Genomic DNA, 44619 nt, shown 5'->3' with positions numbered 1-44619 from the left:
GGGTTCGGTGGCGGGTGCGGGTGCGTGGGGCTTCTCGCGCAGTTCCCCGCGCCCCTGAAAAGCAGGGGCTGCGCCCCGTGCTTTTCGGCCCGAAAGGGCCGGAGGCCCTTCAGGGGCGCGGGGAACTGCGCGATCAGCCCCCACCGGACCCGCACCCGCCCATCCGCCCCCCGGAATCACTCTTCCGACGCGTAGTACCAGAACTCCACCTCGGTCAGATTGCAGCGTCCGTTGTGTGCGTCGTGGAGGCGGAGCAGCCGGTACGAAGCCGTCGTCGGCAGCGACGCCTCGTACCACGCACCGTCGGTCGTCGCGCCGATCGTGTGCAGGTCGGTCCAGGTCGCCCCGCCGTCGGCGGAGCCGCGCAGCACCGTGCCGGTCGCCCGCGACGCGAACCCGGCGCGCGGCAGGACACGGAGCCTGTCCACCCGCAGCGTGCCGCCCGCGCCCGCGTCGATGTCGATCCAGCTGTCGGCCGCGAGGGTGTCCGTGTACGTCGCGGTGTCGCCGTCGAAGGCCCGCCAGCCGTTGGAGGCCTGCGTCCCGGTGCCGGGCCAGGTGATGGTCGAGGCCCTCACCATCGACGCGGTCACCTCGGTGCGCCGCAGCAGCGTCTCCCGGGAGACGAGCAGCTCGTACGCCGCGTACACCGCGTCGATCCGGGTGTCCTCTTCCTTCCCGGTCTCCCCCTCCACCCGGTCGAGCTCGGCGGTGAAGGCCGCGTGGCTCTTCTTCGTCCACGCGGCCGTGTCGACCGCACGCGCCCTGGCGAGGACGTCGGCGAAGGTCTCGGCGACGGCCGCCGCGGGCGCGGAGACCCGGGTGCCGCCGCCCACCAGGGCCGCCGTGACGCGGTAGTACCGCCTGCCGTGCCGCAGCCCCTCGTCGTCGTGGGCGAGGGACCGGGTGTCGCGGACGAGCGCGTCCCAGGCCTTGCCGTCGGGGGAACGCTCCACGGTGAACGTGAGCGCGTCCTCCGGCTTGTTCCAGCGGACGGTGACGGTATCGCCGTCGCGCTCCAGGGCGACCAGCAGGGGGCGGTCCCCGAGCGCCTGGACCTCGACCTCGGCGAAGCCGGCGTCGCCGGTGGCCACGACGCCCGCGTGCACCGCGTACGGGAAGGGGCAGAACAGGCTCCCGACCGTCACCCAGGTACGACCGTCCCTGGACACCTGGCCGTGCACGCGGTGGGTGGTGAGGTCGCGGACGAGTCGGAGGTACGGCGTGGCGGCGAGGGTGCGGCCGGGGAGCCGGCGGGTGACCGGGGAGCGGAGGTCGTCCTGCCAGTCGTGGCGGCTGTCCCGGGTGCGGTCGTGGAGGACGAGCCCGCCGTCGGCGTCGGCACCGAAGTACACGTGCCGGGTGTCGGCGGTGAGCCGGTCGCGGAGCATCAGACCGGTCACCGGGCCCCGCGCGGTGTCGACGCGGGCCGTGAGGGTGAGACTGCCGGCCGCCGGGCGGCTCACGAAGTGCAGTTCGTCGTCGATGTCGCGGGACAGGACCCGGTAGTCGTCGCCCTCGCCGAGGCCGTCGCCGTGGGCGCCGAGGACGCGGACGGTCGAGCCGCGCACGAGCGCGCTGCCCCGGCGGGCGTGGTGGAGGGCGTCGTCGCGCCAGCCGGTGCGTCGCAGCGCGGGCGAGGCGGACCGCCGCAGCTCCGTCTCGATCGCGTGCGACGCCAGGCCCCGGCCGGCCTGGTTCACCGCCGTGACCGTGTAGAAGTAGGTCTCGCCCGGCCGGGCCGACCCGTCGACGAACTGACGGCCCGTCGCCCTGGCGCCGATCAGCTCGTAGGGGCCCCGTCGGCGGGTCGCCCGGCGTACCTCGTAGTGGGTGGCGCCCGCCGTGGTCTGCCAGGTGACCAGGACGGACGCGTCGCCGGGCAGGGTGTGGACGAAGTCGACGTGGGAGGGCGGGAGTTCGGCGATGTCCTCCGACGCCAGGCGCAGCACGAGTCCCGTCCTGGGCGGCACGCTCACCCGGCCGCCGCGCACCGGCAGCTCCCGGCCGCTCACCAGGTCGAGGACGCTCGCGCCCGCGCCCGGCACCTCCACCCGGTGGGTGCGCTCGTTGCCGTACGCCTTCCGTGTCGTGTTGAGGACGAAGAGGTAGCGGCCGTAGCGGGCCGTGAGGAGGTCCGGGTAGCCCGAGTAGGCGTGGTCGGCCTCGAAGTTCTCGCGGTGGACCGTTCCCACGCCGGGCTGGAAGGTGAGGGGGGCGATCTCGCCGGCGAGGGCCTGGAGGGCGGTGGAGTCGCCCGTCTGCTGGTCCTCCATGAAGTCGACGTCGATGTTGTCCATGCGGGCCCAGTAGTCCTCGTACTGGAAGAGCCCCTCGGTGTGGAGCTGGACGATGTGGTCGCGGTCGGGGTGGCGGACGTGGAGGCGGCCGTTGCGGGCGAAGCCGCGCTGGCGTTCGTTGAGGTGCCCCCACAGATGTGTGTCGCCGTCGCGCAGCGAGACGAACATGCAGTCCACGTCGACCCAGGCGAAGCGCTCGTAGTCGGCGGTGCGCACGCCGAGCGCGGTGAGCTCGGCGGGGGTGTAGTACGCGAAGTCGGTGTGCGGGTGGACAAGGCCGGTCGGTTCCTGGGCCTTCAACCAGTCCCAGGTCTCGCCGAGTTCGAGGTCGTACTTGTTCTTCGACTTCACGGCGGAGAAGGTGGCGAAGTACTGGTGGTCGGCGATCTGCTGCTGGGCGAAGCCCACCGCCTCCCGGGCGTGGCGCCGGGTCCGGCTCCACTTCTCGCCCGCGTACCGGTCGGGGTGCGCGGCGATGTGGTGGGCGAGGGAGACGTAGTGGAGCAGTTTGCCCTCGGAGACGCGCAGGACGTAGCCGGGGAATCCGGGGAAGTTGGTGTTGCGTTCGTCGATGACCATCTCCATGCGCATGGTGCGCTTGAGGTCGTCGTCGAGGTCGGTCATCCGGGCGTGCGAGCGGGCGTGCAGGTTGCGGAGGGCCAACTCGAGGATTCTGTCGTTGAGTTGTTCGTCGCCCTCGTGGCCCCAGGTGCGGTGGAACCACTCGGGGAGGTAGTTGGTGGCCTCGCCGTAGTTGGCGACGTAGCCGTTCTCGCGGGTGTGGCCGGCCTCGGTCATGGTCGTGTAATGGGTGCCGAGGGGGAGGCGGCGGACGATGTCGCCGTTCTTGTCGAGTTTGGAGCGGGCCAGCCCTTTGATGACGTACTTGACGTAGTCGTCGGTCCAGCGGGCCGTGGTGTCGTGCTGGAAGAGCGAGTGGAAGAGGTCCAGGTCCTGGCCGTCGGGGCCGACCAGCACCTCCTCGCCGAGGAAGGGCTCCCAGCCGAGGGCCTCGCCGACGATGCGGTGGCTGCGCGCCCGGCCCTCGTAGTACGACGAGCCGATCACCCGGAGCCCCTCGTGGGCTTCCCAGGCGCCCTCGTACGTGTACATCACCTGGTTGTAGATGTAGGAGAGCCGGGAGCGGGCGTAGTCGAAGTTGGCCTTCAGGACGCGTTCCCAGGCGGCGCGGCGGGTGAGGGGGCCGCCGTCCCAGTCGACGCCCGCGAGGGAGGTGGGACCGTCCTCGGTGCCGGTGACGAACGGCTCGTCGAGGAAGTCCTCGAAGGCCGCACGACCGTGGACATCGTTGTCGGCGATGACGTTCTCGACCAGGTACAGCGCCTGGCCGAGCGCCCCGTAGTAGCCGCCCCAGTCACCCTGGTGCCCGCCCCAGGCGAGGAGCTTGGTGTTGCCGTAGTAGTCCTTGGTGTGGTTGTCGACGCACTTGAAGATCCTCAGCAGCGCCGTCCTCCTCTCGGCCGGGGTCTTCGCCGGACACCAGGAGGCCCGGGCCAGGGCGCCCGCGTAGAAGAACAGTTCCTCGACGTACCGGACGACCGACAGCTTGCCGGTCGCGGCCGCGTCCACCTTCGCCGAGAGGGAGTTGAAGAGTTTCACCTGCTCGGCGACGTATCCGTCCACGAGCGCCTGCTTCGCCGTGTCGTCGAGACCGGCGACCGTGGCGGTGGGCGGGGTGAACCCGGTCCTGCGGTCGTCGCTGAGGTCGAGGTGGCTGCCGGTGTGGGTGTAGGCGCGGTAGTAACCACGGGAGTTCGCGGTCACCTTGCCGGCGAAGGCGCTGTCGTAGGTGCGCAGGGTGATCTCGGCGCGGGTGCGGCCCCGGGTGTGCTCCAGCGGCAGCATGATCGTGGCGTAGAAGAAGCGGCCGGGGAGGGGCCGGTTGGTGCCGGTGTTCAGGGCCTCGTAGTCGCCGGAGCGGCGGTAGCCGATCTGCTCGCCGTTGATGTACGCGATCGTCTTGTACGTGGAGGTGTCGCCGCCCCAGAACTTCACGGTGAGGTGGTTCTGGTGGACCGGGTCGACGGCGACGGTGAAGCGGAGGTCGCCGCCCTTGATGCCGGGGGTGGCGAGGGGCCTCGCGACCCGCGCCCTGTCCCCCGCGTGACCGTCGACGACCTCGGTGTCCGGGCCGTGGAAGTCGTGGGCGGCCTCGGAGTCGGGGTCGCCGAAGTCGACGAGGTCGAGCCGTCCGGCGCCGCCCGCCGTCGCGCCGGTCTCCCGCTCGGGCGCGTCTCCGGCGGCCGCCGGGGACCAGGCACCGGCGAGGGCGAGCGTGCCGCTGCCCGCTGCGGCCGTGGTCAGGACGGATCTTCTGGAGATGGGCATGCGGAGTCCTCCCGGCCGGGCACACGACAGTAAACGTTCTCTGCGGAAGGTAGGGGGCTCCGGCCGAGGTCGACAAGATGTCGTGCGGAAGAAAGACTTTCGATCACCCAAGAAAACAGACAACGGTTGTCGGCGTGATCACACCGACAACCGTTGTCTGTTTTCCGCGACCCGGGTGCGTCCTCGCACAGGTCAGCAGTCGCGCAGCGGGTCCGTCTCGCTGTAGATGGCGGTGTCCTTCATCCAGCCGCCCTTGCCGTTGTCGGCGACGGTCTTGATCCAGCGGGTCGGGTGCGGCCCGCCCACCCAGGCCTGGTTGTCCATCTTGCAGAAGAACCAGCTCGGATTGGTGTTCATGGTCCCGACGACCTGGTTGGGGTTCGGGTACAGCGGGTTGTTGCCCACCGATCCGTACACCGGGGCACCGGCGACGTTGTTGCACCACCACCTGATGCCGTCCTCGTGCCGCCAGCAGGCGGACGCGGCGGACGCGGACGGCGCCGCGAGGGTGGTGCCGAGCGCGGCGGCCAGGCCGGCGGTGGCGACCAGCCATCGAAACCTCATGTGCGTGTTCCTCTCCTGTCAGCACGTGCGTGTCCCGCACCGAAGCCTGCCGACTGGCGAGGCGCGCTCGCGCCCCCTTTCGACCAGGGTCGAAAACCGCTGGTGGAAGCGTCCGTGACCACCGGCCGGCCACCACCCACCGACCGCTGCACGGCCCGGCGGGTCCCCGCTCAGGCCGTCCGCTCCAGCGCCCCCCGGTCCAGCGCGTACGCCAACTCCTCCCCGGCGGCCAGCCGTTCGGCCTCCTCCGTGACGGCGAGGCCGAGGCGGGCGACCTCGTTGCCCTGGGAGCCGGCGAGGTGGGGGGTGACGAAGGCGTTCGGGAGGTCGAGGAGGGGGGAGTCGGCGGGCAGCGGCTCGGGGTCGGTGACGTCGAGGATCGCGGAGAGGCGGCCGGCGCGCAGCTCGTCGACCAGGGCGTCGTGGTCGACGAGGGCGCCGCGCGCGGTGTTGATCAGGGCGGCCCCGTCGGGCATGAGGGACAGGGCGCGGCGGTCGATCAGACGGTGCGTCTCGGGGGTGTCGGGGGCGTGCACGGTGACGATGTCCGAGGTGCGCAGCAGCTCGTCGAGCGGGAGCAGGGGGACGCCGAGGGCGGCGGCCCCGGCCTCGTCGACGTAGGGGTCGGTGAGGCTCACCCGCAGGTCGAAGGGGCGGAGCAGTTCGATGACGCGGCGGCCGATGCGGGAGGCGCCGATGACGCCGACGCGGCGGCCGTGGTTGCCGATGCCGGGGACGAACCCCCAGCCCTGCGAGACGCGTTCGGCGCGCAGGCGTTCGCGGCGGCCGAGGATGTCCTTGCCGGCGAGCAGGACCATGGCGAGCGTGTACTCGGCGACGGGCAGGGCGTTGGCGGCGGCGGCCGTGGAGACGGTGATGCCGCGTTCCCAGACGGCCGGGGTGACGAAGCCCTTCACCGAGCCGGCCGAGTGCAGCACGGCCCGTAGCCGGGGGGCCGCGTCGAGGACCGCCGTGTCGATGCGGGGGCAGCCCCAGCCCGTGACCAGCACCTCGGCCTCCGCCAGCGCCGCCCGGACCCGGGGATCGGCGAAGTCCTCGGCGATCAGGGCGGGGTCGATGTCCACGGTCTCCCGCAGGCGGGCCAGCACGTCCGGCGGGAAGACCTGCGGGACGTTCTCGGCCGTCATGGCGAACAGTGCGCGGGGACGCTCGGGCAAGGAAGGACCTTCCGGCTGGGAGGCCTCGAAGGGCCGAGGGGGCCGGGAGAGGGCGAGGCCAGAGGACAGTAAGCGGTCTCTACGGTAGGCAGGCGCTCGTGGGGAGGTCAATGAAGCGGTCGGCGGACCGGGCGGAGAGGATGGCCCTCGACAGCTACGGCCAGCGGAGGACATCAGACATGACGACCGAGACCCTGACCAACTGGGCCGGGAACATCACGTACACCGCCAGGGAGCTGCACCGGCCGGGGTCCCTGGACGCGCTGCGGGCCCTGGTCGCGGGCAGCGAGCGGGTGCGGGTGCTGGGCAGCGGGCACTCGTTCAACGAGATCGCGGAGCCGGGACCCGAGGGTGTGCTGCTGTCGCTGACCGGGCTGGCCCCGGAGATCGAGGTGGACACGACGGCCCGTACGGTACGGGTCGGGGGCGGCGTCCGGTACGCGGAGCTGGCCCGCACGGTGCACGCCCACGGTCTCGCCCTGCACAACATGGCCTCCCTGCCGCACATCTCCGTCGCGGGTTCGGTGGCCACCGGTACGCACGGTTCCGGCGACGGCAACGGTCCGCTCGCGGCGGCGGTGCGCGAGGTGGAGCTGGTCACGGCGGACGGGACGACGCTGACGCTCGCGCGCGGCGACCGCCGTTTCGGCGGGGCGGTGACCTCGCTCGGCGCGCTCGGCGTGGTCACCGCGCTCACCCTCGACCTGGAGCCGGCCTTCGAGGTCGGCCAGCAGGTCTACGGTGAACTCCCTCTGACGGGGCTGGACTTCGACGCGGTGTCGGCGGCGGCGTACAGCGTGAGTCTCTTCACCCGCTGGCGGCACTCCGGCTTCGACCAGGCATGGGTCAAGCAGCGCGTGGACCGGGCGGCGGCGGACTTCCCGTGGGCGGCGCCCGCGACCGAGGCGATGCATCCGGTGCCGGGGATGCCCGCGGTGAACTGCACCGAGCAGTTCGGGGTGCCCGGGCCCTGGCACGAGCGGCTGCCGCACTTCCGGGCGGAGTTCACGCCGAGCAGCGGGGACGAGTTGCAGTCGGAGTACCTGCTGCCGCGTTCGTTCGCCGGGGAGGCGTTGCACGCGCTCGACGGGGTCCGGCATGTCGTCGCGCCGGTGCTCCAGGTGTGCGAGGTGCGTACGGTCGCCGCCGACGAGCAGTGGCTGAGTCCCGCCCACGGCCGGGACACGGTCGCGCTCCACTTCACCTGGGTCGCGGACCCGGCGCCCGTGCTGCCGGTGGTCCGGCGGGTCGAGGAGGTGCTCGCGCCGTACGGGGCCCGGCCGCACTGGGGCAAGGTGTTCACGGTGCCGGCGGCGGAGCTGCGGGCGCTGTATCCCCGGCTGGGTGATTTCCGGGCGCTGGCCGAAGTCCTGGACCCGGCGGGCAAGTTCCGCAACGCCTTTGTGCGGGAGGTGCTCGGTGCGTGAGTCGAGCGTGCGGCGTCGGGGAGACTTCGTAAACCCCCTTTCCTAACCCCTTGTAGAAAGTCCCTCCTCGCCATAGCCTGGGCGCCGCGCCGGGGCAGCAGGCCTCGTCATGGCCTGGAGGGATCGAGGGGATCATGTCGTCGGTGAAGCGCACCTCACGCGACATCCGCACCGCGAACCGCTACGAGGTGCTGCGCCAGATCATCGCCAAGTCTCCCACCTCCCGGCAGGAGCTGGCGGCGGCCACCGGGCTGAGCCTGGCCACGGTCGCCACACTCGTGGGCGAGCTGCTCGACCTCCGCATGATCACCGAGGTCGGGTTCGAGGACTCGGCGGGCGGCCGTCCCCGTGGGCTGGTGGCCGTCAACGCGTCGGGGGGCGCGTTGATCGGCGTCGACATCGCGGAGACGTACGTCCGCGTGGAGCTGTTCGACCTGGCGCTGAACATCCTGGCCCGCGCCGAGGAGAGCGTCCGCCCCGGTGAGAGCCTGCCCGAGCAGATGGTGGGGCACGTCGCCGCCGCCGTCGGTTCCGCGGTGGCGCAGGCCGGCACCGAGGGCGCCCGGGTGCTCGGCGTCGGGGTGAGCGTGCCGGGGCAGGTCGACCGTGCCACCGGCACCTCGGAGTACGCGCCCAACTGGGACTGGCACGACGTGCCGCTGCTCGATCTGCTGACGGAGCACATCGCCTACCCCCTCTACCTGGACAATCCGCTGCGCGCGGTCGCGGTGGCCGAGCTGTGGTTCGGGGCCGCCCGCGGCCGCGGGGACGCCGCGGTGATCACCCTCGGGACCGGTGTGGGCGCCGGGCTCGTCCTGGACGGCGGGCTGCACCGGGGGGTGAGCAACAGCGCCGGCGAATGGGGCCACACGACGATCGTGCTGGACGGCCGGCTGTGCCACTGCGGCAACCACGGCTGCGTGGAGACGTACGTGGGCGCCCCGGGGATCATGCTGAACCTCCGGGAGCTGAGTCCGCGCAGTACGCTGCTGCACCCCGAGGACCAGACGGCCACCATCGCCGCCCTGGCGCAGGGCGTGACCCGGCGCGACCCGGTGGCGGTCAAGGTGGTGCGCGACACCGCCCGATATCTGGGCGCGGGCATCGCGGACCTGGTCAATCTGTTCAATCCCGAGGTGGTCGTGCTCAGCAGCTGGGTCGCGGCCGCCCTGGGTGAACCCCTGGTCGCGGAAGTGCGCGAGGCCGTCGCCCGGCACGCGCTGCCGCGTCCGATGGCCGCCACCGAGATCGTGCTCTCCCAGATCCCCTCGGACCCGGCCTGCCTGGGCGCGGCCACGTTCGCGCTCGAAGGGGCGCTGCAGTCCGTGGGACAGAAGCCGGGCACGCGTGCCGCCCCGGTGCGCGGCAGGCCCGCCGTACGCCGCCGCGGGCGGTCCGAAGAGCGCGACAGCCTGCGCGAACACCCCTGAGCCGAGGGCCGCCGGACCCTGACCCGGCGGCCCTCTCCCCCACGTCAAACCCTTTGCGTCGCACGGACGTTCGGAACACCGAACCGAATACAACGCTTCGAACAGACTTCGTCCAACCCCTTGCCGAAGCCTTAGCCGAAGGTTAACGTCCCGCACCGCAAGCCTCTTTGAGCCACTGAGCCAACAGGCACTGAGCCGCCGAGCCATGGGCGCAGAGCCGCAGCCGTACTCGAGACAAGGACGTCAGCATGTCGGCATTCAGGAACAGCAACTTCGACCGCCGTACCGCCCTGCGGGCCGCGCTGGGTCTGGCCGCCGCCGGCGGACTTGCCGCGTGCGGCGGCAACACCGGCAGGAGCAGCAGCGGTGGCGGCGCCGGCCTCACGCAGTACTTCCACGCGTACGGCGAGGCGGGCACCGAGCAGGCCATCAAGCGGTACGCGAAGGCCTACAAGGAATCCAACGTCACCACGCAGTGGATCACCGGCTCCAACTTCGAGAGCAAGCTCTTCGCCTCGCTCCTCACGGACAAGGCCCCCGACTGCTTCGAGTTCCACCCGCAGCTGCAGATGATCGAGAGCGGGCAGGTCGCGGACCTGAGCGACCTGATAAACCCGGTCAAGGACGACTTCAACCAGGCCGACATCCAGTCGCACACGGTCGACGGCAAGATCTACGGCATCCGGATGATCGACGACCCGCAGTTCTTCTTCTACCGCAAGTCGATGTTCGAGAAGGCCGGTGTCGAGGTCCCGCAGACGCTGGAGGAGCTGGCGGAGGCCGCCGCCAAGCTGACCACGGACAAGGTCAAGGGCGCCTACCTCGGCAACACCCTGCACTCGATGGTCAACCCGCTGATCTGGTCGGCCGGCGCGCAGCACCTGGACGAGAAGAACCAGATCGCCTACCACACGGACGCGGTCGTCGACGGCTTCAAGCAGCTGCGCAAGCTGTTCACCAGCGGCGACCTGCTGCTCGACGCGCCGACCGACTTCTGGGACCCGTCGGCGCTCAACCAGGGCCTGACCGCCATGCAGTGGTGCGGCATGTGGGCGATGCCGCAGATGCAGGAGGCGCTCGGCGACGACCTCGGCATCTTCCCGTTCCCGAAGGTCGGCAGCGCCGGCAAGCAGTCCGTCTACAACGGCGGCTGGTCGATGTTCGTCAACGCCAAGGGCAAGAACGTCGACGAGACCAAGGAATACGTGAAGTGGCTGTGGATCGACCAGAAGGACTACCAGGAGGACTGGGCGCTCTCCTACGGCTTCCACATCCCGCCGCGCACCTCGATCGCGGAGTCCGCCGAGAAGCTGAAGTCCGGTCTGCCTGCTGAGGGCGTGAAGCTCTTCAACGAGTTCGGCCACTTCGACAACATCGGCTGGACCCAGGCGAGCATCACCGCCCTGGAGGACGTCCTCGCCAACTCCGTCCGCAAGGGCAACGACCCGGACAAGGAACTCACCAAGGCCGACGCGAAGGTCAACAAGGAACTGAAGAAGCTCTTCGGCTAGGCCGACGGACAGGTACTCACGACATGTCGACCATCACCAAGGACGGCGTCTCCAGCCCCGCCCCGGCGAAGGCCTCTCCGGCCAAGCCGCGGCGGGGGCTGCGGGGCTCCCCCACCTTCAACTTCTGGCTCTTCACCGGGCCGTTCCTGATCGGCCTGGCGATCTTCGTCTATCTGCCGATCCTGTGGAGCCTCTACCTGTCGTTCTTCGAGGCACGCTTCACGGTCACGCCGAGCGAGTTCATCGGGCTCGACAACTACGTGACGATGCTGACCGACGAGGACTTCGTCGGATCGCTCGGCACCTTCACCGTCTTCGCCGCGTTGATCGTGCCGCTGACCTGGGCGACCTCGCTCGGCCTCGCGCTGATGGTGAACCGGCTGCGGTTCATGCGGGCGTTCTTCCGCTCGGTCTTCTTCCTGCCGACGGCGGTCAGCTACGTCGCCGCCTCCCTGATCTGGAAGATGTCCATCTTCAACGGTGTCCGCTTCGGTCTCGCGAACACCTTCCTGGGCCTCTTCGGCATCGACAACACCGCGTGGCTGGCCAGCCCCGACCCGCCCTGGTACTGGCTGCTCATCGTGACCGTACGCCTCTGGCTCCAGGCCGGCTTCTACATGATCCTCTTCATCGCGGCCCTGCAGAACATCCCGCAGGAGATGTACGAGGCCGCCTCGATCGACGGCGCCAAGCCCGGCTGGCAGACGTTCTGGCACATCACCCTGCCGCAGCTGCGGGCGACCTCCACGGCCGTGATCCTGCTGCTGCTCGTGGCGGCCTATCAGGGCTTCGACGAGTTCTTCAACCTGCTGAACAAGACCACCTGGGGCAGACCGCCGTTGGTGGAGCTGTACTACAAGGCGCTCGGTGAGAGCCAGGACTACGGCGCGGGCAGTGCGGGCGCGCTGATCCTCACCGTACTGATCTGCCTCGTGACGCTGCTCCAGGGCAAGATCATGGGATTCGGAAGGGGTGAGGAGTCCAAGTGACCACCACCACGACACCTCCGGCGGACCGGGTCGACCGGGTCGACGTTTCGGCCAAGCCGCGCCGCGTCCGGACCGGCAGCGTGATCGGCTCGACCGGTCTCTACATCGCCACCGGCATCGCGGCGGTCCTCTTCCTCATCCCGTTCTATCTGATCGTCCGCAACGCGCTGATGACGGACCCGGAGATCACGGGCGAGGAATGGAAGTGGTTCCCCACCGACATCCAGTGGGGAAACATCAGCGAGCCGTTCGACGACCCCTCGGTCGACTTCGCGCGCTCGCTGTGGAACTCGGCGGTCGTCGGCGTCCTGCACACCGTCGGCACCCTGCTGGTCTGCTCGCTCGCCGGATACGGCCTGGCCCGCATTCCGTACAAGCACGCCAACAAGGTCTTCTACGCCGTCCTCGGCACCCTGATGGTGCCGACCGCCGTGACCTTCGTGCCCAGCTTCGTGCTGGTGTCGTCCCTCGGCTGGATCGACACCTACCGGGGGCTCATCATCCCGGGCCTGTTCAGTGGTTTCACCTGCTTCCTGTTCCGGCAGTACTTCCTGGGGTTCCCCAAGGAACTGGAGGAGGCGGCACGGGTGGACGGGCTCGGTTACATGGGCGCGTACTGGCGGGTCGTCGTACCGAATTCGCTGAACTTCTTCGCCGCGATGGCGACGATCACGTTCATCAGTGGATGGAACTCCTTCCTGTGGCCCCTGGTCATCGGCCAGGACCCGAGCGCGTGGACCGTCCAGGTCGCGCTCTCCAACTACACGACCGGCCAGACCGTCAACTTCCACCTGATCTTCATGGCCACGGCCATTTCCATCCTGCCTCTCGTTTTCGTCTTCCTCTTCCTCCAGCGCTGGCTGGTGCAGGGCATCGCGCAGACTGGCATCAAGGGCTAGGGGGTGTCTCGAAACACCCCCTAGGAAATCAGCAAGGAGACCGATGTCTTTCCGCACCGCCGACACCACCGGCTCGACCGGCGCCACCACCCCGTCCGTCGACTACGTCGAGGACGTCTCGCCGGGCCGCGGGGCCCTCCCGCCCCGCGCCTGGTACGCGTCCTCCGACGCCCGGACCCTGTCGCTGAACGGCGTCTGGCGCTTCCGGCTGTCGCCGACCGCCGACGCGGAGGACGACTCGTTCGCCGCCGAGGGGTACGACGCCGAGGGCTGGGGCCGGGTGGCCGTCCCGGGTCACTGGGTGATGCAGGGCCACGGGGCCTACGGGGCGCCGATCTACACCAATCATCTGTACCCGTTCCCGGTGGACCCGCCGAGGGTGCCGTCGGAGAACCCGACCGGTGACCACCTGCGGTACTTCGACCTGCCGGACGGGTGGTCCTCGGACGGTGGCGCCGTGCTCCGTTTCGACGGGGTGGAGTCGTGCGCACGGGTGTGGCTGAACGGCACGGACATCGGTGAGTTCAAGGGCTCCCGGCTGCCGCACGAGTTCGCGGTCGGGCACCTGCTGAAGCCGGCGGGGAACGTCCTCGCCGTCCGGGTCCACCAGTGGTCCGCGGGCTCCTATCTGGAGGACCAGGACCAGTGGTGGCTGCCCGGGATCTTCCGGGACGTCACGCTGCTGCACCGCCCGGCGGGCAGCGCCCTCGACTTCTTCGTGCACGCCTCCTACGACCACGTCGGCGGCATCGGGACCCTGCGTGTCGACTCCGACGTCGACGGCCGGGTCCTCGTGCCCGCCCTCGACATCGATGTCGCGACCGGCGAGCCGGTGACCGTCCCTGTGGAGCCGTGGACCGCCGAGACGCCCCGGCTGTACGACGGCGAGCTGGTCACGGCGGGCGAGCGCGTCCCGCTGCGGATCGGTTTCCGTACGGTCGTCCTGGAGGACGGTCTCCTCAAGGTCAACGGGAAGGCGATCCTTTTCAAGGGCGTCAACCGGCACGAGTGGCACCCGGTCAAGGGCCGCTCCCTCGACCTGGAGACCATGCGCGAGGACGTGCTGCTGATGAAGCGGCACAACCTCAACGCGGTCCGCACCTCGCACTACCCGCCGCACCCCGCCTTCCTCGACCTGTGCGACGAGTACGGCCTCTGGGTGATCGACGAGTGCGACCTGGAGACCCACGGCTTCACCGAGCAGAACTGGCGGGACAACCCCGTCGACGACGACCGCTGGACCCCGGCCCTCCTGGACCGCGCGGCCCGGATGGTCGAGCGCGACAAGAACCACCCCTCGGTCGTCATCTGGTCCCTCGGCAACGAGGCCGGCACCGGCCGCGGCCTGACCGCCATGGCCGAGTGGATCCACGGCCGCGACGGCTCCCGCCTGGTGCACTACGAGGGCGACTGGGACTGCCGGGACACCGACATCTACTCCCGGATGTACGCCGACCACGCCGAGACCGAGCGCATCGGCAAGCGCCTGGACGGCGGCACCCACAAGCGCCGGCAACTGCCCTTCATCCAGTGCGAGTACGGGCACGCCATGGGCAACGGCCCCGGCGGAATCGCCGACTACCAGCGCATCTTCGAGGCGCACGACCGCATCCAGGGCGGCTTCATCTGGGAGTGGATCGACCACGGCGTCCAGCACCCGACGCTGGGCTACGCGTACGGCGGCGACTTCGGTGAGGAGCTGCACGACGGCAACTTCGTGTGCGACGGCCTGGTCTTCCCGGACCGGACGCCGTCGCCCGGTCTGATCGAGTTCAAGAAGGTCATCGAGCCGGTCCGGATCGACGGCGACGGCTCGGCCGGGACGGTCCGGGTGCGCAACGCGTTCGACTTCCAGGACCTGTCCTCGCTGGCCTTCGAGTGGGCGTACGAGGTGGACGGGAAGACGATCGAGGCCGGGACCCTCTCGGTGCCCGCCCTGCGGCCCGGTGAGTCGGCCGAGGTGAAGCTGCCGCAGCCGCCGGTCGGCGGACCGGCGGGCGAGGCACTGTGGACCGTACGGGCACTGCTGGCCGAGGACACCGCCTGGGGGAAGAGGGACCACCAGGTGGCGTGGACCCAACTCCCGGCTGCGGAACGGCCGTTGCCGACCGTGAGCGCCGGTGACGGCCCCGTGGCGAGCGAGAAGCTGATCTATCTCGGCCCGGCTTCCTTCGACGTCCGCACGGGTGCGCTCAAGACCATCGGCGGCGTCGAGGTGACGGGGCTGCGGCTGGACGTCTGGCGGGCGACCACCGACAACGACGAGGGCGCCTGGAACGGCAACACCTGCTACAGCAGGCTGTGGCGGGACCTCGGCCTGCACCGTGTACAGCACCGCCTGGACGGGGTCGAGTTGGGCGCCGCGGCGCTGACGGTACGCACACGGGTGGCACCGGCCGCCCGGGAGGTCGGCCTGCGCGCGACGTACCGGTGGACCGCCGACGACACCCGGCTGAAGCTGACCGTGTCGGTGGAGCCGGACGGTGACTGGACCGTCCCGCTGCCGAGGCTCGGCATCCGCTTCGGGCTGCCGTCGGCGAACGCGGTGACCTGGTACGGCGGCGGCCCCGGCGAGGGCTACCCCGACACCAAGTCGGCTTCCATGGTGACCCGTTACCACTCCACGGTGGACGACCTCCAGACCCCGTACCTCCGCCCGCAGGAGAACGGCGCCCGGCCCGACGTGCGCTGGGCCGAGCTGGGCGGTCTGCGCATCGACGGCGCCCCGGAGTTCGGGTTCACGGCCCGTCGCTGGACCACCGAACAGCTGGACGCCGCCGCGCACCTGACGGACCTTCAGGCGGGCGACGCGGTCTGGGTCAACCTCGACCACGCCCAGATGGGCGTCGGCTCCCAGTCCTGCGGCCCGGGCCCCCTGCCGCAGTACCACCTGCCGGCAGGACCGGCGGAGTTCTCCTTCGTGTTCTCCGCGACGGGGTCGTAGGGCGACTGGTGGACAGCGGCCGGCCGGTGTACGAGCCGGGCGGCCTCTGTCCGTCGGGGGCTTCGGGCAGAGTCCGGACACCTCACCGCCGGGAGCTTCCGTGCGTACGCCGTCCGACCGATCGCAGGAACCGTGGATGACCGTACGAGCTGCGGGGCCTGACAAGCCGGAGCTGGGTGTGAGCGACGATCAGGATGCATGTCCAGCGGTCCGCCGCCTCAGGACTACGGAGTTTCGGGGTGGTCCAGCCGAGGGTCTGCTTCGCGAAGCGGAAGGTGTGCTCCAGGTCTCGGCTTTTGCCGTAGTTGGAGGAACGACTGGGAGGCGCCCCCGGCGCCGAGCAACTGACCCGTAAGCAGTTCGCCACACCCTCCAAGCCCACGCCCGGACCGTGTCCCGTTCGGTGCACCGGCAACCCGGCGACGCGTGTGAAGCACCACGGTCGACCGGCCACCGCATCCGCATCACTGGTCCGAGGTGGGAGCGCCGCCGCTCTGCCATGTCGCCAATTGGGGACGCGGCACGACACGGTTGGACGGTTATGAGCGCGAGTACCCGCCCGCCAACGACGGCGGACCGCTACTGAGTCATGCTGGGCGCCGCTCTTCGGCAGGTCGCGACAGGTGAAGCCGCCCCAGACGTCGGATCCTGTCGGCCGCATCGAGAGCTGAGGGCCGGCCCGTTCTCCGCCGTGCTTCACCCGGAGGAGACCAACCACCATCAGATCCCGCTGCGCCCGCCGTGCGCCGGTCCGGCCCATCAACACCCCTCGACGGCAAGGCCGCCGACGACGAGGGCTGGTCGCCAGCCGTCCGATGCCCGGGCGCGCTGGAAGGGCGCGAGCGGTCGGCTACGGACGGCCGGAGCGCCGGCACGGAGAAAGTGCACGTCACACGACTAGCTCTCTGCTGTGGCACGGACGGTCTCGCGCATCGAGCGTGGTGTGGACGGGGCGACGACGCCCCAGCCGAGCTCACAGAACGGATCCTCATGCCCGTCACCGTGAAAGACCACCGGGTACCCCACAAGTCCACCGTCCCCGCGAATAAGGGCAAGGACGTCGAACTCTTCGTGCGGGAGCGCGACGGCACGCCCCCCGGCCACTCCGACGAGCGCACGGCCGTCCTGATGCTCCACGGCCGGAGCGTTCCGGTGCTCGCGGGCTGTGATCTCGATTTCAAGTCGTACAGCTGGGCCGATGCGCTGGCCAAGGCCGGTTACGACGTCTTCATGATGGACCTCCAGGGCTCGGGGCTGTCGCCGCGGCCGACGATGGAAGACCCTCGCAACGTCAACCCCGCCCAGCAGCACCTTCTGAAGCCGAGGCCTCCGGGTTTCACGCCGGGCCCGCCGAACTATCCGTACCAGCTGACCAATTCGGACAGCGACCGGGACGAGCTGAACACCGTCGTGGAGTGGATCATCCGCGAGCGTGGGGTGAAAAAGGTCGCCTTCATCGGCTGGTCCGCGGCCGCCTTCACGATGGGTCCTTACGCGGTCAAGAACCCGGGCAAGGTGTCGAGCCTGTTCCTGCTGGCGCCGATCTTCCCGCCTGAGGGGACGTCGAATGCCCCCGACCCGCTGCCTCAGCCCGGCTTCCCGATGTTCCTGAGCACCAAAGAGGGAACCTGGAACGGGTGGACCAACGAGGTGCACTGCGATGGGCAGCGCGAAGAAGAGATGCGTGACAAGGTGTGGGACGCGATCATGAAAAGCGATCCGGTGGGCAGCACGTGGGGACCGGTCGGTGAAGGGCGCAATCGCATCAGAAACTTCGTACGGTGGGGCTGGAACAAGACCACCGCGGCGCAGGGCGGCGTCCTCGGCGGCAGGGTGCCGGTCCTCATCGCGTACGGGGAGTTCGACAGGCAGGTGAACACGTCGAGCGAAGATCCCGAATTCAACTTCTCGGTCACCGCGCTCTACAACGCCATCGCCGGCGACCACAAGCTGATGGTCGAGCTGGACTGCGCCGGGCATTCGGTGGTGTGGGAGATGCAGCACAAGAACGTGCACAACCTCTCGAAGCACTGGCTCAAGCACCTGAAGGTCGACGGCAAGACCCATGGCATCTTCAACATGAACACCAACGGCGACATCAGCCCGGCTCCGTAGAAGAGCCGAGCCCTCGACCACGAACCGTGAGGGCCCAGAGCCCATACGCCAGCCCTACGCCCTCGTTCGGGCCGCCACAGGCACCGGTGAGGTGGAGTCCGCCGTCTCCGCGCCCTCGCCCGAAGTGCGGGCCGACGCCATCGTCGGTGGCGTCGCCCTGAGCGCGGGCGACCGGGCGGATGATCTGATGGATCCAGGAGCGCCGACCGGCGCTGTCCCGAGGTCCACCCGGTTCTGGTGGTCCCGTCGTTCGAGACTGGGACCACCAGATCCGGCAGTACTCCCCGATGACCGGTGACGTGCGGGCTCGATCAAGGGGCCTCGATGAACGGCAGCCCGACTGCGGCGCGCTTCTTCTGGATGTTGAACGACATCCACAACAGCCGGATCGACGGCACCCGGCACGACAACGAGATCTGCAGATGGGGCTGCAGCGAGAAGCTCAACCCGGCAGGAGACGGGGCTGAGCACACCGGTGGAACGGCTCACCGAACCGCGCCTGCCCGTCGAGGACACGGCTCCCTGGATCGCGGTGTCGGCGGCGGCTCAGTCGGCCCTGGAGCGCTGGACACGGCGTGCGGGTACGCCTCGGACTGACGGGGCCGGATCGACAGGGCGGGACTGACGGGGTGACACGTCTTGCACTGTTTCCCCACCGGGCCTTGCGCGCCACACCCGTGAACCTCGAACCTGAGCACAGTTCGACTTACTCGCGGTTACACCCACTCCCCCGAGCGGAGAGACACCCCCACCATGAGAAGACTTCTCGGCGCCCTCACGGCCGGTGCGATCGCCGTCGCCGGCCTCGCCACCACCGGCGCCACCCCGGCCGCGGCCGCCACCAGCGGCACGTTCAACGTGTTGACGTACAACGTCGCCGGCCTCCCGGAAGGGCTGAGCTCCGGCAAACCGGCGACGAACACCCCGCTGATATCGCCGCGCCTCGGGGCGTACGACATCGTCAACGTGCAGGAGGACTTCAACTACCACGCGGCGCTGTACGCGGGTGACAACCACCCGCACCGCACCGCCACCAGTGGCGGTGTGCCGTTCGGTGACGGCCTCAACACGCTGTCGGACTACGCGTTCGACGACTTCCAGCGGGTGAAGTGGAACACCTGCACCGGCACCAACTGCCTGACCCCCAAGGGCTTCTCGCTGGCCCGGGTGCGGCTGGACGAGGGCGTCTACGTCGACCTCTACAACGTGCACACCAACGCCGACTCCGACGACGCGGCCCTCGCCGCCCGCCGCGCCAACGTCACCCAGCTCTCCGAGTTCATCAAGGCGAACTCGGCGGGCAACGCGGTGATCGTGATGGGTGACACCAACACCCGCTACACGCGCACCGGCGACAACATCCGCTCGCTCGTGTCGGAGAACGGGCTCACGGACCCGTGGGTGCAGCTGGTCAAGGGCGGTGTCGCCCCGGCTCTGGGCGCCGACGCGCTGGTCTGCCCGACGACCGCCCCCACCAACGACTGCGAGGTCGTCGACAAGGTCTTCTTCCGCGACAGCAACGTGGTGGACCTGACCGCCACCCGCTACAACAACGACTGGGCCAAGTTCCTCGACTCCGCGGGCGCCAACCTCTCCGACCACTTCCCGCACGCGGTCGACTTCTCCTGGACCCTCAACTCGCGGCTCCGGGCCAGTGACTTCCTCGGCGGCCCGCACGGCACGGCGTTCACCGACGCCGACGACCTGCCCTCGACGGTCTCGCCCCGCACCCTGACCCTGCGCGGCGGCTCCCGCCTCGACGCCGTCTCGCTCACGCACGACGGCGGTAGGACGCTGACCCACGGCGGCACCGGCGGCACGGCGACCTCGCTCACCCTGGCCTCCGGCGAGCATCTGACCTCGGTGAAGCTGTCGCAGGGCCAGAAGGACGGCCGTACCCGGATCTTCTCGGCCTCCTTCGGCACGGACAAGGGCCGCACCCTCGCCTCCGGCACGGCCACCTCGGACACGAAGACCTTCACGGCCCCGTCCGGCTGGCAGATCGTGGGCTTCACCGGCCGCTCGGGCGACGAGATCGACAAGCTGGGCGTACTGTACGCGCCGATCGGCTGACTGCGGACGGCCTGAGGCCGACCCGCGCTTCGGCCGTCACCCGGCCTCGGGGCCCTTGATCACCGGGCGGTAGCGTCTCTGACCAGCTTGGCGATCCCATGTCAGACGTAGTGTCTGGCTCGGGTTCTGCCCATCGTGGAGGAGTCGCGTGGACGTGCAGGTGGAAACCCGCGCCCAGTGCTGTTCCTCGTGGCCGGTGTCGGCTGATGGGTGTGATGGTCGTCGTCACGCTCTGGTGCCGGTGGGCTGCGCGGGGCAGCCGTCCGCGGTCCGTGTGGGCGTGTCCCTCCGGACGCTGGCCCGCCGGGCCCGAGGACTTGGCGGGGGAGGGTGTCCGGCGTCGCCTGGGCGTCGGACGTGCTGGGTGTCGCCGGGTGGGTCCGGTCTTGGACCGGTTCGTCCGGCGGGTCTTCGGCGCGGGGGTGATGACAGCGCCCGCTTCGAGCTTGTCGATCACGGTGCGGATGGCCATGGCCCCGCGGGTGTGGTCGGTGACGGTCTTGCTCTGGTGGGTCAGGCCGCGTGCGGCGATACGCCGCCAGGCGCCCTCGTCGCGGTCGCCCTGCCAGCCGCAGGAGTCGCAGACGGCCCACTTCCAGCCGGGTGTGGCGGGCCGGTCGGGGGCCCTGCGGTGCCGCAACACCTCCAGGCACTGCGGGCAGTGCCTGGAGGTGCCCCGCGCCGGGACGGTGACCACGGCGATGCCCGCCTCGGCGGCCAGGTGCCGTATCCGGTCCACGATCTGCCCGCGCACGGCTTGGGAGAGCCGGGTGTTCATAGTGCGGCCCATGCCCCTGGCCTCCATCGAGCGGAGGTCTTCGACGTAGATCACGGTCGCCGAGGCGGCGATGGCCAGGTCGACGGCCCAGCGTGCGGCAGCCCGGGCTAGGGCATCGTTGAGGTTCGACCGGCGGCCGGACACGTGCCGGATCTCGTCTTCGAGAACCTGGTGCCTGGCCGTCAGGGCATGCTGTTCGTCTTCGGCGATGAGCCGCCGGTAGTGATCGGCCTTGGCGTGCAGGTGCTCGGACAGGCGGCGCAGCCAGTGCTGCTTGGCAAGAACACCAGCCGCACGGAACATGCCCCCGCCGCCGAGGGCCGCGATCGTTCGGTCGCCGTGCAGCCGTGCGGCCCCGGCGGACAGCAGGGTATTCAGTCCCCAGTCCACGCCGAGCGCGACCATATGCCCGCTCCGCCGCGCCTTCGGGACGGCGTGGGTGTAGGCGAGGTCTGCCCGCACGCCCTGATGGAGACGCAGGGTGGGCAGGTGCAGCACCGCGCTGGCGGGGACCGTTGGCGGCAGGCTGACCGGGCAGGCCACCCACGTCCAGTCCTTGTAGGACCGTGGATCAGGGCGCGTGGGCAGTTGCAGCCGCAGCAGCGCCCGGCCCGACTCGTCGGCGCGTTCCATGGTGGCCTGCTGCCCGTCGCAGGCGGACAGCAACAGCATCCGCGCGATCCGGGGCGCGGCCTCCAGCTCGAACACGTGCACCGGCATCCGGCCGTGTTGCTTGACGAACGCGATGATCTGCCGGGTACGGCCCTTGATGACACTGGACGGCAGATACCCCCCGCCGGGCACCGCCTCACGCACCTGGTCCCACTCCTGCGGGGTGCGCTTCGCTGGGACGGCGGGCCAGGTGGCGATGACCGCGGCGGTCAGGTCGGCGCGCCACTTCGTCGCGCGCAGCGTGCGCCCGGCGCTCTCCTGGGCCATGCGCACGATGCGGTCATTGACGCGGATGCCCCCGGCCGGGCCGACGGTCCAGCCCAGGCGGCGCAGGGCCATCCAGGCATTCGACGGCAGCTTGCGGCCCCCGGCGTCCTCACCGGCGGCCAGCACGTCCACATCGGCGGCGTTCCAGTGCTCGGCCAGCAGCGCGGCGGCCATGCCCGAGGCCAGATCAGCAGCCCAGCCCACCCTTCCCGCCAGAGCCGAGGTGGACAGGAATTCCCCCGTCTCCTCATCCACACCCGTACGCAGCAGGCCACGTACGCAGGCGGTGCGAGCGATCTCGCCCCCGGCAAGCGGCAGTTTCCGGCTCATCTGTGGCCCCTTCCCGTCCGCGATGCTGTCATCCGATCAACGCTCCCCACGGAAGGTCACGCATTCGATCCACGTACCCACATACGACACCGACACCGAGCACACGGCATGACGCCCGACGGATGAAGAATCACTACGGATATCCAAGGAAATGCGGGACCCTTGGCGTTCTCGGGTCCAGAGGTTCCAGATGAAGAGGTGGTCTCCATGGCCCGTGCCGGGCTCACCGTCGACCGGGTCGTGGAGGCCGCGGCCGGTCTCGCGGACGAGATCGGGTTCGAGAAGGTCACCCTGTCCGCCCTCGCGCGGCACTTCGGGGTGAAGGACGCGAGTCTGTACTCGCACGTCAAGAACCTCCAGGATCTGCGCACCCGGGTCGCTCTGCTGGCGGGCGGCGAGATGATCGACCGGATCGCCGAGGCCGTGGCGGGGCGCGCGGGCCGGGACGCGCTGGCCGCCTTCGCCGGGGCCTACCGGGAGTACGCCCTCGACCACCCCGGCCGGTACGCGGCCACGCAACTCCCCGTCGACCAGGCCCTCGTCGCCGACTCCCCCGCCCTGCGCCGCACCGCCGAGATCACCTACGGCATGCTCCGCGCCTACGGCCTCGGCGAACCCGACCTCACGGACGCCGTCCGCCTGCTGCGCAGCACCTTCCACGGCTACTGCGCCCTGGAGGCCGGCGGGAGCTTCGGCGCGGCGCGGGACGTGGGCCGGTCCTGGGACAAGGCCGTGGAGGCCTTGCACGTGGCGCTGACCCACTGGCCGGGAGAGGACAAGGGACGGGCGTAGCCATCGTCAGGGGGACGCACCAGGCCTCTTGAGGTCTCAAACATTTTCCGCCTCGGCGGCAACCCTCCGCCCCTTCGGCGGCGACCTCAAGGCATGACACCTGCAACACCCTCCCCCTCCGCCCCGCCCAGACACCGTCGCCGCCGCCTCGCGCGCAAGCCCGTCATCGGGTCGCTGGTGGCCGCGTCCGTGCTGGCAGGGGCCTGGTACGCGACCGCCGGGGCCGCGCCCTCGGCCCCCTCGGCAGCCGGTGATCTCACCGTCACGAACACGACCGTGAGCCTGTCGGCGAAGTTCCCCTATCTCTCGGCGGGCTACAACAACAGCCGGGAGTGGACGCGGACGGCGACGGCCGTCGCACCGAACGGCACCCTGCGGGTCGCCTGGCCCGCCTCGGACGGCATCCACGTCACGCCGCTGACGGCGGCGGGCAAGCGCTCCGGCGCCGACACGGTCGTCAAGGGGACGAAGGAGGTCGGGGGGCTCGTCGCGCACAACGACGGGTTCGCGCTGCTGACCCGGGTCGCCGACACCAACAAGTGGAAGGAGACCGCCGCCGCGCTCGTCCGCTACAAGAACGGCAAGCAGGCCTGGCGGACGAAGCTCACCGGCAAGTCCAGCAACGACACGGCCCCGCTGCTCGACGGGCAGCTCGCCTGGAACGGCAAGAAGTACGGTGCCTACTTCGTCGTGCACGGCGCGGGCGGCTTCGCCGACGGCCACTTCGGCGACAAGCTCTCCTACGTCGGCTCCACCGGCAAGAAGCTCGGCGGCGGCTGGGGCTGGGGCTGCTCCCACAACGAGGGCATAGCCCTGCGCGCCGAGACCAGCGGGAACTTCACCTCCCTCTGCTTCGACGACTGGCGCTCAGGCCTGTTCGTCTCCACCGGCATAGCCGCCCCGGACAACGCGCCCGTCGTCCAGCGCGAGCAGTGCTGGGCGGGTTACTGCGGCGGCACCTTCGCGGGCCGCACCGGCGAGATCGTGAAGTCCTCCACCGGTCGCTACGCCACCGCGTTCGCCTCGCGCGGCGCGGCCTCCGCCAAGAAGAACCCGGACGACGCGAGCGGACGGGGCTGGACGGTCAAGCCGAGGACCAGCACGCACCAGGTCGCCCTCGCGTTCCTCAAGAACCGCAACACCCCCTCGGGCAAGCCGGTCTACCTGACCTCCGCCAAGGGCACCGAGCACGTCAACGTGCGCGTCGCCCCGTACGGCAAGAACCGGCTCCTCGTCTCCTACGAGACCCTGAAGAACGCCAAGTGCGCGAGCGGCACCTGCACCGGCACCTTCACCGGCACCCACTTCCGTCTCGTCGACTGGAACGGCAAGCTCCAGGGCGCGGACAAGGTCGTGAAGGCGCGTATCTCCGGCGACATCGCGGTCCTGAAGGACGGGACGCTGACCTGGGCGTACGCGCCCGTCACCCCGTCCTACACGACCGCCCTCACCGGGGCGTCACCGACCACGAAGACGCTGAAGATCGCCCGTCTGAAGCCGTAGCCGCACGGTCGAACCGGAACGCCGCCCGCTCGCCGTCGGCCCACGTCACGACCACGTCGTGCGCCCCCTCCACCACCACGGACACCAGGTCCGTGAGCGGCAGGGGGTCGGGGTCGGCGGTGAGACGGGCGAGGGCGACGAAGAGGGTGCCGTCCTCGGCCGTCGTGCCGTCGCATCCGGGGGCGTCGGTCTCCGAGAGGCCGTGCGCGGGCGCGAGTTCGGCCCGTACGCCCTCCGCCGCCGCCCATCCCGTGACCCGCACCGGGGTGGCGGGCGCCGCGCCGCTCACCAGATGAGCCCGGACCTCGACCGCGCCCCGGGCCACGACGAGGCTGGTGACCCGCACACCGCCGTCACCGACCGCGTGCCGGGACGCGGCCCACCCCTCCCCCACGCCCAGCGGCTCGATGCCGACGCGGCCGGCGTCGCCGTCGACGATCACGCTGTTGTCGTACGTCCGAGCCGGCTCCGCCAGGGGGACGGGCTCCGTCACGGTCGAGTACGCGAGGCGGGTGTAGAAGGGGTCGTAGCGGACGTCCTCGCTGCCGTGGTTGTGGAGGCGGACCAGGCCGTCCGAGCGTGTGGACTGCAGCAGCCAGTTGGGCGGGCCGACGGGACGCAGCTCGTCCTCGCGTTCCACCGGGCCCGGTTCCTCCGTCGCCGTCCACACCGGGTGGTCCGGCGGCAGGAGCAGGCCGAGGAAGCCCTTGCTGGCCCAGTACGGGGAGGCCGGCCCGGAATAGCCCTGCAGGACAGCGGGGTTCGGGCCGTGCCAGCCCAGGGACAGCAGGCCCCGGTCGTCCACCGCGCCCCGGTCGAGGAAGTACTTCAGCGCCCCCGAGGCCAGCCGCCGTGTCTCGCCGGGCGACAGCGGCGTACGGCCGGTGAGGGCGCCGAGCCACAGCGGGACGGTCGTCGCGAAGCGGTAGGTGAGGGAGCGGCCCTGGTGGAGGGGGGCGCCGTCGCCGCCGAACAGGCGGGCGTAGTCGCCGAGGTGGGTCGCGAGGCGGTCGCCGTAGCGGGCGAGGAGGCGGTCGTCGTTCGCGAGCCAGGCGTGCAGCACCGGGTAGAGGTGCATGGCCCAGCCGTTGTAGTAGTCGAACTTGCGGCCGTCTCCGTCGGTGTACCAGCCGTCGCCGAGGTACCACTGCTCGATCCGGTCGAGGCGCTGCTCGACGACCCGGCGGGACAGCTCCGGTTCGTACCCGATCTCCTCGAGGAAGCCGCCGACGGTCACCGGGAACAGCTCCCAGTTGCAGGGCCAGGGTTCGGCGGTGAGCGCGTCGCCGAGCCAGGCCGCTGCGCGCTGGCGGACACCGTCGTCGAGGCGGTCCCAGAGTTCCTTCCGCGTCACGCGCAGCGCGAAGGCGATCGACGCGGCCTCGACGAGGGGCTGGCCGCGGTCCTCGATGCGCGGCCAGACGCCGGACACGCCGGCGGCCAGGCCGTCGGCGTAGCGGGCCAGCGCGGTCTCGTCCCTGCGGAACGCGGCGAGGAGGAGGGTGCGGGCGTAGCCCTCCAGGCCGTCGGAGAGCCGGCCGGACCAGCTGGTGCGGTCGCCGGGCAGGTCGTACAGCGCTCCGTCGGCCGTCGCGTACGGCTCCACCGCGGCCAGCAGTGAGTCGGCCGCGGCCTCCCAGTGGGCGCGGGTGTAGCCGGTGTACGGGCTGAGGGTGCGGTCGGCTTGGGGCTGGGGGTGCATGGCGCTGCGCTTTCTGACCGGGGTGGGTTTTGGGGCGGCTGGGGTGTGTTGTCGGGTGCGGGTGCGTGGGGCTTCTCGCGCAGTTCCCCGCGCCCCTGAAAAGCAGGGGCTGCGCCCCGTGCTTTTTTTCGGGCCGAAAGGGCCGCAGGCCTTTCAGGGGCGCGGGGAACTGCGCGAGAAGCCCCACGCACCCGCACCCGACAACGCGCCCCTCAGAGCCTCATCGGCTGCGGGGACTCCCTCCGCGCCGGGTCCGGGCCCTCGTACTCTCGGATGATCTCGTACCTCGTGTTGCGTTCCACGGGGCGGAAGCCGGCGTCGCGGATGAGGTCCAGCAGGTCCTCGCGGGTCAGCTTGTTCGGCGTGCCGTAGTTGTCCGCGTCGTGGGTGATCTTGTACTCGACGACCGAGCCGTCCATGTCGTCCGCGCCGTGCTGGAGCGCCAGTTGCGCGGTCTGCACGCCGTGCATGACCCAGAAGACCTTGACGTGGGGGACGTTGTCGAAGAGGAGGCGGGAGACCGCGAAGGTCTTCAGGGCCTCGGCCCCCGTGGCCATCTGGGTGCGGGCCTGGAGGCGGTTGCGCACCTTGCCGTCCTGCACGTCCACGAAGTCGTGCTGGTAGCGCAGGGGGATGAAGACCTGGAAGCCGTTCGTCTCGTCCTGCAGTTCACGCAGGCGCAGGACGTGGTCGACCCGGTGGCGGGGCTCCTCGATGTGGCCGTAGAGCATGGTGCACGGGGTCTTGAGGCCCTTCTCGTGCGCCAGGCGGTGGATCCGCGACCAGTCCTCCCAGTGCGTGCGGTGGTCCACGATGTGCTGCCGGACCTCCCAGTCGAAGATCTCCGCGCCGCCGCCCGTCAACGACTCCAGGCCCGCGTCGATCAGTTCGTCCAGGATCTCCGACGCCGTCAGGCCGCTGATCGTCTCGAAGTGGTGGATCTCCGTGGCTGTGAAGGCCTTCAGCGAGACGTTCGGGAGGGCGGCCTTCAGCTCCTTCAGGGAGCGCGGGTAGTAGCGCCACGGGAGGTTCGGGTGCAGGCCGTTGACGATGTGCAGCTCGGTGAGGTTCTCGCCCTCCATCGCCTTGGCGAGCTTCACCGCCTCCTCGATGCGCATCGTGTACGCGTCCTTCTCTCCCGGCTTGCGCTGGAAGGAGCAGTACGCGCAGGAGGCGGTGCACACGTTGGTCATGTTGAGGTGGCGGTTGACGTTGAAGTGGACGACGTCGCCGTTCTTCCGCGTCCGCACCTCGTGCGCCAGACCGCCCAGCCAGGCCAGGTCGTCCGACTCGTACAGCGCGATGCCGTCCTCGCGGGTCAGCCGCTCACCGGAGCGGACCTTCTCCTCCAGCTCGCGCTTGAGCCCGACGTCCATGCCCACACCTTTCACCGACCGACCGACCTGGATGAACGAATGAATCAAATGAATCACGGTCGGCACCGACTGACTGCCTTGAAAACCTCGTCAACCCTACGTCCACTCCCCTACTGCTCCTCCTCCGGCAGCTCACCCACCCGGTTCTCCCACTTCGTGGAGAGCACGATCGTCGTACGGGTGCGGGAGACGCCCTTGGTGCCGGAGAGCCGGCGGATGGTCTTCTCCAGGCCGTCGACATCGGGGGCGCGCACCTTGAGCATGAACGAGTCGTCGCCCGCGATGAACCAGCAGTCCTCGATCTCGGCCAGGTCCCGCATCCGGTCCGCCACGTCCTCGTGGTCGGCGGCGTCGGAGAGCGAGATGCCGATGAGCGCGGTCACCCCGAGGCCGAGGGAGGCCGCGTTCACGGTGGCGCGATAACCGGTGATGACACCGGCCGCCTCCAGCCGGTTGATGCGGTCGGTGACACTGGGTCCCGACAGTCCGACGAGGCGTCCCAGCTCCGCGTAGGAGGCCCGGCCGTTCTCCCTCAGGGCCTGGATGAGCTGCCTGTCCACCGCGTCCATGCGATCGGTTGCCTTCCGCCTAAGAATTGCGTTGTGGGTGATGGGTGTTCGGTGATGCTCAGTCATGTTCGACGAGACGAGAGTGGTGCGGGTGACGTCACCGGTGGGACTCGCGTGCCCGGCCGACGTCGCCCTCCCAGCGCCGGTACAGGCTGTGCGGGACGCCCGCCGCGTCCAGCGCCCGTCCGGCGACGAAGTCCACCAGGTCCTGGATGTGCGTGGCCCCCGCGTAGAACGCCGGGGACGCGGGCAGTACCGTCGCCCCCGCCTCGTCCAGGGTCACCAGGTGCCGCAGGGTCTGCCCGTTCAACGGGGTCTCGCGTACGGCGACCACGAGCCGTCGGCCCTCCTTCAGGGTGACGCTCGCCGCCCGTTGCAGCAGGTCCTTGGAGAGCCCGAGGGCCACGCCCGCGACGCACGCCGTCGACGCGGGGACGATGAGCATCCCCTTGACGGGGTACGAGCCGGAGGACGGTCCGGCGGCCAGGTCGCCGGGGGTCCAGTGCCGTACCCGGTCGCCGCCCTCGCCGTCGAGGTCCACGGTGAACGTGCCGGGCTTGCCGTCCGCCCCACGGGACAGCCATTCCCGCAGGTCGTCGCGCCAGTGTGCGTCCCGGTAGGAGATTCCCGTCTCGTCGAGCAGGGTCAGCCGCGAGGCCCGGGACACCACGAGGTCGACGCTCTCGCCCGCGGCGAGGAGCGCGCGCAGCACAGCGGCGGCGTATGGGGTGCCGGATGCGCCGGACACCCCTACGATCCAAGGCGTACGCGGCGTCTTCCCTGGCTTGACTGGGTTCACGACACCGAGCCTATCCGGCGGCGCGTGGTGGGAACCGGCCAAGGGGGCCCGGCCGTTTCCATGAAGGACGCGTGAGGTCGGCGTGAGGTCGGCGTGAGGTCGGGACGGGGGTTCGACATGGCAGGTGGAGTACGCGGATCTCTGAGCCCCGAGCGGGAGTGGTCGCGCGGCGGCCGTGCGAAGGCGGCGGCCAAGCTGATGGTGGGCTGGGTCGCGCTGCTGTGGATCCTGGAGGTCGTCGACGTGGCGACGGGCCACGCGTTGGACGACTTCGGGATCGTGCCGCGCTCGGTGCCCGAGCTGGTCGACGTCGTGCCCGCCTCGTTCATCCACTTCGGCTTCGGCCATGTCGCGGCGAACAGCGTGCCGCTGCTGGTGCTGGGCTTCCTCGCGGCGCTGGGCGGACTGCGCCGCTTCGCCGCCGTCTGCGCGCTGATCATCGTCGCGGACGGGCTGGGGGTCTGGCTGATATCCCCGGACAACACCAACACCGCCGGCGCCTCGGGCGTCGTCTTCGGGCTCTTCGGGTTCCTCGTCGTCACCGGCTTCGTCGAGCGCCGGCTGCTGGGGGTCGCGGTGGGTGTCCTGGTCGCGGCCGTCTGGGGCGGCGCGATCCTGGGCGGCATCGCCCCCACCGAGACCGGCATCAGCTGGCAGGGACATCTGATCGGGCTGGTGACGGGGGTGGTGGCGGCGTTCGTGTTCCGCCGGCGCCCGTCCCGCACGGCGCTCACGTCGTAGGGCGCGCCTTCGGGTCCACGGGGAGACGGCCGGTGGCGATGGTGAGCTTGCCGAGCGGGGCGTCGAGGGTCAGGTCAGGGCCGTAAGGGATGGTGTCGCGGCCCTGGTAGCCGTCGGGGCCCGGGTTCCACATCATGACGGCGTGGCCCTTGAGCGGATCCAGGATCACGTAGTGGGTGATGCCCCGGGAGGCGTACCAGCGAGGCTTGATCTCGTAGTCACGGCGGATGCTCTCCGGCGACACCACTTCGGCCACGAACTCGATCAGATCGGCGGGATACGAGCTGCGGTTCTCCGCCTCCGCCTCCGCCGGGATGACCGCGATGTCCGGGCAGAACTCGTTGGCATCGTCGAAGGGGAACGCCACGTCGCTCACGAGCGCCCAGTCCGGCGAAAGCTGCTCCTCCAGGTTCGTCGCGGCCCTCATGATCGTCTCCCCGTGGAAGGGCCTGACCGGGTTCAGCATGATGCTGCCCTCGACGATCTCCGTGAGATAGCCAGGGAACATGTCCTCGAACCGGCTGAGCTGCGAGTGCAGGCGGTCAATGCCCGAGACGGTCACGCTGGCCTCCCTGGGGTCCTGCCCTCGATGGTAGGCCGACGGTAATTCAGAGGGTCAGACCCCGAACCAGAAGATCCAGCAGCGCGCACACGAACAGGGCAATGCCGATGAAGCCGTTGACGGAGAAGAACGCGCGGTTCAGGCGGGACAGGTCGTGCGGGCGGACGATCGTGTGCTCGTAGACGAACGCGCCCGCGACGATCGCGAGGCCCAGCCACAGGAACGCGCCCGCGTCGGTGAGGACCGCGTACCAGACGAACAGGGCCGTCGTCAGCACGTGGCAGACCCGTGCCGCCCAGATCGCCGCCGGGATGCCGAAACGCGCCGGGACCGACAGGACCCCGGACTCGCGGTCGGAGTCGACGTCCTGGCAGGCGTAGATGAGGTCGAAGCCGCCGATCCAGATGCCGACGGCCAGGCCGAGGACGACCGCCTCCCAGGACCACTCCCCGGTGATCGCGAGCCAGCCGCCGACCGGGCCCATGGCCTGGGCCAGGCCCAGGATCGCCTGGGGGTAGTTCGTGAAGCGTTTGCCGTACGGGTAGACCACCATCGGGATCACGGCGACGGGGGCCAGGGCGAGGCAGAGCGGGTTCAGCAGCGCCGCCGAGCCGAGGAAGATCACGACCGCGATCAGGGCGCCGGTCCACGCGTGCCTGACCGACATCGCTCCGGTCACCAGCTCGCGGTGCGCCGTGCGCGGGTTCCGCGCGTCGATCTCGCGGTCGATGATCCGGTTGACCGCCATGGCGAAGGTGCGCAGGCCGACCATGCAGACGGTGACCAGCAGCAGCCGGACCCAGTGGACGTTGCCGTCCAGCTGGAACATGGCCGTGAGCGCGGCGATGTACGCGAAGGGCAGCGCGAAGATCGAGTGTTCGATCATCACGAGGCGGAGGAACGCCTTGGTACGGCCCGGTTGCTGCGGGATCGCCGCCGACGCGCTGGTCACAGGCCGTACTCCTTCCAGCGGCGGTCGACGAGCGCGGCCGTGGCCGGGTCGGACTCGACCATGTCGGGCCAGCCGCCGTCCCGCGTGTAGCCCTCCTCGATCCACTTCTTCGTGGCGTCGATACCCGCCTTGCCGCCCCAGAACTGCTGATAGGAGGCGTGGTCGAGGTGGTCCACCGGGCCCTCGACGATCGAGAGGTCGCGGGAGTAGTCCGTGTTGCCGAGGGCGCGCCAGGCGACCTCGTGGAGGTCGTGGACGTCGCAGTCGGCGTCGACGACCACGATCAGCTTGGTCAGGGACATCATGTGGGCGCCCCAGATCGCGTGCATGACCTTCTGCGCGTGCTTGGGGTACTTCTTGTCGATCGAGATGATCGCGCAGTTGTGGAAGCCGCCCGCCTCGGGGAGGTGGTAGTCCACGATGTCCGGGACGATGATCTTGAGGAGGGGGAGGAAGAAGCGTTCCGTCGCCCGCCCCAGCGGCCCGTCCTCGGTCGGCGGCCGGCCGACCACGATCGACTGGAGCAACGGCCTCCTGCGCATCGTCACGCAGTCGATCTTCAGCGCGGGGAACGGCTCCTGCGGGGTGTAGAAGCCCGTGTGGTCGCCGAACGGGCCCTCGGGCAGCATCTCGCCGGGCTCCAGCCAGCCCTCGATGACGACCTCGGCGTTCGCCGGCACCTGCAGCGGCACCGTCTTGCAGTCGACCATCTCGATCCGCTTGCCCGCGACGAACCCGGCGAACAGGTACTCGTCGATGTCACCGGGGAGCGGGGCGGTGGAGGCGTACGTCACGGCGGGCGGGCAGCCGAAGGCGATCGCGACCGGCAGCCGCTCGCCCCTCTTCGCCGCCACCTGGTAGTGGTTGCGGCTGTCCTTGTGGATCTGCCAGTGCATACCGATGGTGCGCTTGTCGTGGCGCTGGAGGCGGTACAGGCCGAGGTTGCGGATGCCGGTCTCGGGGTGCTTGGTGTGGGTGAGCCCGAGGTTGAAGAAGGAGCCGCCGTCCTTGGGCCAGGTGAACAGCGCGGGCAGCCGGTCCAGGTCCACCTCGTCGCCCTGGAGGACCACCTCCTGCACGGGCGCGCTGTCCGCCTTCACCTTCTTCGGCGGGACGTGGGCCATCGCGCCGAGCTTGCCGAACGCCTCGCGCACGCCCACGAACCCCTGGGGCAGTTCGGGCTTGAGCAGGCCGCCGATCTTCTCGCTGATCTCGCCGTACGACTTCAGACCGAGCGCCTTCAGCAGGCGGCGGTCGGTGCCGAAGACGTTCATCGCGAGGGGCATCGCGGAGCCCTTCACGTTCTCGAAGAGCAGGGCGGGGCCGCCGGCCTTGTTGACCCGGTCGACGATCTCCCCGACCTCCAGATAGGGGTCGACTTCGGCCTTGATGCGCTTGAGATCGCCCTCGCGCTCCAGTGCGCGGAGCAGGGAGCGAAGATCGTCGTAAGCCATGGGGTCCAGTATCCCCGAGGGGCTACCCTGGCCCCGTCACGGGGCCCGGTGCACGGCCCCGCCGTCACGTCCGGGGTCCGGTGCACGGCCCCGCCACCGCTTCCAGGGGGCTGCTGCATGCTCAGGCTGTTGATGTACCTCGTGCCGTTGGCGCTGACCATCTACGCGTTCATCGACTGCCTCAACACCCCCGAGGACGAGGCGAAGCACCTGCCGAAGATCGCGTGGGTCTTCATCATCCTGCTCTTCTGGATCGTGGGCCCGATCGCCTGGCTCGCCGCGGGCAAGCTCCGCAACGCGCCCGCCGGTGGTCGCACACCCTCGGAGTGGCACCGCAACCACCGCACGGAGTACGTCGCGCCCGACGACAACCCCGAGTTCCTGAAGTCGCTCGCCGAGGACAACAAGAAGGACGAGTCGCTCCTGAAGAGCTGGGAGGCCGATCTGCGCCGCCGCGAGGAGGAGCTGAAGCAGCAGGAACAGGAGCAGGGCGAGAAGGGCGGACAGGGCGAGAAGCGGGAGAAGCGGGAGAAGAAGGACGGCGAGGAGGCGTGACGGCGGGGCCGACGGTCACCTGAGAGCAGCAGGGCAATCCGGACAGCCGTCTGGCGCCCGGACAACCGTCGCGCGTCCGGACAGCCCTCGGGCGTCGGCGAAGTCGGGTACGGTCTCGCGCTCGGCGTGGCGTTCCGGCAGCCGGGCGAGGGCCGCGCTGTGCCGGCGGGCGGCGCGGCGCGTGTTGCGGAGCACGTTCGTGGCGATCCCGAACAGCCAGGCCCGCAGACTGGCGTCACCAACGCCACCCTCGCCACCGTGACCACTGCCACCGTGACCACTGCCACCGTGACCACTGCCACCGCGACCACCGGCACCGTGTCCACCGCCGTCATCCAACTCCGCGTCCGACAGCAGCTTGTCGCGCAGCCGCCAGGCTTCCAGGAAGGTCAGGGAGACGACGTCCTCCGCCGTGTTCCGGTCGGCCGGATGGAGGACGCCGACCGGCTCGCCGCCGCCCACGCCCGGCCGTCCCTGTGTCCCCGGTCACACAGGAATCCGCCCCCCCTCCGTTTCGGAAGCGCCCTAACCTTCCACCCGATGCCTGAACCCGGACCGCCTTCCAGCCCCACCGTCCGCCTCCGCCCCGTCGACCTCGCCCGGCTCTCCGGTGTCTCCACGCAGCAGATCCGCAACTACGAGGAGGCCGGGGTGCTGCCGCCCGTGCCGCGTACGGACTCGGGGTACCGGATCTTCGGCGACGCGCACCGGCGGGCGCTGCTGACGTACCGGGCACTGTCGAGGGGGTACGGGGCGGTCGTGGCGACGCGGATCATGCGGACCGTGCACGAAGGGGACGTACCGGGGGCGCTGGCGCTGGTGGACGAGGCGCACGCGGCGCTGCACGCGGAGCGGGTGTCGTTGCGCGCGACCGGGGAGGCGCTCCGGGCGCTGGCCGGGGAGCCTCCCGAGGAGGACGTTCCCGCGACCGACCTGCTGATCGGCGAGGTCGCGGCGCTGCTCGGCGTACGGACATCGACGCTACGGGTCTGGGAGGCGGCCGGTCTGCTCTCGCCCCGGCGCGAACGCGGCACCGGCTACCGCCACTACGCCCCGGACGAGGTGCGCGACGCCCGCTTCATCCTCGCCCTCCGCCGCAGCCACTACCTCCTCGACGACATCCGACCGGTCCTGGAGGACCTCCGCGCGGAGGGCGGCACGGAGGCCCTCCGCACCGCGATCACCACCCGCCACACGGCCCTGACCGCCCGCACGGCAGCCATGCTGGAGGGTGCGGGCCACCTGCACACGTACCTGGCACGGCCCGCCGCCGACCCGACGCCCCCGTGAGGACACGGACACCGACGCCCTCCGCGATCACGTCAGCCGTGCGGGTGGGGCAGGTCGTCCCGGTGCCGACGGGCCTCGCGCCCGGGGTGGCATATGCCTCGCCCAAGGTCGATGATGGGACAAAGGGTAAGAAGGTGATGATTACGAACGGCCGGGAGTCGGAGAAGCACCGTTCCTCGTCGCGGCAGGCGCCCGCCGAGGAGCGGGTCTCCGCGCCCGAGGCCATGCGGAGCGCGATCGAGCAGCTCTCCCAGTTGCTCGGGCGCGCTCCCGAGTCCGTTTCCGCGCTGAAGCCGACCGACGAGGGCTGGGAGGCCCAGGTCGAGGTGCTGGAGCTGGAGCGCATCCCGCAGACGACCAGTGTGATGGCCGCCTACCGGGTGTCTCTGGACCCCGCGGGCAAGCTGCTGGCGTACGAGCGCGGACGCCGGTACACGCGCGCGCAGATCGACCGGGGCTCCCGCTGAGCCACTGAGGCCACGGCCGCCGCCGAAGAACCCGGCGGCCGCCGTCCGGGCCATGGCTCGCGGCCCTGCCGGACGGCTTCCCCGTACTCGGAGGGAAGAAATCGTGACTGTGGTGCCGCAGAGCGAGGGCGGCGCCCTCGCCCCCCGTGGCGGTGGCGGCGGCTCGGGGAACCTCTACGACGTGCTGGAACTCGTCCTCGACCGGGGTCTTGTCATCGACGCGTTCGTCCGCGTCTCCCTGGTGGGCATCGAGATCCTGAAGATCGACGCCCGGGTCGTCGTGGCCAGCGTCGACACCTATCTGCGCTTCGCGGAAGCGTGCAACCGGCTCGACCTGGAATCGGGGCGCAAGGCCCCCTCCCAGCTGACGGACATCGTCGGGGACACCACCGAGTCGGGCGCCCGCGGCAAGAGCAAGGGGGCGCTCACGGGGGCGGTCGAGGCCGTCACCGACTCGCTCCAGAAGAGGCGCGGCGATGACGACGAGGAGGAGGTGGAGCACGCGCCCAGGCGCGAGAAGCAGCGCGCGAGCTCCGGGCGGAGCGGTCCGAGCCGCCGTTCCTCCAGGGACCGGGAGGAGTGAGCGAACCGATGTCGGTCTACGTCTACGCGATCACCAAAACCGAGCACCCGCTGGGCCTGGACGACGTCAAGGGCGTCGGCGAGGACCCCGCCGCACTGCACGCCGTCAGCAACGGCGAACTGAGCGCCGTAGTCAGCGAGGCCCCCGAGGATCTGTCGGTCAGCCGCCGGGACGTGGAGGCGCACCAGGAGGTGCAGCAACAACTGTGGGCCGACGGCACCATCCTGCCGCTGAGCTTCGGTTTCGTCGCCCAGGACGAGACCGCCGTGGAGGCCCTGCTCCAGGAACGGTCCGAGGCCTTCTCCCGGCGCCTGGACGAACTCACGGGGCGCGCGGAGTTCAACGTCAAGGGCGTCGTGGACGAGGACACCCTCCTGCGCGCCGTTCTGACGGAGTCCGCGCGGGCGCGCGAGCTGAACGACGCGATCCGTGAGGGCGGAGGCACGTACGAGGACCGCCTCGCGCTCGGCGAACTCGTGGCCCAGGAGGTGCAGGGCCGGCAGGAGGCGCTCGGCGAGGAGGCCCTCGCCGCGCTGCGGCCGTACGCCCTGGACGAGCGGCTCGCCCCGGCCTCCCAGCAGTACTTCGTGAACGTCTCCTTCCTGGTCGACGGCGAACGGTCGGACGAGTTCGCCGAAGCGGGCGGGGAGCTGGCCGAGGCCCTGGGAGAGGGGGTGGAACTGCGGCTGCGCGGACCTCTGCCGCCGTACAGCTTCGTATGACCGTCGTACAGCTTCGTATGACCGTCGTCCGGGTCGGACCTAGGAGGCGATGTGGTGGGACTGCTCGGGACCATCCTGACGTTGCCGGTCGCCCCGGTGCGGGGCGTCGGGTGGGTGGTCGACAAGGTGCGGCAGGCCGCTGAGGACGAGTACTACGACCCGGGGCCCGTCCAGGAGGAGCTGGTGAACCTGGAGCGGGCGCGGACCGAGGGGCGGATCGACGAGGAGGAGTTCGCCCGGCGCGAGGAGGAGTTGCTGGGGCGGCTGCAGGAGATCAGCGCCTACCGGCTCCAGCAGCAGAGGGAGACGGAGTCATGAACAACGCCACGATGGGCGCGGCCGTCCTCGGCGGTTATCTGCTGGGGCGGACGAAGAAGGCCAAGCTCGCCCTCGGCCTCGGTGCGCTGCTGGCCGGGTCCCAGGTCAGACCCGGACAGCTGGGCAAGGCGCTCGACGCCCCGTTCCTGAGCGACCTGACCCGCCAGATGCGCGCCGAGCTGGCGGGCGCGGGCAAGGCCGCCGCCACCTCCGTGCTGTCGTCGAAGGCCGACAACCTGGCCGGCGCCCTGCACGAACGCACCGCGGGCCTGCGGGAGCGGGCCGAGGGCAACGGCACGCACGACGACGACGCCGAGGGCGGGACCGAGGACGAGACCGACGGCGGGACCGAGGACGAGGCCAGGGCCGAGACCGAAACCGAGACCGAGACCGAGAAGACTGGCGGTTCCGGGTCGGGCTCGGGCCGCAGTCGGGCGCCGCAGTCGAGGAGCACCGCGCGTCCGAAGAAGAAGACCGCCGCCGCGAGCCGTGCCAAGAGCGGCAGCGGCACACGGTCGAGGAGGCAGGACGATGGCTGAGCGCGGATCGGCGAAGGGCGGCTCGGCCGGCGGCACCGGCACCCTCAGCAGGAAGGGTGAGGACTCCGGCGGGAACACGGGCACGAGCCGGCTGAAGGAAGAGCTGGAGGACTACATCGAGGCCCGGCTGTCCCTGATGCTCCAGAACGTGGGCCACGGGCTCGGCGAGGGCGCCCGCAAGCTGGGCGACAAGAGCACCGGGGCGCTGACGGCGACCGCCTCCCACGCCAAGGACGCGCTGGTCGACAAGGCGAAGGGCGCCACGGGCAAGGCGAAGGACGCCGTCGGCGAGAAGGCCGGGGATGTCGCCGAGAAGGTCACGGAGAAGGCGAAGGACGCCGTCGGCAAGGGGCGCGGCAAGGACCCCTCGGGCGGCAGCGGCAAGGGGCACACCATCATCGAGGACATCGACGTGGGTGTTCCGGTGCGCGAGGCGTACGACCAGTGGACCCAGTTCCAGGAGTTCGAACGGTTCGCCAAGGGTGTGGTCGGCGTCGAGCAGAAGGACGACACCACCACCCAGTGGCACGTCAAGGTCGCCAAGTCCAACCGGCACTGGCGCGGGAACATCACCGAACAGGTGCCCGACGAGCGCATCGCCTGGACGTCCGAGGGCGACAAGGCGACCACCCGGGGCGTCGTCACCTTCCACCCGCTCGGCGAGAACCTCACCAAAGTGCTGCTCGTCCTGGAGTACTTCCCGAAGGGGCTCTTCGAGAAGGTCGGCGGGCTGTTCCGGGCCCAGGGCCGTCGCGCCCGCCTCGACCTCAAGCTCTACCGCACCTTCGTCATGATGCGCGGCGAGGCCACCGGAGGCTGGCGCGGCGAGATCCGCGAAGGGGAGGTCCAGGAGCCGGAGGACGAGGAAGAGGACGAGCAAGAGGACACCGAGGGCCGGTACGACGAGGACGAGGACGAGGACGAGGACGACGGCGAGCCCAAGGCGGAGCGCGAGGACCAGCCCGAGGACGACGCAGGGGAGGACGAGGACGAGGAGCCCGAAGCCGAGTACGAGGACGAAGAGGAACCCGAGGAGGACGAGGACGAGGACGTCGAAGCCGAGTACGAGGACGAAGAGGAACCCGAAGAGGACGAGGACGAAGAACCCCGACGAGAGGCCAGGTGACCCGTGACCCAGTCCGGATCCGCCTCCCCCGTTCCCTCGCCGTCGCGCGGCGCCTACCCGTACGGCGGCGGCCAGGGCTCCAGCGCGAACCTCGCCGACATCCTCGAACGGGTGCTCGACAAAGGCATCGTCATCGTCGGCGACATCAAGATCAACCTGCTCGACATCGAGCTGCTCACCATCAAACTGCGCCTGCTGGTGGCCTCGGTCGACAAGGCCAAGGAGATCGGCATCGACTGGTGGGAGCACGACCCCGCCCTCTCCTCCCGTGCGTCCCGCTCCGACGGTCGCCGCTCCCTCGCCGACGAGAACGAGCGCCTGCGCGCCGAGGTGAAGGAGCTGCGCCGACGCGTCGAGGAGCCCCCGCCGGAGCTGGCCGCGAGTGAATCGCCCGAGCGCCCGCGCAGGGAAGCCCGCCGCAAGGACGCGGCCCGCCCGGCGGAGCCCCGGCGCAAACGGCGCAAGCCGGTGAACGTCGACGCCGAGGACGAGGACGAGAGCGGGGACGAGAACGGGGACGACGACCGTGGCTGAGGAAGGTCCCGGCCGACGATGAGCGCGTACAGCGACCACGACGCGTACGACGCCCACGACGCGTACGACGACGCCCCCGCGTACGACGACGACGGCGACCGCCCGATCAGCGGACGGCAGGTCGCGCTGATCGACCTGCTCGACCGGCTCCTGAGCGGCGGAGTCGTCCTCACCGGGGACCTCGTCCTGAGCATCGCGGACATCGACCTGGTGCGGGTCTCACTGCGCGCGGTGATCGTCGCCGTCCGCGAACAGATGGACGAACAGTGGGCGCTCCCTCTGTCGGAGCAACCACCTTTGGGAGGAGGCGACGACCATGGCGACCCCGGCCCCCCTGCCTGACGGCGGCGGCCCCCACATCGACCGTCTCCGTGAGGTGTCCGCGGCCGCGACCCGCGCGTTCTCCCTGCTGCCCGCCCGGCCGGACGAGGTCGCCCCGCCGCCCCCGACCCGGGGCGAGGCCGTGGCGCGTCGGCTGCGCACCGACCCCGACACGGTCGAGCGGGACCTCGTCCGTCTCGTCCTCACCATCGTCGAACTGCTCCGCCAGCTGATGGAGCGCCAGGCCCTGCACCGCGTCGACCGGGGCGGGCTGAGCGAGGAGCAGGAGGAGCGCCTCGGCATGACGCTGATGGTCCTGCACGAGCGCATGACGGAACTCTGCGACCGCTACGACCTCACCCTGGACGACCTCAACCTCGACCTCGGCCCCCTGGGCACCCTCCTCCCGCCCTGATCCTGCGTCGCGTCGCGCACGTGACCGCCGCGCGTCGCGGGCAGAGTGTGGTCATGGACCAGGACCAGGCACGCGATTGGCTCGCCACCGCCGTCGAGGAGGCGCGGGCGGGGCTCGCCGAGGGCGGCATCCCGATCGGGGCCGCGCTCTACGGAGCGGACGGCGGACTGCTCGGGCGCGGGCACAACCGCCGCGTCCAGGACGGCGATCCGTCCACGCACGCCGAGACGGCGGCGTTCCGCGCGGCGGGACGGCAGCGGACGTATCGCGGGACGACGATGGTGACGACCCTCTCGCCGTGCTGGTACTGCTCCGGGCTGGTGCGGCAGTTCGGGATCTCGCGGGTGGTGGTCGGGGAGGCCACCACGTTCCACGGCGGCCACGACTGGCTCGCCGAGCACGGTGTGGAGGTCCTGGTGCTGGACGACCCGGAGTGTGTGGCCCTGATGCGCGACTTCGTCGAGCACCACCCGGCTCTATGGAACGAGGACATCGGTGACGCCAGTGACACCAGTGACACCAGTGACGCCGGGGAGTAGGCCGCCCCGTGTCCCCACCATCGATCTGCGCCCCTGGCTCGACGGCGGCCCGGAGGAGCGCGCCGCGATCGCCCGGACCGTCGACGAGGCGCTCCAGAGCGCCGGTTTCCTGCTGGTCACCGGTCACGGGGTCGATCCGGGCCTCCGCACGCGCATCCGGGAGGCCGCCCGGACCTTCTTCGTGCTGCCCGTCGAGGCCAAGCAGGCGTACGAGGTGAAGGTCGGCGGGCGCGGCTGGCTGGGGCCCGGCGCCGAGGCGAACGGGTACGCCGAGGGTACGGAGACCCCGCCGGACCTGAAGGAGTCGCTGACGTTCGCGACGCACGAGCCGTTCGACGACCCGGTCGTGAACGCGGAGTGGTACGCGCCGAACGTGTGGCCGGCGGAGGTGCCGGAGCTGCGGGCGCTCTGCGAGGAGTACCTGGCGCGGATGGGCGAGCTGGAGAACCTGCTGCTCTCGCTCCTCGGGGAGGCCCTCGGCCTCGAACCGGACTTCTTCTCCCGCCACATGAGCCACCCCACCTACGGCTTCAACATCAACTGGTACCCGGGCACGGACGTCATCGGCGAGCCCGTGCCGGGCCAGTTCCGGATCGGCCCGCACACCGACTTCGGCACGGTGACCATCCTCGACCGGCAGGCCGGGAAGGGCGGGCTCCAGGTGTACACGGACGAGGGCGGCTGGGAGGACGCCCCGTACGACCCCGACGCCTTCACCATCAACATCGGTGATCTGATGGCCCGTTGGACCGGCGACCGCTGGCGTTCCGGACGCCACCGCGTGCTGCCGCCGCCGGCCGACGAGCCCGCCGAGGAGCTGATGTCGCTGGTCTACTTCGGCGAGTGCACGCCCGGCACGATCGTGGAGTCCGTACCCGCGCCCATCGGACGGGTGGCACACCCGCCGGTGGACTCGCACGTGTACCTGCGGGCGCAACTGGACTCGATCACCGTCGACTGACCCGGCTCCACCGACCGACCCGGCTCCACCGACCGACCCGGCTCCACCGACCGACCCGGCTCCACCGACCGACGCGGCTCCACCGGCCTCCATGGAACCCATACGCCCTGGAGCCCGTCTTCCCCCGAGTCACCTTGTATCGAGCGTTTGACACAAGATCCCGGCCACGGCATCTTGTACCCACCGCTTGATACAAGATGATCCGGGGGGATCCTCCATGCTCGACGACACCGCCCCGCTCCAGCATCGGCTGCTCGACCACGCCGACCACTACGCCCGCTGGTCCGGTCTGGCCATCGGCCTGGTGGTCGCGCAGGCGCTGTCCACGTTCGGGCACGTCGAGTTCGAGCAGCGCGTGGTGTTCTGCCTCACGGCCTTCGGCCTGTGCGCGGTGGCCGGTGTCCTCCTCGCCGACGCCCTGACCCTTCGCCCCCAGGAGGCCGTACGCACTGCGAGTCTCGCCCCGCGCCTGGTCAGAGATCACGTACCACCGCGCATGGGCCCTCTGATCGCTCTCCAGGGCGTCTCCCTGGTCGTCCTGCTGGCAATCACGGCCGCCACGGCGTCCGGCGACCCCGACCGGATGTTCATCACGGGGAAGGCCGTCGACGTCACCTGCAACGGGATGCGCGCGACCCTCGGCCCGTGGCCCGGCCTGTTCTACAGCCTCCCGATGTTCGGCGCACTCGCCATAGCGACCCCCACCTGCGTCTGGGCCCTGCGCCGGATAGCGCACGGCCCGGGCGAGGAACAGCAGCGCCGCGACCGCGCGTGGGCGGTCACCGGGGCCTGGGGCCTGCTGGTGTCGAGCCAGCAGCTGTACGCCGTCCTGATGATCTCCGTCTCGCTGGCGGAGACGGGCTGCGCCGGCACGCTGGGCGCGATCACCTTCTGGGTCTTCTACCCGCTGGCCCTGCTGAACGTGTTCACCGTCGCCTGGTCCCTGGTCACCGTCGTGGCGCCCCGCGCGGTCGAGGACGAGCCCGCCGAGGACGGGGCCTCCGACGATGAGTGACCCCGCCGTCCGCGTCGACACCACCAGCCAGGTCCCGCCGTACGAGCAGATCCGCGCGCAGCTCGCCGCGCTGATCGTCACCGGCCGGCTGGCCGAGGGCGAACGGCTGCCGACCGTACGCCAGTTGGCCACGGACCTCGGTCTGTCGCCGGGCACCGTGGCCCGCGCCTACCGCGAGTTGGAGGCCACCGAGCTGATCCGCACCCGCCGGGGCGCCGGGACCCGGGTGGCCGCACCCCGGACCGGCCCCACCCGCCCGCACGCCGCCCAACTCGCCACCCTTGCCCGCGACTTCACGTCCTCCGCCCGCGCCCTGGGCGCCGACACGGAGGCCATCCTGACCGCCGTCCGCGACGCCCTGGGCCCGGACAGGCCTTAGGGCCAAACGACAGGCCCTAGCTGGACCCGCGCCTCCAGAAGGTGACGCCGAGGACTCCGCCCACGCCAATGCCCAGCGCCAACCCCATCGCCAGGTTGTCGAAGACCGCCGCTCCCAGCGTGGTTCCGACGGCGACACCGAACAGCATGCCCACGGCAAGCCCGACACCCAAGGGCGACGCCCCATCGCCCGCGTCCCGCCCACCGCCCTCGTCGATCTCCTCATTCACCATTCGATCATTCTGTCGAACCGGCAGGTGAAGGCAACAGCTGACACGGCCACCCTCAGGAGGGAGCCTCCTCCAACGGCTGCAGCACCGAGTAGTCCCCGAAGCTCCGCCGGTAGCGCAGGTGCCGCGTCTCCTGCGTGTGTCTGCGCTGCCACTCCTCCACGGCCGCCGGATCACCGTGCACGCCCGACTCCGCGCCGCACTCCGTCTCGTCGCCCGACACACACCGCGCCTCGTACTCCGGCTCCGCCGTCACGTCCTGCGCGATGACGTACGGCACGTAACGGAAGACGCGGCGGGTGCGGGTGCCTCCGCCGTGCTCCCGTCGCTGATGGTGACGGAGCAGCACGTTCGCGTCCGTCTCCGCGCTCCGGTCGTACCGCGCCCGCGCCTCGTCCCGCCGTGCGGCCAGCTCCGCGCACGCCGTACATCCCGTCACCGGAACGGGGGGCGGGCCCAGGGGCTCAAGTTGACGCAACGTCACACCCTCCTCTTGGTACGGCGGTTGGCCGCCCTGACCTGCGCCCCGAGCCGCTCCGCCGGAGTCGCCGGCCGCAACGTCGCCGGATCCGCCTCCCACTCCCGACCGCCACCCACCGGACGCAGCATCGCGTACGGTCCGACCCTGTCCCGGTACTCCCCCACGCGCCGCGTCTGCGGATCGTAGACAAGCTGCCCCTCTGGTTCCACGCGCACTCCACAGCCCTGTTCGTCACTCTGGGTGTATCCAGCGTCGCCGACGGGCACGGTCGATATCAACGCGGGACGTGTGGCACTGGGCCATTGCCACACTCGGCACGAGGGGGCGTCATGACGAGGCGGAACGCGGACGGAGCTGTCGGCGCGGGCAGTTCGGTGCTGTTCGGCGAGGTGCTGCGGCACTACCGCGAGGTGGCACTGCTGACGCAGGAGGCCCTGGCGAGAGAGATCCCGTGCGACCGGTCCCAGGTGGCGAAGATCGAGGCGGGCACGAGGGTCCCGAGCGACCAGTTCGCGAAGCGGTGCGACGAGGTGTTGGGGACGGGTGGGGTGTTGGCCCGGATGTGGGCCAAGGTGGACTGGTATCCGGCCGTCCAGCATCCGGATTGGTTCGAGCGCCGGGTCGAGATGGAGGCGGTAGCGGTCGGGCTACGGCAGTACCAAGAACGGGTCGTCCCGGGCCTGTTGCAGACGGAGGACTACGCCCGCGCGCTCTTCTCCCGGGCCGTACCGGGCGAAGAGGTGGAGGAGCGCGTCCTGGCCCGAATGAGCCGCCAGCCCCGCTTCCTGTCCGACGACGGCCCGCTGTACGTCGTGGTCCTGGACGAGAGTTGCCTCCGCACAGCGGTGGGGTGCCCGGACATCATGCGCGACCAGTGCGCGCACCTGCTGAGCGTCGGGCGGCGCCCCAACATCCGCATCCAGGTGGCTCCGGCGGACCTGTTCGGGATCTTCCGTCCCAGGCAGTCCATGTCCCTGATCGAGCTGCCCGACGAGCGGTGGGTGTACTCCGAATCGATGGACCACAGCCACTTCAACAACGAACCGACTACTTACGCCCGTTATAGCCGAACCTATGATGTGCTCAGGGCCGACATCCCGTCAGCTCGTGAATCCGCCGCCCTGATCAGCGACGTGATGAAGGGGTACGAGCAGCATGGACAGGTACGAGCTGAGCACGGCGACCTGGATCAAGAGCAGCCACAGCGGCGACAATGGCGGCGACTGCATCGAAGTAGCCCCCCATATCCCCGCCGTCGTCCCCGTCCGCGACAGCAAGAACCCTGACGGGCCCGTACTGGTCATCAACCGTCCCGCCTGGCTCTCCTTCATCGAGGCCGTTCGGTCGGAGTCGTAAGCAAACGGGCAGGGTTCGTCGTACTCCGAAACAACTGCCCCTCTCTCCACAGCTGTTGATAACCACAGCAGCTATGACAACGGCAACGACACCGACCCCCGCCCTCTTCGACATATCCAGGGCGTACGAGCACTCGCCCGAACCCCCGTTCGTGGTGCTGGCGGGTGCTCGCGGGCTCGGCCGGAGCACCCTGCTGCGGGAGCTGTGCGCGGCCTACCGGGGGCGCGGCCCCGTCGCGTTGATCGACGGGGAGGAGAGCCGGTTCGACCGGCCTCCCCCGGGCCGACCCCCCACGTCCTGGTCACCGGCGTACGAGGCGGTGACCGTGGTCGCCGAGCAACTGGCGGTGCCACTGGGCGGGGCCGGACGGATCACGTTCCCCCGGCTGGCGTGCGGGCTGCTCGCCGTCGCGGCCGGGGGCTGGGGGGACCGCGGGCTGTCGCGGATCTGCGCGGAGGCGGAGCGGATCCTGCTGCTGAGCGACACGGGCGGCTGGCTGGCGGGGCGGTGGGT

42 protein-coding genes and 2 pseudogenes are annotated in these 44619 nt (G+C 70.5%); 29 read left to right on the top strand and 15 right to left on the bottom strand.

Annotated features, from left to right (window positions below):
• Positions 1 to 176: 176 nt before the first annotated feature.
• From P1P70_RS05455 to P1P70_RS05445, 3 genes are all read right to left on the bottom strand, one after another.
• The gene (locus tag P1P70_RS05455; RefSeq protein ID WP_319235019.1) at positions 177 to 4649 is read right to left on the bottom strand and encodes a fibronectin type III domain-containing protein; all 4473 of its coding nucleotides are present in this window, start codon (positions 4647 to 4649) and stop codon (positions 177 to 179) included.
• A gap of 192 nt (positions 4650 to 4841) precedes the next feature.
• Positions 4842 to 5213: a hypothetical protein gene (locus tag P1P70_RS05450; RefSeq protein ID WP_319235017.1), complete on the bottom strand. Its 372-nt coding sequence runs from the start codon at positions 5211 to 5213 to the stop codon at positions 4842 to 4844.
• A gap of 170 nt (positions 5214 to 5383) precedes the next feature.
• Complete coding sequence (locus P1P70_RS05445) at positions 5384 to 6391, bottom strand: hydroxyacid dehydrogenase (RefSeq protein ID WP_319235016.1); 1008 nt, start codon at positions 6389 to 6391, stop codon at positions 5384 to 5386.
• 179 nt (positions 6392 to 6570) lie between these two features.
• Between P1P70_RS05445 and P1P70_RS05440 the strand changes: the two genes are divergently transcribed.
• The 7 genes from P1P70_RS05440 to P1P70_RS05410 all read left to right on the top strand — a co-directional run bounded on the left by P1P70_RS05440 (position 6571) and on the right by P1P70_RS05410 (position 17706).
• Entirely contained in the window at positions 6571 to 7818 is a 1248-nt protein-coding gene (locus tag P1P70_RS05440) for a D-arabinono-1,4-lactone oxidase (RefSeq protein ID WP_319235014.1), read from the top strand.
• Between the two features lie 134 nt (positions 7819 to 7952).
• Positions 7953 to 9248, top strand: a complete 1296-nt coding sequence (locus tag P1P70_RS05435; RefSeq protein WP_319235012.1) for an ROK family transcriptional regulator — start codon at positions 7953 to 7955, stop codon at positions 9246 to 9248.
• A gap of 248 nt (positions 9249 to 9496) precedes the next feature.
• Positions 9497 to 10759, top strand: a complete 1263-nt coding sequence (locus P1P70_RS05430) for a sugar ABC transporter substrate-binding protein (protein ID WP_319235010.1) — start codon at positions 9497 to 9499, stop codon at positions 10757 to 10759.
• 23 nt (positions 10760 to 10782) lie between these two features.
• Positions 10783 to 11748 (top strand): sugar ABC transporter permease, encoded by a 966-nt coding sequence (locus tag P1P70_RS05425; protein ID WP_319235009.1) that lies wholly within the window; start codon positions 10783 to 10785, stop codon positions 11746 to 11748.
• Entirely contained in the window at positions 11745 to 12647 is a 903-nt protein-coding gene (locus tag P1P70_RS05420) for a carbohydrate ABC transporter permease (protein WP_319235008.1), read from the top strand. The genes P1P70_RS05425 and P1P70_RS05420 overlap by 4 nt, the downstream gene beginning before the upstream one ends.
• 43 nt (positions 12648 to 12690) lie before the next feature.
• A complete protein-coding gene (locus tag P1P70_RS05415) occupies positions 12691 to 15591 on the top strand; it encodes a glycoside hydrolase family 2 TIM barrel-domain containing protein (protein WP_319235007.1) in 2901 nt (966 codons plus the stop codon).
• Positions 15592 to 16662: 1071 nt separating this feature from the next.
• The gene (locus P1P70_RS05410) at positions 16663 to 17706 is read left to right on the top strand and encodes an alpha/beta fold hydrolase (RefSeq protein WP_319235026.1); all 1044 of its coding nucleotides are present in this window, start codon (positions 16663 to 16665) and stop codon (positions 17704 to 17706) included.
• A gap of 311 nt (positions 17707 to 18017) precedes the next feature.
• Here P1P70_RS05410 and P1P70_RS05405 read toward each other — a convergent pair whose 3' ends face one another.
• Complete coding sequence (locus tag P1P70_RS05405; RefSeq protein ID WP_319235005.1) at positions 18018 to 18152, bottom strand: hypothetical protein; 135 nt, start codon at positions 18150 to 18152, stop codon at positions 18018 to 18020.
• Between the two features lie 307 nt (positions 18153 to 18459).
• Between P1P70_RS05405 and P1P70_RS05400 the strand changes: the two genes are divergently transcribed.
• On the top strand, positions 18460 to 19779 hold the full coding sequence (locus P1P70_RS05400) for a jacalin-like lectin (RefSeq protein WP_319235004.1): 1320 nt from the start codon (positions 18460 to 18462) through the stop codon (positions 19777 to 19779).
• Here the strand turns inward: P1P70_RS05400 and P1P70_RS05395 are convergent.
• Positions 19718 to 21826, bottom strand: coding sequence for a zinc ribbon domain-containing protein (locus tag P1P70_RS05395; RefSeq protein ID WP_319235002.1), 2109 nt, complete (start codon positions 21824 to 21826; stop codon positions 19718 to 19720). The two genes, P1P70_RS05400 and P1P70_RS05395, sit on opposite strands and share 62 nt — an antisense overlap.
• 207 nt (positions 21827 to 22033) lie before the next feature.
• Here P1P70_RS05395 and P1P70_RS05390 point away from each other — a divergent pair, with 207 nt between their 5' ends.
• A complete protein-coding gene (locus P1P70_RS05390; RefSeq protein WP_319235001.1) occupies positions 22034 to 22618 on the top strand; it encodes a TetR/AcrR family transcriptional regulator in 585 nt (194 codons plus the stop codon).
• A 93-nt stretch (positions 22619 to 22711) separates the two neighbouring features.
• Complete coding sequence (locus P1P70_RS05385) at positions 22712 to 24121, top strand: hypothetical protein (protein ID WP_319234999.1); 1410 nt, start codon at positions 22712 to 22714, stop codon at positions 24119 to 24121.
• On the opposite strand, the gene P1P70_RS05380 is transcribed toward P1P70_RS05385, so the two are convergent.
• From P1P70_RS05380 to P1P70_RS05365, 4 genes are all read right to left on the bottom strand, one after another.
• Positions 24066 to 25823: a DUF2264 domain-containing protein gene (locus P1P70_RS05380; RefSeq protein WP_319234997.1), complete on the bottom strand. Its 1758-nt coding sequence runs from the start codon at positions 25821 to 25823 to the stop codon at positions 24066 to 24068. The genes P1P70_RS05385 and P1P70_RS05380 overlap by 56 nt on opposite strands.
• A gap of 212 nt (positions 25824 to 26035) precedes the next feature.
• Positions 26036 to 27199: an aminofutalosine synthase MqnE gene (gene mqnE, locus P1P70_RS05375; protein ID WP_319234996.1), complete on the bottom strand. Its 1164-nt coding sequence runs from the start codon at positions 27197 to 27199 to the stop codon at positions 26036 to 26038.
• Between the two features lie 110 nt (positions 27200 to 27309).
• On the bottom strand, positions 27310 to 27768 hold the full coding sequence (locus tag P1P70_RS05370) for an Lrp/AsnC family transcriptional regulator (RefSeq protein WP_319234994.1): 459 nt from the start codon (positions 27766 to 27768) through the stop codon (positions 27310 to 27312).
• 97 nt (positions 27769 to 27865) lie between these two features.
• On the bottom strand, positions 27866 to 28567 hold the full coding sequence (locus tag P1P70_RS05365; RefSeq protein ID WP_319234993.1) for a UbiX family flavin prenyltransferase: 702 nt from the start codon (positions 28565 to 28567) through the stop codon (positions 27866 to 27868).
• Between the two features lie 117 nt (positions 28568 to 28684).
• Here P1P70_RS05365 and P1P70_RS05360 point away from each other — a divergent pair, with 117 nt between their 5' ends.
• Complete coding sequence (locus P1P70_RS05360; protein ID WP_319234992.1) at positions 28685 to 29308, top strand: rhomboid family intramembrane serine protease; 624 nt, start codon at positions 28685 to 28687, stop codon at positions 29306 to 29308.
• Here P1P70_RS05360 and P1P70_RS05355 read toward each other — a convergent pair.
• From P1P70_RS05355 to P1P70_RS05345, 3 genes are read right to left on the bottom strand one after another with little or no spacing between them, the layout of a single operon-like run.
• Entirely contained in the window at positions 29298 to 29870 is a 573-nt protein-coding gene (locus P1P70_RS05355; RefSeq protein WP_319234990.1) for a Uma2 family endonuclease, read from the bottom strand. The two genes, P1P70_RS05360 and P1P70_RS05355, sit on opposite strands and share 11 nt — an antisense overlap.
• Positions 29871 to 29916: 46 nt before the next feature.
• On the bottom strand, positions 29917 to 30822 hold the full coding sequence (mqnP, locus tag P1P70_RS05350; RefSeq protein WP_319234988.1) for a menaquinone biosynthesis prenyltransferase MqnP: 906 nt from the start codon (positions 30820 to 30822) through the stop codon (positions 29917 to 29919).
• Positions 30819 to 32276, bottom strand: a complete 1458-nt coding sequence (locus P1P70_RS05345) for a menaquinone biosynthesis decarboxylase (RefSeq protein WP_319234986.1) — start codon at positions 32274 to 32276, stop codon at positions 30819 to 30821. The genes mqnP and P1P70_RS05345 overlap by 4 nt, the downstream gene beginning before the upstream one ends.
• Positions 32277 to 32393: 117 nt before the next feature.
• Here P1P70_RS05345 and P1P70_RS05340 point away from each other — a divergent pair, with 117 nt between their 5' ends.
• Positions 32394 to 32831, top strand: coding sequence for a PLD nuclease N-terminal domain-containing protein (locus P1P70_RS05340; protein WP_319234985.1), 438 nt, complete (start codon positions 32394 to 32396; stop codon positions 32829 to 32831).
• A 93-nt stretch (positions 32832 to 32924) separates the two neighbouring features.
• On the opposite strand, the pseudogene P1P70_RS45660 reads toward P1P70_RS05340, so the two are convergent.
• Positions 32925 to 33293 (bottom strand): annotated as a pseudogene (locus P1P70_RS45660) (hypothetical protein); the annotation flags it as partial.
• Between the two features lie 78 nt (positions 33294 to 33371).
• Between P1P70_RS45660 and P1P70_RS05330 the strand changes: the two are divergent.
• From P1P70_RS05330 to P1P70_RS05265, 14 genes are all read left to right on the top strand, one after another.
• Positions 33372 to 34121 (top strand): MerR family transcriptional regulator, encoded by a 750-nt coding sequence (locus P1P70_RS05330; RefSeq protein WP_319234984.1) that lies wholly within the window; start codon positions 33372 to 33374, stop codon positions 34119 to 34121.
• Positions 34122 to 34261: 140 nt separating this feature from the next.
• The gene (locus P1P70_RS05325) at positions 34262 to 34588 is read left to right on the top strand and encodes a gas vesicle protein (protein WP_319235025.1); all 327 of its coding nucleotides are present in this window, start codon (positions 34262 to 34264) and stop codon (positions 34586 to 34588) included.
• 109 nt (positions 34589 to 34697) lie between these two features.
• Positions 34698 to 35171, top strand: coding sequence for a gas vesicle structural protein GvpA (locus P1P70_RS05320; protein ID WP_319235023.1), 474 nt, complete (start codon positions 34698 to 34700; stop codon positions 35169 to 35171).
• Complete coding sequence (locus P1P70_RS05315; RefSeq protein ID WP_319234983.1) at positions 35168 to 35893, top strand: GvpL/GvpF family gas vesicle protein; 726 nt, start codon at positions 35168 to 35170, stop codon at positions 35891 to 35893. The genes P1P70_RS05320 and P1P70_RS05315 overlap by 4 nt, the downstream gene beginning before the upstream one ends.
• Positions 35894 to 35947: 54 nt before the next feature.
• On the top strand, positions 35948 to 36211 hold the full coding sequence (locus tag P1P70_RS05310; protein WP_319234982.1) for a gas vesicle protein GvpG: 264 nt from the start codon (positions 35948 to 35950) through the stop codon (positions 36209 to 36211).
• The gene (locus P1P70_RS05305; protein ID WP_319234980.1) at positions 36208 to 36750 is read left to right on the top strand and encodes an ABC transporter substrate-binding protein; all 543 of its coding nucleotides are present in this window, start codon (positions 36208 to 36210) and stop codon (positions 36748 to 36750) included. The genes P1P70_RS05310 and P1P70_RS05305 overlap by 4 nt, the downstream gene beginning before the upstream one ends.
• Positions 36743 to 37876, top strand: coding sequence for an SRPBCC family protein (locus P1P70_RS05300; protein WP_319234978.1), 1134 nt, complete (start codon positions 36743 to 36745; stop codon positions 37874 to 37876). Before P1P70_RS05305 ends, P1P70_RS05300 begins: the two co-directional genes overlap by 8 nt.
• A 3-nt stretch (positions 37877 to 37879) precedes the next feature.
• Positions 37880 to 38410, top strand: coding sequence for a gas vesicle protein (locus tag P1P70_RS05295; protein ID WP_319234976.1), 531 nt, complete (start codon positions 37880 to 37882; stop codon positions 38408 to 38410).
• A gap of 18 nt (positions 38411 to 38428) precedes the next feature.
• Positions 38429 to 38752: a gas vesicle protein gene (locus P1P70_RS05290; protein WP_319234975.1), complete on the top strand. Its 324-nt coding sequence runs from the start codon at positions 38429 to 38431 to the stop codon at positions 38750 to 38752.
• The gene (locus P1P70_RS05285; RefSeq protein ID WP_319234974.1) at positions 38727 to 39146 is read left to right on the top strand and encodes a gas vesicle protein K; all 420 of its coding nucleotides are present in this window, start codon (positions 38727 to 38729) and stop codon (positions 39144 to 39146) included. Before P1P70_RS05290 ends, P1P70_RS05285 begins: the two co-directional genes overlap by 26 nt.
• Before the next feature lie 53 nt (positions 39147 to 39199).
• Complete coding sequence (locus P1P70_RS05280; protein WP_319234973.1) at positions 39200 to 39685, top strand: nucleoside deaminase; 486 nt, start codon at positions 39200 to 39202, stop codon at positions 39683 to 39685.
• The gene (locus P1P70_RS05275; protein WP_319235022.1) at positions 39669 to 40646 is read left to right on the top strand and encodes an isopenicillin N synthase family dioxygenase; all 978 of its coding nucleotides are present in this window, start codon (positions 39669 to 39671) and stop codon (positions 40644 to 40646) included. The genes P1P70_RS05280 and P1P70_RS05275 overlap by 17 nt, the downstream gene beginning before the upstream one ends.
• A gap of 217 nt (positions 40647 to 40863) precedes the next feature.
• Positions 40864 to 41661: a hypothetical protein gene (locus P1P70_RS05270; protein ID WP_319234972.1), complete on the top strand. Its 798-nt coding sequence runs from the start codon at positions 40864 to 40866 to the stop codon at positions 41659 to 41661.
• Positions 41654 to 42040, top strand: a complete 387-nt coding sequence (locus P1P70_RS05265; protein ID WP_319234971.1) for a GntR family transcriptional regulator — start codon at positions 41654 to 41656, stop codon at positions 42038 to 42040. Before P1P70_RS05270 ends, P1P70_RS05265 begins: the two co-directional genes overlap by 8 nt.
• A 16-nt stretch (positions 42041 to 42056) precedes the next feature.
• Here P1P70_RS05265 and P1P70_RS05260 read toward each other — a convergent pair whose 3' ends face one another.
• Together P1P70_RS05260 and P1P70_RS05255 are read right to left on the bottom strand one after the other, a co-directional pair.
• Positions 42057 to 42272, bottom strand: a complete 216-nt coding sequence (locus P1P70_RS05260; RefSeq protein WP_319234970.1) for a hypothetical protein — start codon at positions 42270 to 42272, stop codon at positions 42057 to 42059.
• Positions 42273 to 42324: 52 nt separating this feature from the next.
• Positions 42325 to 42753 (bottom strand): hypothetical protein, encoded by a 429-nt coding sequence (locus tag P1P70_RS05255; protein WP_319234969.1) that lies wholly within the window; start codon positions 42751 to 42753, stop codon positions 42325 to 42327.
• Positions 42754 to 43079: 326 nt separating this feature from the next.
• Between P1P70_RS05255 and P1P70_RS05250 the strand changes: the two genes are divergently transcribed.
• From P1P70_RS05250 to P1P70_RS05240, 3 genes and pseudogenes are all read left to right on the top strand, one after another.
• Positions 43080 to 44036 (top strand): helix-turn-helix transcriptional regulator, encoded by a 957-nt coding sequence (locus tag P1P70_RS05250; RefSeq protein ID WP_319234968.1) that lies wholly within the window; start codon positions 43080 to 43082, stop codon positions 44034 to 44036.
• Positions 43978 to 44106 (top strand): DUF397 domain-containing protein, encoded by a 129-nt coding sequence (locus P1P70_RS05245; protein ID WP_319235021.1) that lies wholly within the window; start codon positions 43978 to 43980, stop codon positions 44104 to 44106. Before P1P70_RS05250 ends, P1P70_RS05245 begins: the two co-directional genes overlap by 59 nt.
• A gap of 73 nt (positions 44107 to 44179) precedes the next feature.
• A pseudogene (locus P1P70_RS05240) lies at positions 44180 to 44619 on the top strand (hypothetical protein); the annotation flags it as partial.

Source organism: Streptomyces sp. MB09-02B (assembly GCF_033794485.1).
In the GTDB taxonomy this organism is placed as follows: domain Bacteria; phylum Actinomycetota; class Actinomycetes; order Streptomycetales; family Streptomycetaceae; genus Streptomyces.
The sequence above is the reverse complement of the archived record's forward strand: the minus strand, read 5'-3'. Positions and strand labels throughout refer to the sequence as shown.

Coding starts and splice junctions, on each gene's coding strand:
- P1P70_RS05455 (WP_319235019.1), bottom strand. CDS start 4,649: ATGCCCATCTCCAGAAGATCCGTCCTGACCACGGCCGCAGCGGGCAGC.
- P1P70_RS05450 (WP_319235017.1), bottom strand. CDS start 5,213: ATGAGGTTTCGATGGCTGGTCGCCACCGCCGGCCTGGCCGCCGCGCTC.
- P1P70_RS05440 (WP_319235014.1), top strand. CDS start 6,571: ATGACGACCGAGACCCTGACCAACTGGGCCGGGAACATCACGTACACC.
- P1P70_RS05435 (WP_319235012.1), top strand. CDS start 7,953: ATGTCGTCGGTGAAGCGCACCTCACGCGACATCCGCACCGCGAACCGC.
- P1P70_RS05430 (WP_319235010.1), top strand. CDS start 9,497: ATGTCGGCATTCAGGAACAGCAACTTCGACCGCCGTACCGCCCTGCGG.
- P1P70_RS05425 (WP_319235009.1), top strand. CDS start 10,783: ATGTCGACCATCACCAAGGACGGCGTCTCCAGCCCCGCCCCGGCGAAG.
- P1P70_RS05415 (WP_319235007.1), top strand. CDS start 12,691: ATGTCTTTCCGCACCGCCGACACCACCGGCTCGACCGGCGCCACCACC.
- P1P70_RS05400 (WP_319235004.1), top strand. CDS start 18,460: ATGAGAAGACTTCTCGGCGCCCTCACGGCCGGTGCGATCGCCGTCGCC.
- P1P70_RS05395 (WP_319235002.1), bottom strand. CDS start 21,826: ATGAGCCGGAAACTGCCGCTTGCCGGGGGCGAGATCGCTCGCACCGCC.
- P1P70_RS05390 (WP_319235001.1), top strand. CDS start 22,034: ATGGCCCGTGCCGGGCTCACCGTCGACCGGGTCGTGGAGGCCGCGGCC.
- P1P70_RS05385 (WP_319234999.1), top strand. CDS start 22,712: ATGACACCTGCAACACCCTCCCCCTCCGCCCCGCCCAGACACCGTCGC.
- P1P70_RS05380 (WP_319234997.1), bottom strand. CDS start 25,823: ATGCACCCCCAGCCCCAAGCCGACCGCACCCTCAGCCCGTACACCGGC.
- mqnE (WP_319234996.1), bottom strand. CDS start 27,199: ATGGACGTCGGGCTCAAGCGCGAGCTGGAGGAGAAGGTCCGCTCCGGT.
- P1P70_RS05370 (WP_319234994.1), bottom strand. CDS start 27,768: ATGGACGCGGTGGACAGGCAGCTCATCCAGGCCCTGAGGGAGAACGGC.
- P1P70_RS05360 (WP_319234992.1), top strand. CDS start 28,685: ATGGCAGGTGGAGTACGCGGATCTCTGAGCCCCGAGCGGGAGTGGTCG.
- P1P70_RS05345 (WP_319234986.1), bottom strand. CDS start 32,276: ATGGCTTACGACGATCTTCGCTCCCTGCTCCGCGCACTGGAGCGCGAG.
- P1P70_RS05340 (WP_319234985.1), top strand. CDS start 32,394: ATGCTCAGGCTGTTGATGTACCTCGTGCCGTTGGCGCTGACCATCTAC.
- P1P70_RS05330 (WP_319234984.1), top strand. CDS start 33,372: ATGCCTGAACCCGGACCGCCTTCCAGCCCCACCGTCCGCCTCCGCCCC.
- P1P70_RS05305 (WP_319234980.1), top strand. CDS start 36,208: ATGAACAACGCCACGATGGGCGCGGCCGTCCTCGGCGGTTATCTGCTG.
- P1P70_RS05300 (WP_319234978.1), top strand. CDS start 36,743: ATGGCTGAGCGCGGATCGGCGAAGGGCGGCTCGGCCGGCGGCACCGGC.
- P1P70_RS05290 (WP_319234975.1), top strand. CDS start 38,429: ATGAGCGCGTACAGCGACCACGACGCGTACGACGCCCACGACGCGTAC.
- P1P70_RS05285 (WP_319234974.1), top strand. CDS start 38,727: ATGGCGACCCCGGCCCCCCTGCCTGACGGCGGCGGCCCCCACATCGAC.
- P1P70_RS05280 (WP_319234973.1), top strand. CDS start 39,200: ATGGACCAGGACCAGGCACGCGATTGGCTCGCCACCGCCGTCGAGGAG.
- P1P70_RS05270 (WP_319234972.1), top strand. CDS start 40,864: ATGCTCGACGACACCGCCCCGCTCCAGCATCGGCTGCTCGACCACGCC.
- P1P70_RS05265 (WP_319234971.1), top strand. CDS start 41,654: ATGAGTGACCCCGCCGTCCGCGTCGACACCACCAGCCAGGTCCCGCCG.
- P1P70_RS05260 (WP_319234970.1), bottom strand. CDS start 42,272: ATGGTGAATGAGGAGATCGACGAGGGCGGTGGGCGGGACGCGGGCGAT.
- P1P70_RS05250 (WP_319234968.1), top strand. CDS start 43,080: ATGACGAGGCGGAACGCGGACGGAGCTGTCGGCGCGGGCAGTTCGGTG.